The organism is Pseudomonas sp. BB438 (assembly GCF_057180225.1).
Genome location: NZ_CM170001.1, coordinates 3482288 through 3538060, shown reverse-complemented (window position 1 = coordinate 3538060; position 55773 = coordinate 3482288). Strand labels below are relative to the sequence as shown.

The 55773-nt window shown below is 65.0% G+C and carries 54 protein-coding genes (2 of these 54 only partly in view); 28 read left to right on the top strand and 26 right to left on the bottom strand.

The genetic code is table 11. The features are described 5' to 3' along the window. Positions 1 to 433: the final stretch of a LacI family DNA-binding transcriptional regulator gene (locus tag AC1ZV1_RS16155; RefSeq protein WP_484292590.1), read on the top strand. Its footprint begins 614 nt before the window's first position; only the last 433 of its 1047 coding nucleotides appear in the window; its start codon lies off the left edge, out of view; it ends in the stop codon at positions 431 to 433. A gap of 43 nt (positions 434 to 476) precedes the next feature. Here the strand turns inward: AC1ZV1_RS16155 and AC1ZV1_RS16150 are convergent, their stop codons facing one another. Next, the gene (locus AC1ZV1_RS16150; protein WP_484292589.1) at positions 477 to 1118 is read right to left on the bottom strand and encodes a phosphoribosyltransferase; all 642 of its coding nucleotides are present in this window, start codon (positions 1116 to 1118) and stop codon (positions 477 to 479) included. A gap of 299 nt (positions 1119 to 1417) precedes the next feature. Between AC1ZV1_RS16150 and AC1ZV1_RS16145 the strand changes: the two genes are divergently transcribed. The 3 genes from AC1ZV1_RS16145 to AC1ZV1_RS16135 all read left to right on the top strand — a co-directional run bounded on the left by AC1ZV1_RS16145 (position 1418) and on the right by AC1ZV1_RS16135 (position 5008). Next, positions 1418 to 3967 (top strand): bifunctional diguanylate cyclase/phosphodiesterase, encoded by a 2550-nt coding sequence (locus AC1ZV1_RS16145; protein ID WP_484292588.1) that lies wholly within the window; start codon positions 1418 to 1420, stop codon positions 3965 to 3967. A 351-nt stretch (positions 3968 to 4318) separates the two neighbouring features. Next, entirely contained in the window at positions 4319 to 4711 is a 393-nt protein-coding gene (locus AC1ZV1_RS16140) for a response regulator (RefSeq protein WP_484292587.1), read from the top strand. Between the two features lie 123 nt (positions 4712 to 4834). Next, positions 4835 to 5008, top strand: coding sequence for a hypothetical protein (locus AC1ZV1_RS16135; protein WP_484292586.1), 174 nt, complete (start codon positions 4835 to 4837; stop codon positions 5006 to 5008). Between the two features lie 130 nt (positions 5009 to 5138). Here AC1ZV1_RS16135 and AC1ZV1_RS16130 read toward each other — a convergent pair whose 3' ends face one another. After that, positions 5139 to 5306, bottom strand: a complete 168-nt coding sequence (locus AC1ZV1_RS16130) for a con-10 family general stress protein (protein WP_484292585.1) — start codon at positions 5304 to 5306, stop codon at positions 5139 to 5141. A 324-nt stretch (positions 5307 to 5630) separates the two neighbouring features. On the opposite strand from AC1ZV1_RS16130, the gene AC1ZV1_RS16125 reads away from it, so the two are divergent. Further along, a complete protein-coding gene (locus AC1ZV1_RS16125; RefSeq protein ID WP_484292584.1) occupies positions 5631 to 5855 on the top strand; it encodes a hypothetical protein in 225 nt (74 codons plus the stop codon). Between the two features lie 6 nt (positions 5856 to 5861). On the opposite strand, the gene AC1ZV1_RS16120 is transcribed toward AC1ZV1_RS16125, so the two are convergent. Then, positions 5862 to 6122 (bottom strand): hypothetical protein, encoded by a 261-nt coding sequence (locus AC1ZV1_RS16120; protein ID WP_484292583.1) that lies wholly within the window; start codon positions 6120 to 6122, stop codon positions 5862 to 5864. Positions 6123 to 6295: 173 nt separating this feature from the next. On the opposite strand from AC1ZV1_RS16120, the gene AC1ZV1_RS16115 reads away from it, so the two are divergent. The 3 genes from AC1ZV1_RS16115 (at position 6296) to AC1ZV1_RS16105 (ending at position 7280) form a co-directional block, all read left to right on the top strand. Further along, on the top strand, positions 6296 to 6535 hold the full coding sequence (locus tag AC1ZV1_RS16115) for a hypothetical protein (RefSeq protein WP_484292582.1): 240 nt from the start codon (positions 6296 to 6298) through the stop codon (positions 6533 to 6535). Between the two features lie 178 nt (positions 6536 to 6713). Next, positions 6714 to 6872, top strand: coding sequence for a hypothetical protein (locus tag AC1ZV1_RS16110; RefSeq protein WP_484292581.1), 159 nt, complete (start codon positions 6714 to 6716; stop codon positions 6870 to 6872). A gap of 177 nt (positions 6873 to 7049) precedes the next feature. Beyond that, positions 7050 to 7280, top strand: a complete 231-nt coding sequence (locus AC1ZV1_RS16105) for a hypothetical protein (protein ID WP_484292580.1) — start codon at positions 7050 to 7052, stop codon at positions 7278 to 7280. A 55-nt stretch (positions 7281 to 7335) separates the two neighbouring features. Here the strand turns inward: AC1ZV1_RS16105 and AC1ZV1_RS16100 are convergent, their stop codons facing one another. After that, positions 7336 to 7590, bottom strand: coding sequence for a hypothetical protein (locus AC1ZV1_RS16100; protein WP_484292579.1), 255 nt, complete (start codon positions 7588 to 7590; stop codon positions 7336 to 7338). Between the two features lie 266 nt (positions 7591 to 7856). Then, entirely contained in the window at positions 7857 to 9005 is a 1149-nt protein-coding gene (gene ssuD, locus AC1ZV1_RS16095) for an FMNH2-dependent alkanesulfonate monooxygenase (protein WP_484292578.1), read from the bottom strand. 382 nt (positions 9006 to 9387) lie between these two features. On the opposite strand from ssuD, the gene epsC reads away from it, so the two are divergent. Continuing rightward, on the top strand, positions 9388 to 10341 hold the full coding sequence (gene epsC / locus AC1ZV1_RS16090; protein WP_484292577.1) for a serine O-acetyltransferase EpsC: 954 nt from the start codon (positions 9388 to 9390) through the stop codon (positions 10339 to 10341). A gap of 4 nt (positions 10342 to 10345) precedes the next feature. Here epsC and AC1ZV1_RS16085 read toward each other — a convergent pair whose 3' ends face one another. Further along, positions 10346 to 11095, bottom strand: coding sequence for an SDR family oxidoreductase (locus tag AC1ZV1_RS16085; RefSeq protein ID WP_484292576.1), 750 nt, complete (start codon positions 11093 to 11095; stop codon positions 10346 to 10348). Positions 11096 to 11242: 147 nt separating this feature from the next. On the opposite strand from AC1ZV1_RS16085, the gene AC1ZV1_RS16080 reads away from it, so the two are divergent. Both AC1ZV1_RS16080 and dapA read left to right on the top strand, forming a co-directional pair. Further along, positions 11243 to 11548, top strand: coding sequence for a winged helix-turn-helix transcriptional regulator (locus AC1ZV1_RS16080; RefSeq protein ID WP_484292575.1), 306 nt, complete (start codon positions 11243 to 11245; stop codon positions 11546 to 11548). 300 nt (positions 11549 to 11848) lie between these two features. Then, on the top strand, positions 11849 to 12715 hold the full coding sequence (gene dapA / locus AC1ZV1_RS16075) for a 4-hydroxy-tetrahydrodipicolinate synthase (protein ID WP_484292574.1): 867 nt from the start codon (positions 11849 to 11851) through the stop codon (positions 12713 to 12715). A 162-nt stretch (positions 12716 to 12877) separates the two neighbouring features. On the opposite strand, the gene arnT is transcribed toward dapA, so the two are convergent. From arnT to AC1ZV1_RS16035, 8 genes are all read right to left on the bottom strand, one after another. Further along, complete coding sequence (arnT, locus tag AC1ZV1_RS16070; protein WP_484292573.1) at positions 12878 to 14596, bottom strand: lipid IV(A) 4-amino-4-deoxy-L-arabinosyltransferase; 1719 nt, start codon at positions 14594 to 14596, stop codon at positions 12878 to 12880. 156 nt (positions 14597 to 14752) lie between these two features. After that, positions 14753 to 16105 (bottom strand): ATP-binding protein, encoded by a 1353-nt coding sequence (locus AC1ZV1_RS16065; RefSeq protein WP_484292572.1) that lies wholly within the window; start codon positions 16103 to 16105, stop codon positions 14753 to 14755. Further along, complete coding sequence (locus AC1ZV1_RS16060; RefSeq protein ID WP_484292571.1) at positions 16081 to 16746, bottom strand: response regulator transcription factor; 666 nt, start codon at positions 16744 to 16746, stop codon at positions 16081 to 16083. Before AC1ZV1_RS16060 ends, AC1ZV1_RS16065 begins: the two co-directional genes overlap by 25 nt. Before the next feature lie 108 nt (positions 16747 to 16854). Then, entirely contained in the window at positions 16855 to 17292 is a 438-nt protein-coding gene (locus tag AC1ZV1_RS16055; protein ID WP_484292570.1) for a hypothetical protein, read from the bottom strand. Between the two features lie 25 nt (positions 17293 to 17317). Then, a complete protein-coding gene (locus AC1ZV1_RS16050; protein WP_484292569.1) occupies positions 17318 to 18085 on the bottom strand; it encodes a COG4705 family protein in 768 nt (255 codons plus the stop codon). 97 nt (positions 18086 to 18182) lie between these two features. After that, positions 18183 to 19286: an ABC transporter ATP-binding protein gene (locus AC1ZV1_RS16045; protein WP_484292568.1), complete on the bottom strand. Its 1104-nt coding sequence runs from the start codon at positions 19284 to 19286 to the stop codon at positions 18183 to 18185. After that, entirely contained in the window at positions 19283 to 20821 is a 1539-nt protein-coding gene (locus AC1ZV1_RS16040) for an ABC transporter permease (RefSeq protein ID WP_484297577.1), read from the bottom strand. Before AC1ZV1_RS16040 ends, AC1ZV1_RS16045 begins: the two co-directional genes overlap by 4 nt. A 60-nt stretch (positions 20822 to 20881) precedes the next feature. Continuing rightward, a complete protein-coding gene (locus tag AC1ZV1_RS16035) occupies positions 20882 to 21901 on the bottom strand; it encodes an iron ABC transporter substrate-binding protein (RefSeq protein WP_484292567.1) in 1020 nt (339 codons plus the stop codon). Between the two features lie 287 nt (positions 21902 to 22188). On the opposite strand from AC1ZV1_RS16035, the gene AC1ZV1_RS16030 reads away from it, so the two are divergent. Beyond that, on the top strand, positions 22189 to 22320 hold the full coding sequence (locus tag AC1ZV1_RS16030; RefSeq protein WP_484292566.1) for a hypothetical protein: 132 nt from the start codon (positions 22189 to 22191) through the stop codon (positions 22318 to 22320). Between the two features lie 35 nt (positions 22321 to 22355). On the opposite strand, the gene AC1ZV1_RS16025 is transcribed toward AC1ZV1_RS16030, so the two are convergent. After that, positions 22356 to 23219, bottom strand: a complete 864-nt coding sequence (locus AC1ZV1_RS16025; RefSeq protein ID WP_484292565.1) for a LysR substrate-binding domain-containing protein — start codon at positions 23217 to 23219, stop codon at positions 22356 to 22358. Positions 23220 to 23357: 138 nt separating this feature from the next. Here AC1ZV1_RS16025 and AC1ZV1_RS16020 point away from each other — a divergent pair, with 138 nt between their 5' ends. Genes AC1ZV1_RS16020 through AC1ZV1_RS16010 form a run of 3 tightly spaced genes read left to right on the top strand, consistent with a single transcriptional unit; the run spans position 23358 to position 25359 of the window. Continuing rightward, on the top strand, positions 23358 to 23804 hold the full coding sequence (locus AC1ZV1_RS16020) for a putative quinol monooxygenase (RefSeq protein ID WP_484292564.1): 447 nt from the start codon (positions 23358 to 23360) through the stop codon (positions 23802 to 23804). A gap of 40 nt (positions 23805 to 23844) precedes the next feature. Then, complete coding sequence (gene alaE, locus AC1ZV1_RS16015; RefSeq protein WP_484292563.1) at positions 23845 to 24306, top strand: L-alanine exporter AlaE; 462 nt, start codon at positions 23845 to 23847, stop codon at positions 24304 to 24306. Between the two features lie 51 nt (positions 24307 to 24357). Next, positions 24358 to 25359: an NADPH:quinone reductase gene (locus tag AC1ZV1_RS16010; protein ID WP_484292562.1), complete on the top strand. Its 1002-nt coding sequence runs from the start codon at positions 24358 to 24360 to the stop codon at positions 25357 to 25359. 141 nt (positions 25360 to 25500) lie between these two features. Here AC1ZV1_RS16010 and AC1ZV1_RS16005 read toward each other — a convergent pair whose 3' ends face one another. Further along, positions 25501 to 26016 (bottom strand): DUF4142 domain-containing protein, encoded by a 516-nt coding sequence (locus AC1ZV1_RS16005; protein WP_484292561.1) that lies wholly within the window; start codon positions 26014 to 26016, stop codon positions 25501 to 25503. A 298-nt stretch (positions 26017 to 26314) separates the two neighbouring features. Here AC1ZV1_RS16005 and katE point away from each other — a divergent pair, with 298 nt between their 5' ends. After that, positions 26315 to 28441: a catalase HPII gene (gene katE / locus AC1ZV1_RS16000; protein WP_484292560.1), complete on the top strand. Its 2127-nt coding sequence runs from the start codon at positions 26315 to 26317 to the stop codon at positions 28439 to 28441. Between the two features lie 114 nt (positions 28442 to 28555). Here katE and AC1ZV1_RS15995 read toward each other — a convergent pair whose 3' ends face one another. Together AC1ZV1_RS15995 and AC1ZV1_RS15990 are read right to left on the bottom strand one after the other, a co-directional pair. Next, the gene (locus tag AC1ZV1_RS15995; protein WP_484292559.1) at positions 28556 to 29506 is read right to left on the bottom strand and encodes a methyltransferase; all 951 of its coding nucleotides are present in this window, start codon (positions 29504 to 29506) and stop codon (positions 28556 to 28558) included. Further along, a complete protein-coding gene (locus AC1ZV1_RS15990) occupies positions 29503 to 30876 on the bottom strand; it encodes an iron-containing redox enzyme family protein (RefSeq protein ID WP_484292558.1) in 1374 nt (457 codons plus the stop codon). Before AC1ZV1_RS15990 ends, AC1ZV1_RS15995 begins: the two co-directional genes overlap by 4 nt. Positions 30877 to 31037: 161 nt before the next feature. On the opposite strand from AC1ZV1_RS15990, the gene AC1ZV1_RS15985 reads away from it, so the two are divergent. The 3 genes from AC1ZV1_RS15985 (at position 31038) to ligD (ending at position 35290) form a co-directional block, all read left to right on the top strand. Then, positions 31038 to 32171: a carboxylate-amine ligase gene (locus AC1ZV1_RS15985; protein WP_484292557.1), complete on the top strand. Its 1134-nt coding sequence runs from the start codon at positions 31038 to 31040 to the stop codon at positions 32169 to 32171. A gap of 125 nt (positions 32172 to 32296) precedes the next feature. Next, a complete protein-coding gene (locus AC1ZV1_RS15980; protein ID WP_484292556.1) occupies positions 32297 to 32755 on the top strand; it encodes a phosphotransferase system, HPr-related protein in 459 nt (152 codons plus the stop codon). A gap of 3 nt (positions 32756 to 32758) precedes the next feature. Continuing rightward, positions 32759 to 35290, top strand: a complete 2532-nt coding sequence (gene ligD, locus AC1ZV1_RS15975) for a DNA ligase D (protein ID WP_484292555.1) — start codon at positions 32759 to 32761, stop codon at positions 35288 to 35290. A 10-nt stretch (positions 35291 to 35300) separates the two neighbouring features. On the opposite strand, the gene AC1ZV1_RS15970 is transcribed toward ligD, so the two are convergent. Then, complete coding sequence (locus tag AC1ZV1_RS15970; RefSeq protein WP_484292554.1) at positions 35301 to 35813, bottom strand: DUF4142 domain-containing protein; 513 nt, start codon at positions 35811 to 35813, stop codon at positions 35301 to 35303. Positions 35814 to 35988: 175 nt separating this feature from the next. Between AC1ZV1_RS15970 and AC1ZV1_RS15965 the strand changes: the two genes are divergently transcribed. Continuing rightward, positions 35989 to 36165 carry a metallothionein gene (locus tag AC1ZV1_RS15965; protein WP_484292553.1) on the top strand — a complete coding sequence of 59 codons (177 nt, stop codon included), beginning with the start codon at positions 35989 to 35991 and terminating at the stop codon, positions 36163 to 36165. A 39-nt stretch (positions 36166 to 36204) separates the two neighbouring features. Then, complete coding sequence (locus AC1ZV1_RS15960) at positions 36205 to 37062, top strand: SDR family oxidoreductase (RefSeq protein ID WP_484292552.1); 858 nt, start codon at positions 36205 to 36207, stop codon at positions 37060 to 37062. Positions 37063 to 37073: 11 nt separating this feature from the next. Here AC1ZV1_RS15960 and AC1ZV1_RS15955 read toward each other — a convergent pair whose 3' ends face one another. Continuing rightward, on the bottom strand, positions 37074 to 37451 hold the full coding sequence (locus AC1ZV1_RS15955; protein ID WP_484292551.1) for a Rho termination factor N-terminal domain-containing protein: 378 nt from the start codon (positions 37449 to 37451) through the stop codon (positions 37074 to 37076). A 230-nt stretch (positions 37452 to 37681) separates the two neighbouring features. Between AC1ZV1_RS15955 and AC1ZV1_RS15950 the strand changes: the two genes are divergently transcribed. The 7 genes from AC1ZV1_RS15950 to glgB all read left to right on the top strand — a co-directional run bounded on the left by AC1ZV1_RS15950 (position 37682) and on the right by glgB (position 49503). Then, positions 37682 to 40141, top strand: coding sequence for a glycogen/starch/alpha-glucan phosphorylase (locus AC1ZV1_RS15950; protein WP_484292550.1), 2460 nt, complete (start codon positions 37682 to 37684; stop codon positions 40139 to 40141). Between the two features lie 107 nt (positions 40142 to 40248). Beyond that, complete coding sequence (locus tag AC1ZV1_RS15945) at positions 40249 to 40767, top strand: MgtC/SapB family protein (RefSeq protein WP_484292549.1); 519 nt, start codon at positions 40249 to 40251, stop codon at positions 40765 to 40767. Next, a complete protein-coding gene (locus AC1ZV1_RS15940) occupies positions 40757 to 41023 on the top strand; it encodes a hypothetical protein (protein ID WP_484292548.1) in 267 nt (88 codons plus the stop codon). The genes AC1ZV1_RS15945 and AC1ZV1_RS15940 overlap by 11 nt, the downstream gene beginning before the upstream one ends. Further along, positions 41011 to 41871 (top strand): non-homologous end joining protein Ku, encoded by an 861-nt coding sequence (ku, locus tag AC1ZV1_RS15935; protein WP_484292547.1) that lies wholly within the window; start codon positions 41011 to 41013, stop codon positions 41869 to 41871. Before AC1ZV1_RS15940 ends, ku begins: the two co-directional genes overlap by 13 nt. A 120-nt stretch (positions 41872 to 41991) precedes the next feature. Further along, complete coding sequence (locus AC1ZV1_RS15930; RefSeq protein WP_484292546.1) at positions 41992 to 43974, top strand: alpha-1,4-glucan--maltose-1-phosphate maltosyltransferase; 1983 nt, start codon at positions 41992 to 41994, stop codon at positions 43972 to 43974. A gap of 19 nt (positions 43975 to 43993) precedes the next feature. Then, positions 43994 to 47329 (top strand): maltose alpha-D-glucosyltransferase, encoded by a 3336-nt coding sequence (treS, locus tag AC1ZV1_RS15925; protein WP_484292545.1) that lies wholly within the window; start codon positions 43994 to 43996, stop codon positions 47327 to 47329. Beyond that, a complete protein-coding gene (gene glgB / locus AC1ZV1_RS15920; RefSeq protein WP_484292544.1) occupies positions 47326 to 49503 on the top strand; it encodes a 1,4-alpha-glucan branching protein GlgB in 2178 nt (725 codons plus the stop codon). The genes treS and glgB overlap by 4 nt, the downstream gene beginning before the upstream one ends. 113 nt (positions 49504 to 49616) lie before the next feature. On the opposite strand, the gene AC1ZV1_RS15915 is transcribed toward glgB, so the two are convergent. The 6 genes from AC1ZV1_RS15915 to AC1ZV1_RS15890 form a co-directional block, all read right to left on the bottom strand. After that, on the bottom strand, positions 49617 to 50582 hold the full coding sequence (locus tag AC1ZV1_RS15915; RefSeq protein ID WP_484292543.1) for a lysylphosphatidylglycerol synthase domain-containing protein: 966 nt from the start codon (positions 50580 to 50582) through the stop codon (positions 49617 to 49619). Next, the gene (clsB, locus tag AC1ZV1_RS15910; RefSeq protein WP_484292542.1) at positions 50579 to 51778 is read right to left on the bottom strand and encodes a cardiolipin synthase ClsB; all 1200 of its coding nucleotides are present in this window, start codon (positions 51776 to 51778) and stop codon (positions 50579 to 50581) included. The genes AC1ZV1_RS15915 and clsB overlap by 4 nt, the downstream gene beginning before the upstream one ends. Beyond that, entirely contained in the window at positions 51775 to 52557 is a 783-nt protein-coding gene (locus AC1ZV1_RS15905; protein WP_484292541.1) for an endonuclease/exonuclease/phosphatase family protein, read from the bottom strand. Before AC1ZV1_RS15905 ends, clsB begins: the two co-directional genes overlap by 4 nt. Further along, complete coding sequence (locus AC1ZV1_RS15900) at positions 52554 to 53471, bottom strand: DUF72 domain-containing protein (protein ID WP_484292540.1); 918 nt, start codon at positions 53469 to 53471, stop codon at positions 52554 to 52556. The genes AC1ZV1_RS15905 and AC1ZV1_RS15900 overlap by 4 nt, the downstream gene beginning before the upstream one ends. Positions 53472 to 53613: 142 nt before the next feature. Further along, the gene (gene glgX / locus AC1ZV1_RS15895; protein ID WP_484292539.1) at positions 53614 to 55740 is read right to left on the bottom strand and encodes a glycogen debranching protein GlgX; all 2127 of its coding nucleotides are present in this window, start codon (positions 55738 to 55740) and stop codon (positions 53614 to 53616) included. 15 nt (positions 55741 to 55755) lie between these two features. Continuing rightward, a protein-coding gene (locus AC1ZV1_RS15890) for a DUF2934 domain-containing protein (protein ID WP_484292538.1) crosses the window boundary here: on the bottom strand, positions 55756 to 55773 show its final stretch. Its footprint extends 435 nt past the window's final position; the window shows 18 of its 453 coding nt (coding positions 436–453); its start codon lies off the right edge, out of view; it ends in the stop codon at positions 55756 to 55758.

The following is a 55773-nucleotide window of genomic DNA, read 5'->3' as shown; positions in this document are numbered from 1 at the left end:
CAGCGCCCTGGATCGGCGAGATGGCTATGCCGCTACCCTGCGCGAACTGGGTGGCGAGCCGTGGATGTTCGTACCCACCGAAAGCGCCCCTTTCGACGCCGGGCGGCAGGCCATGGAAGCCCTGATGGCGCGGGGAGTGCGGCGGCCGGAGGCGATCGTCTTCGCCAATGACAACCTGGCTGCTGGCGGGCTGCTCGCCGGCCAGCGCGCCGGCTTGAAGATTCCCGAGGATTGCGCGGTGCTGGGGTTTGGTGACTATCCCTTCGCGCCGATGCTGCTGCCCAGCCTGTCCACCATCAAACCACCGGCCCGCGACATCGGCGAGATCGCTGCGTTGAGGGTCTTGCAGTCGATCGGCGTGGCGCCGCTGGAGGGCGCGGTGGAGCGGCTGAATCTGCTCAGCTGCCGGGTGCTGGAGCGCGAAAGCGCCTGAGGCGCCCTGCCCGCGGGCCGCGCGCAGCGCTCGCGCCCGCCAGTCATTTAGCCAGGAGGTCGATTACTTCCTGGTCACTGAGCTGGTGGAAATCCCGGTAGTGATCACCCACCGCGCGAAACGGCGACGGTGTGTCCAGGCAGACCAGAACATCCACCTCGTCGCGCAGCTTCTGCACGGTTTCCGCCGGGCCCACCGGCACCGCCAGCACGACCTTGTGCGGGTGGTGCGCGCGCAGACACTTGAGCGCGGCGCGCATGCTGCTGCCGGTGGCGAGGCCGTCATCGACCACGATCAGGTCGCGATCCTCCAGCTGCGCCGGCGCCTTCACGCCGCGATAAAGCACCCGGCGGCGCTCCAGTTCGCGGAGCTGCTCCAGCGCCTGTTGCTCGAACCATTCCGGCGGGGGATCGAAGCGCTCGAGCATCTGCTCGTCCACCACCCAGTTCGGCTCCGGGCCGTCGACGATGGCGCCCAGGGCAAGCTCCTCGTTGCCCGGCGCGCCGATCTTGCGCACCAGCAGGACGTCCAGCGGGGCGCCGAGGGCCCGGGCAATTTCCTTGCCGACTGGCACGCCGCCACGGGGCAGGGCGAGCACCAGAGGGTTCTCCAGCGGCATGTCACGCAGGACCATCGCCAGTGCCACGCCGGCGTGACGACGGTTGGTGTATTGCACTGAGGGCATCTGAATCTCCTTTCGCGAGTCACAGCAGCGTGTCCTGGGTAAAGGGCCGCTCGCGGATGCGTTCCGAACTTCAGGTTAGACGGACCGCGCGGGGCCTGCGACCTGCGGAAAGCGGATTCCAGCCTCCCGGACGGGCTCTGCCGGGCGCGCGCAGGTCTGCCGTGGGGTGAGAGCCGCCACCCTATCGAAGGTTCAGCTATTGCGCGCGAACGGTCGCCGGCTGCACGCGACAGGCGTTCAGGTTGAACGTCGCCCCGCCGCGCCACTCCCACAGGTAAGTCCTCCCAGAAGAGACGCCGATGAATACCCACGTCGACCGGCTCGCGGCGCCACGCGAGATATCCGCCCAGCGCACCGTCACCTGGCACCTGACGCTGTTCATCCTGATCCTGATCGGGGCGCTCGGGGTGAGCGGGGCGGTGATGGGGCACATTGCTTCGGTGCAGGACGAGATGGCCCGGGAACAGACCCGTTTCTATGCCGGCAAGGCACTCCAGAATCGGATCGCTGCCTCCGAATCGCTGATCAGGACCTACGCCTTCTGGAGCGATGCCTACCGCTATCTCGGTCCGCCGCTCAATGTCGACTGGGCCTACCGCGAGGACAACGTCGGCCCGCTGCTTTACAGCGCCAATGAATACGAGATGGTCTGCGTGCTCAACCAGGCTGGCGAGGAATACGTGATGCGGGACGGACGGCTGACGCGTAGCCATTGCACCAGCGAGATGCCGATCAATCTCGACGAACTGCGCGACGCCGCCACGGTCGCTGCGCGCCGTGATTCGGTGGTAACGCGTTACGTCTCCCTCGGCAATCAACCGGCCCTTGCAACGGCAGCACTGGTCCGACCGACCCATGCGAACCCGCCGCTGGACGGCCCGCTGATGGTCTTCGTCGACCAGCTCACGCCCGCGAAGCTGCAGAAGATGGCGGGGGATTTCGGCCTGGGCGGATTGCAGGTTCGCGCCAACGACGTCCGGGTCAGTGACGGTAGCGCGATCGACCTGGGCGACTCCGGCTTCGAGCTGAATTGGCGCACGCCAACGCCCGGCAGCGACATGCTGCATCGGCTGGTGGGCGTCTGGGGCGTGGTAGTGGTGCTGGTGCTGGTTTTCCTGGCGTGGCTGGTACGCGCCTCGCTGGCCAATGCGCGGGTGGTGGATCACTACCAGCACAGCCTGAAAAACAGCAATCTGGCGCTGGAAACCAGTGAGCAACGCTTCAAGGCCATCGCCGAGGCCAGCTCGGACTGGATCTGGGAGACCGACGATACGTTCCGCCTGACCTATCTTTCGGCGCGCTTCGAGACGCTGACCGGCTACTCCATCGTCGACTGGATCGGGCGGCGCATCGATGACCTGATCACCTGCGACACCACCAGCCTGATTGCCTGGCTGGAGAAGATTCCCCAGGAAGGCCATTCCAGCACCCTGACCTGCGGCTTCCGCGACGCGCGCGGTCTGCGACGTATCTGCAAGTTCACCGCCTCCGGCGCTGGCGGGCGCGGCTATCGCGGCACCAGCGCGGACATCACCCATGAAGTCGAAGCCCATGCGCGCATCCAGCACCTGTCGCTGCACGATGCGCTGACCGGGCTGCCCAACCGCAGCAAACTCGCCAGCTTCATGGACGATCTGCTGGGCAGTGCGCGGGAGGAGCAGATGGCGGTACTGATGCTGGACCTGGACCGCTTCAAGCCAATCAACGACACGCTCGGCCACCCGGCCGGGGACGCCGTCTTGCAGATGGTTGCCGAGCGCCTGCGCGAATCGATCCGCGGCGAGGACCTGGTGGCGCGCTTGGGCGGCGACGAGTTCGTCATCGTCGATAGCCAGTCCCACGGCCGCGAGGACGCGGAGGCCTTCTGCCGGCGCCTGGTGGCCCTCATCAACCAGCCGATCGACTACAACGGCCACCTCCTGCATGTCGGCACCAGCATCGGCATCGTCCTCTCCGGCGACGCCCGGGGCGACGCGCAGAACCTGCTGCGTTGCGCCGACGTCGCCATGTACGAAGCCAAGACCGCCGGGCGCAACGCGTGGCGCTTCTATTCCGAGGACATGGATGTGCAGCTGCGAGCGAAGAAACGCAGCGAGATGGAACTGCGCCAGGCCCTGCGCGAGGAGCAGCTGGAGCTGTACTACCAGCCGCGCTACCGGGTGGGAGACCTCGCCATCGTCTCCGCCGAGGCACTGCTGCGCTGGAACCACCCCACACGTGGGGTGGTGGGACCGGAGGAGTTCATCAAGCTGGCTGAGGAGAGCGACCTGATCGTCGATATCGGCGCCTGGGTATTGCGCGAGGCCTGCCGCGAAGCCGCCGGCTGGCCGGGGACGATGCAGGTCTCGGTGAACATCTCGCCCAGCCAGTTTGCCCACGCCGATATCGTTGGCCAGGTGCAGCAGGCGCTGGTGGAATCCGGACTGGCGGCCGAGCGCCTGGAGCTGGAGGTGACCGAGAACACCATGCTGGGCGATGTCGAGTGCGCGCTGCAGACCATGCAGGCGCTCAAGGAGCTGGGTGTGAAGCTGAACATGGACGATTTCGGTACCGGCTATTCGTCCCTGGGCTACCTGCGTTCGTATCCCTTCGACAGCATCAAGATCGACCGTCGCTTTGTTGCGACCCTCGACACGACCAGCCGTGATCGATCGATCGTGCAGGCCATCATCGGCCTGGGCAAGGCGCTGAATCTCGCAGTGACCGCCGAGGGCGTGGAAACCGAAGGCCAGTTGCGCATCCTCGAAGACGAGCAGTGTGGCGAGGTCCAGGGTTTTCTGTTCAGCGAGGCAGTGGACCGGAAACGCCTCGCGCGCCTCTTGGAGGCGTCGCGAAACGCGGCGCAATAGTGCGAGGTATCTGGGGGGGCTGGTCGAACGCAAAAAGAAGGCCCCGTCGGAAATGGGGCCAGGGGAAACGGTGGAACGTGTCTTAACCCTAACAGCCTGATCGTGGCTGCCAAGCAACGTATGGCGATAGGCCGTTTCGGTTGAGGACATATGCGGTGCCGTGAACGGTGCTGCGCAGGCTGGAGGCGTTCGGGCATTTTGCCGCGCGCCGGGAGCGCAATCGGGCAGCCTGCTAGTGGCGCTACGCGATCACCGTGCGTCGCAGCGGCTCTGCCGCGGTCTTCTGGGCGTCAGGAGCGTGCAGGCGCGGAACTTGCTGCATTTCCTGCCTCGACAAGGGAGATGCACGACATGCAAACGCTCGATAACACGATGGTGCTGGTCCTCGAAGAAGCGCCCGAACAACTCCAGCGCCTGGAAGATCACCTGCTCGGTCAGGGACACGCGGTGCTCAGCGCCCTCAGCGAAGAAGAGGCCATCGAACACCTGGTGTCATCCTCGGTCATCGACCTGTTCCTGATCGACGAACAACTGACTGGCCCGCTGACCGGCGCGGCGTTGATCGAGGCCTGCCTGCCGCTGCGCCCACGCATGCGCGTGCTGGTGCTTTCGCCCTGGGCAGAGATGAACGAGGAGGGCGGGCCTTATCCGGTGCTGCCCAAGTCGGCGGATCTGAGCGAACTCGAAGGCGCCATCCAGCGTACCCTGCGCAATCCGCCGGTACAGCCCTGGCTGCTGACCTGAGGCGACAGGGGGAAATGTCGCTGCCGCAGTCGGGTTCCGGTTCAGGTTCCGGGCTGAGTGCGACACCTGTGCCTATAGTTGCCCCTGCCCATTTCATTTCCTGCCCACCCGGGAGAGATCACCATGCACGCGTACCTGATTCGCTACCACCGCGACGGCAGAGCCATGAGCACGGTGCTGCTGCAGGAAAGCTTGAACCGCGAGCAGGCTCAGAAGTTTGTCCGCGCCCTGCATGGCCCCGTCGGGCACGATTCGCGCTCGGATATCCGGGTGAGCGAAGTCGTTTGCACCTTCTAGCCGACGGGCTTTCGCGACACCCGCAGACCTCCATGAGAAACGGCGCCGAATCGTCGGCGCCGTTTTCGTTTGTGCGTAGAGGGCGGTTTCAACAGGCGGACGGTCCACGCAGAGATCGCCAGCCTGTCAGTCAGTGGCCGGCGTGACTGCGCTGCCCACCCTTGCGACCCGCGTCAGATGCCCGTGCCGGGTCGTTCTTGAAGTTGCCGCCGCTCTGCTGGCCGCCTTTGCGGCCTGCTTCGGATGCGCGTTGCGGGTCTTCCGCGAAATTGCCTTTACCGCCTCTGTGTTCGGCCATGGTACTTGCTCCTGGGTAATGGAATGGACGAATGCGGGGCATTCCCTTCATCCGAAAGAATTCATCAGCGGCTGTTCGACTCTTGTTTAGAACGAAGGGGGATTGCTGGCGCAGACCGGGGTTATATGTAAAGCCGATACCGCCGGTCCGGGTAATTAAATTGGCAGGCGGGGCAGAGGGTCGATCTTCGCTGCGCAAGCGGCTCATTCGCAGTGGGTTTTCCTCGACAGGCCAGGCGGCGGTTGAAAAAAACGATGGCCTCGGGCCACGGTTTCGTTTTGTCACTGAGCCTTCAGAATGAAGCCATGCATTCAGGAGTCGTCGATGAACCCGCCCAGTTGCCAGAACGTGGCAGATCTTCTTCACCGGAGTTACCCAGCGTTCACATTCACCTGCGACCGCCAGGAAGACGGCCGTTATCTGATCAGCCTGCTGGGCTGTGACGCGTCGATCCCGCGGACCAACGTGATAGGCATCCACGGCGACGAACTGCGTACCGACCAGCAGGTCAGGAGCCTGGGGATGGAGCTGATCTGCGGCCTGATGTGAGCGGACTCAGACCACCCGCCTGCGCAGCCGGGCGATCAGCTTCTGACGCTGCTCCGCGTCGGACTCCCAGACCTTGCCGTCCAGCGCATGGCAGATCAGCCAGATTTCCTCGTTGTTGAGCATCACCGCGCCGCCGCCGGATTCTGCACGGCGCTTGCGATAGGCCGCCTGTTTCTCGGCATTGGTCATGGCGCCCTCCTTGCGTGGGCGACCTTTGCGCGGCGCTTCGAACGCATCGCGGGTGGCTCTGTCCTTGGCGTCTTTCATGGCGGGCTCCTTGCTGTCTGTGTAACGCGTTACCGTAAAGAGGGTGGCCGAAAGGTAACGCGTTACCAAATAATAACTGTTCCGGCAGGCCGCGCCAATCGTCGGCTGGCGAAGTGTGAAGGGCAAATCGGGGCTATTCCTCCTATGCCCATCTATCAGCAATGGAGGCTGGCGTGGAGCGACTGCGAAAGGTACTGATGGCCTCGGCTTTCAATGAAACCTATGTCGTCCAGGTGTTGCGCGAAGCCGCAGTCCGGGCCACCTCTGTCGACACGGCAGCGGCACTGCTGGCCGCCGCGCAGTTGCTGGAGCGTGACGCTGAAACCCTGCTGCATGCTGCCCACCGGATCGACCTTGTTCTGCACCATGCGCCGGCTGACGGCGGCACGATCTCCCTGGTGGTGATGGATTGACTTAACCGCCCCGATCCTCCCTGTTTTTGGCGGAACTGAAAAAGCTCCCGGCCAGTCATTGCTTGAAGCACAGGCACGAACGGGAGGCGCCATGGGGGACGAGTCATCGGTAAAGCGGTACCGCGTCCATTTCTTGAAGGAAGGCCGGGCGTTCGAGTTCGAGGCCATGGACGATGCGATGAGCGAAGCGCGCGCCTGGTGCCATGTCGCCCGCTACCTGCAGATTCCCATCATCGACCTGCGCGGCTTCCAGAAGCGTTACCACACCATCCGGCGAAATGTCGAAGCTCACAACGTACGGGATGTGTCCTTCGAGGCGGCAGAGCGCAGCCAGTGAGACGCACTGCAGTCACGTCACAACACTCACGTGGGCCCTTCCAGACGAGCCGATGGCGAGCACGCATGCCATTCGTGCAGCGCTGTAAGGGCCCTTTCCACCGGTCGCGCCACTGCAACTCGGTCGTGCCACCCGATTCGAATATTCATGCTCTTCACTGCAATCCAGGAGGTATTCATGACTGTCTGGGTGATCAGCTACCAGAAGGACAACAACACCAGCACTGTCGAGATGACGCAGGGCTCGCAGCCGTCCATCGAGGAGGCCACTGCCTTCCTTCGCGAATGGGTGAGGCAGAACTTGCCCGCTGGCGACTATGGCGCTGCGCGGGATACACAGGGGGATGCGGCTGCCAACGAATTATTGCGCCGTTACGGCATCACCCTCAGCGGGATTGCCAAGAAGTGAGCGGAGCGCTCGATTCGCGGGAGCATGGGGCCCCTGAAGTGCCGGGACGTCGGCGTCACGAGGAAGTCGCTACCAGGTGGAATAGCGCCCGGCCATCCAGCCATCGGGCGCGGCCCTCGGCGTCGATTTCACCGATGCATTCGCCCAGGTCCTGGCCGTTCAGCTCGATGAACAGATGGTTGGCATAGACGCGGAAGCGATCGGGGCTGCTCTGCAGTTCGACCCGGCCATTGCGCAGCACGCCGATGCGCTTGCCGACCCCGCCGGGAGTGAACAGCTCATAGGTGCCTTTGCTGTAGATCGGGGCCACGTAACCTCCGTGTCAACGCGTGAAAACCCGAATAGAGCATAAAGTGATGGCATTTGAATATCATCTTTCGCTGCATCGCCATCTCCACCATTCGCGGCGTTGATTAGCGACGAACGCCAGCTGGTGGCCCGTTCGCTGTCAGGCATTCCATGAGGTCGGGCGCATGCTGTATCGGGCAGTCGATTCGCTGGCGCGCGAAAGAGGAGGGCGTCAGCCCTGCGCCAACTCCTGAAGTGCCCCGTCCTGGCCGGACGGGGCACGAGCCATCAGGCGGCGGCTTCCTTTTCCTTATGCGTGTCGCGACCGGCGCGCACATCGAAGGCGCCGCCGGTCAGTACGCCGTCCACCGTCACGCGACCCTTGCCCGGCAGCAACGGGAATACCAACTCGGCGAATCGGTAGGCTTCTTCGAGGTGCGGATAGCCCGACAGCACAAAGCTGTCCACGCCCAGCGCGGCGTACTCCAGCAGACGCGCGGCGACGGTTTCCGCATCACCGACCAGCGCAGTGCCCGCGCCGCCGCGTACCAGGCCGACACCCGCCCAGAGATTGGGAGCCACCTCCAGCTTGTTGCGGTCACCGCCGTGCAGCGCGGCCATGCGCTGTTGGCCGACCGAATCCATTTTCGCGTAGTTGGATTGCGCGGCGGCGATGGTGGCGTCGTCCAGGTGACTGATCAGTTCGTCAGCGGCGGCCCAGGCCTTTTCGTTGGTTTCGCGGACGATCACGTGCAGGCGCACGCCGAAACGTACGGTGCGTCCCTGACGCGCGGCGCGCTCGCGCACGTCAGCGATCTTCTCGGCCACTGCCGCTGGCGGTTCACCCCAGGTCAGGTAGGCATCCACATGCTTGGCGGCCAGTTCGTGGGCGGCAGGGGAGGAACCGCCGAAGTACAGCGGGGGGTAGGGCTTCTGCACGGGCGGGAAGAAGTTTTGCGCGCCGTTGACCTTCAGGTGCTTGCCTTCGTAGTCCACGGTTTCGCCCGAGAGCAGGCGGCGCCAGATGGTCAGGAACTCGTCGGAAGCGGAGTAGCGTTCGTCATGGCTGAGGAATACTCCGTCAGCTTCCAGCTCGGTGCTGTCGCCGCCCGGCACGACGTTGAGCAGCAGGCGGCCACCACTGGCCTGGTCCAGGGTCGCGGCCTGGCGTGCCGAGGCGGTGGGGTTGCCCAGCGAGGTGCGCAGCGCCACCAGCAGTTTGATGCGCTGGGTGACCGGCACCAGGCTGGCGGCGGTAACCCAGGGATCCAGGCAGCTGCTGCCGGTGGGAATCAGCAGGCCATCGTAGCCGAGCTGGTCGGCGGCCACGGCGATCTGCCGCATGTACTCGTTGGTCGCCGGGCGGCCACTGCCGGAATGGCCCAGGTAGCGGGTATCGCCGGAAGTGGGCAGGAACCAGAAAATATCCAGACTCATAAGGGTGTCCTCGTTGCCATCGTCGAAGTAGGGCGTCGCCCCGTCGGTGCACGCGTGGCACGTCTTTATTTGGAATACGGTCCCGGCAGCCGGCACGATTCGTGCGCTCCGTTCAGGCAAAGGGAAAAGCACGGGTGCGCTGTGGGTCCTGCCTGGCAGCAAGGCCTGTGCCAGAGCCGCAGGCTACGGATTCCGCGGATTTCGGCGCTGGCGATGTGTTGCCGTGGAAACATTGCTGTTGATTCGCTGTTGGCTGGGCAACACTGCGTGCTACAAAAAAGGCATTAGGTTATGCCTTCCGGCGATTTGTCCTGCGCTGTAGGACCGATCAGGATAAGCAACCGTGATTGAATGCCCGTCTTACGAAGGAACACAGCAAGCGATGAATGACGCCAACCGACTGAACGAGAATGGCCCGGTGAATTGGCAACTGGCGCAAATCGTCGAGGACCTGCGTGGTGCGCGCAATGAATGGCGCTCCCGCACCGGGCGCCACCCGGAGCAGGGCGGTCGTGAGCTGCCGTCGCGCCACTCCATCGAGGAAGTCGTCGAGCGCCTGGCGAGCGCGCTGTTCCCCATGCGCCTGGGCCCGAACGACCTGCGCGAGGAAAGTGAAGACTTCTTCGTCGGCCACACCCTGGACGCCGCGCTCAATGCACTGCTGGTCCAGGCACGCCTGGAACTGCGTTACAGCGCCCGGCAGCGCGGCGACGTGGTCGACAGCCGGATCGACGAGCATGCCGTGGTGCTGGTGCGCGACTTCGCTCGTGCGCTGCCGGAAATGCGCCGGCTGCTGGATGCCGACGTACTCGCGGCCTACCAGGGCGACCCGGCCGCGCGCAGCGTGGACGAAGTCCTGCTGTGCTATCCGGGCGTGGTGGCGATCATTCACCATCGCCTCGCGCACCACCTGTACAACGCCGGCTTGCCGCTGCTGGCACGGATCATCTCGGAGCTGGCGCACTCGGCCACCGGGATCGACATCCACCCCGGCGCGCAGATCGGCAGCAGCTTCTTCATCGATCACGGCACCGGGGTGGTGATCGGCGAAACCGCGATCATCGGCAAGCAGGTGCGCATCTACCAGGCCGTCACCCTGGGCGCGAAGCGTTTCACTTCCGACGAGACCGGCCAGTTGCACAAGGGCGAACCGCGCCACCCGATCGTCGAGGACGAAGTGGTGATCTATGCCGGCGCCACCATTCTCGGCCGCGTCACCATCGGCAAGGGTTCGACCATCGGCGGTAACGTCTGGCTGACCCGCAGCGTGCCGCCGGGCAGCCAGGTGAGCCAGGCCAGCCTGCAGCACGACGAAAGCCGCTGCGGCAAGGACTGACACCTCAGAGATTGGCGACGCCGCCGTCCACCAGCAGCTCGCTGCCGACCATGAAGGCCGACTCGTCCGACGCCAGGAAGACTGCGGCCTGGGCCAGTTCCCAGGTGCTTCCCAGGCGGCCGATCGGGACCAGTTCGCGAATCTGCTGGCGCATCGCGGCCTGCTGCTCCGGCGGTAGGCCGAGCTTGTCCAGCGCGGGCGTTTCGGTCGGCCCCGGACTCAGGCCGTTGACACGGATGCCGCGCCCGGCGAGCTCGCCGGACAGAGTCCTGGCCAGCGACAGCAATCCCGCCTTGCTTGCTGCATAGGCGCTGCTTTGCGGCAACCCGATGTGTGCGCTGGTGGAGCCGCAGAGGATCACCGATGCGGGGTTGGCCAGTAGCGGCAGCAAAGCCTGGATGAGGAAGAACGGTCCCTTCAGGTTGACCGCCATCAGCTGGTTCCAGGCACCTTCGTCCCAGTCTTCCAGCGGGCGGTGAGTCACGTCGCCGGCATTGGCGAACAGTATGTCCAGACGCGGCCAGCGGGCTTGCAGCTGCTCTGCCAGTTGGCGTTGCGCGGCGATGTCGCCGGCGTCACTGCGCAGGGTCAGGACGGCCTCGCCGAAGGCCTGCTGCACCTGCTCCAGTGCCACCGCATCCCGGCCGGTGACAGCGACCCGCGCGCCTTCTGCGATGAACCGGCGGACGGTTTCCAGTCCGATACCGCTGGTGCCGCCGGTGACCAGTGCGTACTTGCCCTGCAGGCGATTCATGCTTCAACTCCTCGATGAGATGGCTTGCAGGCCAGTATTTTCGCAATGGTATCCTTTGCATAGTAGGCACCAACTGGATACCAAGGGAGCTCGAGGGACGCCATGAATAACGACGCGCCGTCGCCGGCTGAAGAAAATGATTGCCCCATGCTGCGTTTCGTCAGCCTGATCTCCGGCAAGTGGGCGATCCCGATTCTCTACCGGCTCATCGTCACCGACGCACCGATCCGCTTCAGCGAGCTGCAACGCGCGGTCGCGCCGATCACCCAGAAGGAGCTGACCCGCCAGCTGCGCCTGTTCGAACAGCGCGGCCTGGTGGCGCGCAAGGTCTTCGCCGAAGTGCCGCCACGGGTGGAGTACCGCATTACGCCCCTGGGCGTGACGCTGCACCCGACCCTGGATTCCCTGGCGGGATGGATGTGCAGCCACGGTCGGCAGTTGAAGGGCGAATGAGCGGAGCGGGGGAGTTGACAGCTCTCTCATTCCTTCAGCAGTATCCGTCAGACATTTTGTGCAACGGCATTTCCATGTTCTCCATCTTCAACCACTCGCTTTCCGCTTCGGGCTCCCTTGCCCAGGCATGCGCGTGCGTTGTCGTTGCCAAGAAATCGAAGAAACAGTCGCTCATTTGACCGGGGCGCTGTCCCGTCAGATGGGCTGACAGGACACAAGGCGCAAGGTCGAACCTCCCCCGCTTGATTCCCGCATCCCTCCCTGACGGCGACCCGACGGTCAGCCAACTGGAGTTTTTGCATGTCGAATTTTCGTGGGATCTGGGTGGCGCTGGTCACTCCCTTTCGTGATGGCGCAGTCGATTTCCCTGCGCTGCAGGGGCTGGTGGGGCAGCTGCTGGAGCAGGGTGTCGCCGGTCTCGTGGTCTGTGGCACCACGGGCGAGGCCGCCGCGCTCAGCCATGACGAGCAACTCGAGGTGCTCGACGCCGTGCTGCAGTGGGTGGCGCCGCAACAGGTAATCATGGGCCTGGCGGGCAACAACCAGCGCGAGGTGCTGGCATTCCTGGAGGATATCCAGCGCCGTCCGGTGGCGGGCGTGCTGGTGCCGGCGCCTTACTATATCCGTCCATCCCAGGCGGGGCTGGAAGCCTTCTTCCGCACCGTAGCCGACGCTGCCCGCGTACCGCTGGTGCTCTACGACATTCCCTACCGTACCGGCGTGCGCATCGAGCGCGAGACGCTGCGCCGTATCGTTCGCCATCCGAACATCGTGGCGATCAAGGATTGCGCGGGCGATGTGGAGACCACCCTGGCACTGATCGCCGATGGCCAGGTGGACGTGCTCACCGGGGAAGACCTGCAGATCTTCGCCAACCTGTGCCTGGGTGGCGCCGGGGCGATCTCGGCGTCATCCCATGTTCGCGCCGATCTGTACGTGCGGTTGTTCCAGCAGATGGAGGAGGGCGACGTGAACGCTGCGCGCCGTACGTTCTACCGCCTGCTGCCGTGGATGCAGGCCGCTTTTGCCGAGCCGAATCCGGCCGCCGTGAAAGGCGCGCTCGCGCTGCAGGGCTGGATCGCCAACGAGGTGCGCGAGCCGATGCAGGCCTGCACGCCGACCACCCTGGAGCGGCTCAAGGGTGTCCTGGCGGAACTGGACGACTAGGCGCTGCGCGCATGCGCCACGCCGCTGACAGGCGGACGCGGGGCGGCAACGCGAAGGACGGCAGCTACCCATCGGCCGCAGCGGGTCGGTGAGGAGGGAAAGCTGCCGTGCCGGCCGTCCGAAGGTGCGACTGGCGCGGTCGCATCCCTCGTCAGGCGTTCATCACCTCATCGCGCCCGGCGCTCGGGTGATGACGATAAGCAGGTTGTTCCGCTGGAACACATCCGCGCCAGGCGGAATCCACGAGGGCACGATCGCCCCCGATTTTCCGGACAGATTCAGCACAATTCCGACCGGGCCTTGTTCGGCGTGCTGGGCAAGCCAGCGCTGGATAATTTCCGAGGTCACCTTGCGGTCCTCGGCATCCGGATAGGACAGGCCGTACTGGAGTTCGCCCTGGACATCGAGCAGGGTCACGTCGCTGCGGTTCAATCGCCATGCCAGCGCCGAGGCGGCGCCGAGCTCGTTGCTCAGCAGGCTCTTCGCGCCTTTCAGCTCGCCCAGGTGCTGGGCGATGAACTGGTCGGGCATCTTGTTATCAACCACCGAGATCGGCATCGCCGCCGGCAACAGCGCGATCAGGACCCACAACCCCAGGGCCGGCGCGAACCAGTGGCGCGTTGGGCGCATCCACTGGGCAAAGCCGCAGGCCGCCCAGGTGGCGCAGACCAGCAGGCCCAGGGTCAGTTGCACGGGCTGGCCGGTGTAGACCGGGTGCACGATCTGCACGGTGATCAGGCCGAGCAGGGCCAGGCAGCCGGCGACCAGGTTGAACAGGCCGTTGCCACTGATCGCGAACACATCCCTCTGGCGCAGCTTGTCGACCAGGGTGTTGGCCATCAGCAGCGCCAGCGGAACGAAGCACGGCAGGATGTAGGTCGGCAGCTTGCCCTTGCTGAGGCTGAAAAACAGGAACGGCATGGCGAACCAGAGGGCCAGGAAGGCGGTTCGGCGTTCCTTCCGCTCGCGCCAGGCGCGTCTGAGGCTGGGCACGACCAGCAGGGCCCAGGGGAGGGCGCCGGCAAACAGCATCGGCACGAAGAACCAGAACGGTGCGGCGTGTTGCGCCTTGGCCCCGGCGAAACGACGGATGTGCTCGTTCCAGAAGAAGAACTGCCAGAAGTCCGCTTCGCGGTGATGCACGGCAAGTGCCCAGGGCAGGCTGAGCAGCACGGCCAGCAGGATCGCCAACGGACCACCCTTGAGCAGTTCGCGCCAGCGTTGCTGGAGGATGGCGTAGGGCGCCACCACGATTACCGGCAGCAGCCAGGCCAGGAAGCCCTTGGTCATGAAGCCCATGGCGCAGGCCACGCCGAGCAGGCCCCAACCGGCCCAGCGTTCGCGCGGGTTTTCACCTTCCATCGCGTACCAGGCCGCGACCAGGCTGAGCGTAATCCAGAGGGTCAGCTGCGGGTCGATGTTGGCGTAGCCGGCCTGCCCGGCGGCCAGGCCGTAGCTCATGTAGAGCAGGCAGGCTGTCCAGGTCTTCCAGTGGTCATTCCAGAGGCGGCGTCCCAGCAGGACGATCAGGCCGAAGGTGGCGGCGGTTGTCGCTGCGGAGGCAATGCGGGCGCCGAACAGGTTGTCGCCGAAGATCGCCTGGCCGATCGCGATCAGCCAATAGCCGCCGATGGGCTTCTCGAAGTAGCGCAGTCCCAGGAAGTGCGGCGCCACCCAGTTCCCGCTGTGCAGCAGCTCCTGGGCGGCCTGGGCGTAGCGTGTCTCGTCGGGTATCCACAGCCCATGCAGCCCGAGCGGTGCCAGGAAGCACAGCACGAAGGCGATCAGTAACGCGGGATAGGCTGCCGCCGGCAAGGCCCGTGCAAGGCCGGCGGTGGTGGTGCCGGTGCGGCACGGAGATGGGAGCGTGAGGTCGCTCATCGGCTCGTTTCCTCGAGTGTCTCGTGGACGATCATTGGCGTGAGCGGCGAGAGTACGAGGGAAGACTTAGCTGAGCCTGAGGGGCGCACAGGCCCGGTTCAGTCGAGCGGCAGGACGATCCGGCGGTCATCCTGCCACCCGCTGTGGGCGCCGGTTTCAGGTGGATCGTGGCATGCGCAGGGAGACGCACAGCCCGGTCTTCGAGGCGCTGTCCGTGTAGTCCAGTTCGAGGGTCGCACCGGCCCGGCTGGCGATCGTCCTGACGATGGACAAGCCCAGGCCAGAGCCGATCTCATCGCTGCCCGGCACCCGGTAGAATGCGTCGAAAACCCGCTCGCGCTCGGCGTCGGGGATGCCTGGCCCGGTGTCCCTGACCTGCAGGACCACCGCCTCACCCTCGGGCAGCACGCGAAGATCGACCCGGCCGCCGACGGGGGTGTAACGCACCGCGTTGTCGGCCAGGTTCTTGATCAGGGTCTGCAGGTCGAATTCGTTCATCACGATCTCGCAGTCGGCGCCGTCCACGCCGAGGTCGATCTGCTTCTTCTCGGCCACCGGCAGGAGATCCTCCAGCACGGCGCGGTAGACCTTGTGCACCGAAATCGGCGCGTGCGCCGTGGTGGTGGACGATTGCGCACTCGCCATGGCCAACAACTGGTCGACCAGCTTCCGGCCGCGGTCGATGCCCTGTCTCAGCTTGCCCAGCCGCTCCCTGGCCAGCTCGGACATCTCCGTGGCCGACAGGCGCTCCGCCTGCAGCGACAGCGCGGTCAGCGGCGAGCGCAGCTCGTGGGCCGCGTCGGCGACGAAGCGGCGCTGGGACTCCATGGACTTGCCGACGCGTGCAAGCAGACGATTGATCGCCAGGGCAAAGGAGCGGACTTCGGTGGGCAGGTGACGAACGTCGATGGGCGCCATGTCCTGCTCATCGCGCTGATCGATCTCGGCGGAAAGCGTCGCGATGGGGCGGAACAGTTTGCGGATCAGGTCGGCCACCACAAGCAGCAGGACAGGAATCAGGATCACGAAGGGAATCACGCCGCGTCGTGCGCTTTCGCGAGCATCGCGGTCACGGCTCTCGGTCTCCTGGGCAATGGCGACGCGCTGTCCGGCCATGGTGGTCCTGACCAGCACGCGAAACTCCTCGCCGCCGACGCTGACCGTCGAGAATCCATCCGGCAGGCTGCTCGGAAGCGGCAGCGGCAGACTGCTGTCATTCGCCGCGGGGGCGATGGCGCTGTCGGCGAGGTACTGCACGACGACCCGTGTTTCCTCGTTGTCGCCAGCAATCGCCGGGGTATGGGTGGGGTAGTGCGGCGTCATCTGCTGACGCTCGACGAGCGCGGCGACCTGTTTCAGGGTGTTGTCCTGCATCTCCAGCGCTTCCTGATAGCCCGCCACGAAGGCGAACACGCTCGCCAGCAGGGCGACGATCAGGATGGTCACCGACAGCGCCAGGGAAAGGCGGAATTGCACGGACTCCTTCATTCGCCTTTGGAAACCATCCATCCCATTCCCCTTACGTTCCGGATGACCTGGGCCCCGAGTTTCTTGCGCAGCGAGTGGATCAGGAACTCGATGGCGTTGCTTTCGACTTCATGGCCCCAGCCGTAGATGCGGTCTTCGAGATCGCTGCGCGAGAGAATCGCGCCGGGGCGAATCAGCAGCGCCTGGAGCAGGCTGAACTCGCGGTTGGACAGCTGCACATCCCGGGCCTCCGCGCTGCTCGCCAGCTTTGCCACCGGGTCCAGCGAGACCACGCCATTGCCGAGCATGGGCGAGGCGGTCCCGCCCTTGCGGCGCATCACCGCGCGCATGCGTGCGAGCAATTCGGCCATCTCGAATGGCTTGAGCAGGTAATCGTCAGCGCCGCCGTCCAGTCCCCTAAGTCGGTCCTCGAGGCTGTCCCGCGCCGTGATGATGACCAGCGGGACGGGGTTGTCCTGCGAACGGATGCTTTCCAGTACGCCCAGCCCATCGCGCCCGGGCAGGCCGAGATCGAGCAGGACCTGGTCATAGGCCTGGGTGCTGAGGGCCGACAGCGCCGTCAGGCCGTTGGTTACCCAGTCGACCGCGTAGCCGGCGTCCTTGAGTGCGCCCTCGACGGCGTCGCCAATCATGGTGTCGTCCTCGACCAGCAGTATTCGCATGTTCCGACCTCGGGCTCCTGAATGCGCAATGCACGGCAACCACCATGGCTGCCGTGCAGGGAAGATACCTTGAGACGATAGCCCTGGAAGGGAAGGGCCTGTCGAGAATTACGCGGGGTGCTGGCCCTGGAGCATGTCGAAGGTCTTCATCAGGTCGTCCATGGCGGCCTTGCAGGCCGCCTGCTGCGGGCTGCTGTCGCGAAGGGCGTCGAGCGCGCGGTCGATGGCCTTATCGAGGGCGTGCCAATCGCTGACGGCGCGGGGCTTGATCCCGGCTTCTGCGCTGTCCCAGGCGAGTTCGAGGTCCTTGATGCGGGCCTTGCCTTTCTCCAGCTCGTTCTTGTCCACCAGGGCGGTGACGTCGGCAGCGATGCTGCGGAACTCCGACAGGTCGCCGAGCTGGGTCGCCTGGCGTTGACCGGCGTTGGCCTGCTGGCTCGCGGCGGTCCTGGGTTCATCGTGCTTGCTGCAGCCGGCCGCCAGGCCAAGCAGGGCGATGGCCGAGGCCAGTGCGACCTTGCAGACGATTTTCTTGAAATAGGTCATGGAGGGTTCCTTGAACAGGTAAGCGTTATTGGGGGATGCGTTTGCCGTTGTTGACGCCGAGCTGGGCGACGGCGACCAGAATCAGGATCACGCAGAGGAAGATGGCGCTGGTCCAGGTGGCCCCCATGCCGAGGCCGCCGTAGGTCTTGGCCTGGGTGAGCAGGTCGCCGAGCGAGGCGCCGAAGGGGCGGGTCAGAATGTAGGCGGTCCAGAAGCCCAGGATGACGTTGGCGCCGAGCTTCCAGGCGGCGAAGGTTCCGGCGAGGAGGGCGCCGAAGAGCAGGGTGCCCACGGTGAAGCCCATGCTCAGCGCTTCGGTCGCCAGGTCTCCGGCGGCGGTGCCCAGGGCGAAGGTGCAGAGCACGGTTGTCCAATAGAACAGCTCACGGCGCGGGGTCACGATTTCCTTGATCGACAGGTTGCGCTCGATGGCGTACCAGACGCCGAAGTTGATCGCCAGCAGACCGGAGAATACGGCGGTACTGAGATACAGGCTGACATCGAGCACGTCGGTGAGGATGTCGGTCAGCTGAGTGCCAAGGATGCTCACCACGACGACCGTCAGCCAGTAGATCCACGGTGTGTAGGCGCGAGTGCGCAATTGCAGGGTCAGCGCGATGGCGAGGAGAGCGGCCATCGCGACGGTCGTGATGCCCAGGCCGAGGCCGGCATCCACGGCGAGGAAGTCGGCAAAGGTTTCGCCGACGGTCGTGGACATGATCTTGATGACCCAGAAGGCCAGCGTGACCTCCGGGACCTTGTTGAGCCAATAGGCTTTCGTGCTGGAATTCATGGGAAGCGTCTCTTCGGCGGCGCGTCAGTTGGCGTGAAAGAGAGCCTACGGGGCGAAACTTAGCTGAGACTGAGGCCGCAGACGGATCGCGCCGGTATTACCGGCGCTCTCGGTGCTCGTTGCGCAGCTGGCCCAGACGATCCGCGGCGAAGGAGTGCGCGGCGCCACTGACGAGAATATGCACGCGGGTGCCCGGTTCCGGGCAGTCCATCGCCGGCACCCTGACCGGGATCGTCAACTCGTCTTCGGACAGCGGTGCCTCCAACTGGACCATCACCGTGCACTTGTCGCCACCGAAATCATTGCCCACCACCACGCCATAGCAACCGTCGGTGCTGTTCGGGATTATCGTGCTACGGCTCAGGTGGAGCTGCTCCGGGCGCAGGAGGATCTGCGCATGGCCGTTGAGCGCGCTGTCACCCGCGATCACATTGCCCAGTGCGCAACGTGCCCAGCCGTTCTGCACATGGGCGCGGAACACCAGGGCATCCCCCAGGAATGCGGCCGTTTCCTCGTCGACGGGGCGCAGGTAAAGGTCTTTCGGCGCGCCGGCCTGGACCAGGCGCCCCTGGCGAATGACCGCTAACTGGTCGCCAAACGACAGCGCTTCTTCCTGGTCGTGCGTCACCAGGATGGCGGTGACGCCGGCGTCGCTCAGGACCTTCGACACCGCCTTGCGCATGGACACGCGCAGCCCACTGTCCAGGGCGGAGAAGGGCTCGTCGAGCAACATCAGTTTCGGGCTCTGCGCCAATGCCCTGGCCAGCGCGACGCGCTGCTGCTGTCCGCCGGAGAGCTCGTGGGGCCAGCGCGTGGCCATGGCTGCGCTCAGCGAAACCATGTCCAGCAGCTCATGAATGCGCTTTTCGCGATTCTCCATGCCCTTGGGCAGCCCGAAGCCGATGTTTTCCGCCACCGACAGGTGCGGGAACAGTGCGCCGTCCTGCGGGACATACCCGATGACGCGCCGGTGGGCCGGGACGAAGGTGCTGCCGCCGGCCAGCGTCACGCCATCGAGCGTGATCGTCCCCAGGTCGGGCACCTCGAAGCCTGCAATCAGGCGCAGGAGGGTGGTCTTGCCCGAGCCGGACGGCCCGACGATCGCCGCCCGGCCGCCGCTGGCCACGGACAGACTGAAGTTCTCGATTGCTGCATAGGTGCCGAAGAACCGGGAGACGGACTTCAGTTCGAGAGTACTCATCGACCTGCTACTCGCTTGGATTGGTGGTAGAGGATCCCGGTCAAGGGGAGGGAGAGGAGGATCATCAGCAGCGCATAGGGCGCTGCCGCGGCGTAGTCGATCTCGCTGGTTTTCGCCCAGAAGGCGGTGGCCAGCGTCGAGGTGCCGCTCGGCGACAGGAGCAGCGTCGCGGTGAGCTCGTTGACGATGGCCAGGAACACCAGCGCGACGCCCGCCGCAGCACCCGGCGCGGCGAAGCGAATGGTGACGCCCCACAGCGCCTGCATCGGCGTGCGGCCGAGGCTGCGGGCGATGTTCTCCAGTTCGACCGGCGCCTGGGCAAGCCCCGCACGCAGGCTGACCAGTGCGCGCGGCAGGAACATCAGCACATAGGCCAGCAGCACGGTGAAGACCGTCTGGTACAGCGGCCGGGCGAAGCGGATCGTGACGCTGACCAGCGCCAGCGCGATGACAATGCCTGGCAGCGCACTGGCCACGTAATTGCTGCCTTCGAGCAGGCGCTGGAGGCGGCTCGGCGCTCTGACGGAAATCCAGGCGATCGGTACGGCGGCGACGGTGGTGAGCAGCGCTCCGCCGGCGCCCAGCAGCAGGGTCTGGCCCAGGCAGTTCAGTAGCTCATGCGAGCTCCAGACGGCGATGCCGCCCGCCTTGAGCCACTTGCCCAGGGTGAACAGGGGAACCCCCAGCGCGGCAGCGGTGAAGGCGGCGCACAGAATCAGAATCAGCGCCGCGGATCTCCCGCTCAGTCGGTACTGCCGGGGCGCTCGCGGGCTACCAGCGCCTATGCGTGCATAACGTGCAGAGCCCCGTGTGGATGACTCCAGGCTCAGCATCATCAGGCAGCCCAGGGCCAGAACTCCGGCCAGCATGTTCGCCGAAGGGCCACTGAAGGAGGACTGGAACTGGTCGAAGATGGCGGTGGTGAAAGTGTCGAAACGGATCAGCGCGAACAGGCCGTATTCCGCGAGCAGGTGCAGGCCGACGAGCAGCGAACCGCCCCAGATCGCAACGCGCAGCTGTGGCAGCACGACGCGCAGGAACACCTTGAGCGGTTTGTCCCCCAGGGATTCGGCGACATCTTCCAGCACCGGATCGAGCCGCCGCAGCGTGGCGGCGGCAGGCAGGTAGATGAACGGCGAGTAGGCGATCACCGAGACCAGCACCGCAGGAAACAGCCCGTGGATCGAGGGCGCCAGACTGATCCACGCATAGCTGTGAACGAAGGCGGGGATGGCCAGCGGAGCCACCACCAGGAGAGACAGCAGGCGTCTGCCCGGGAGAGTAGTGCGCTCGGTCAGCCAGGCCATCGCGATGCCATGGAACACGCACAGCGGCACGGTCAGCACGACGAGCAGGACGGTGTTGTAGAACAACTCCGCTACCCGCGGGCGGAACACCAGCTTGGAGATCAGCGGCATGCCGGCCTGGAAGCCCGCCGTCGCCACGAAGACCAGCGGCAGCAACGCGAAGGCCGACACCAGCAGCGCTGCTGCCAACACCCAGACCTGGCCAGAGCCGTTGCGCCAGCGCCGCAGCGACGTCCTGCCTGTGGCGCGACGCAGGTGCGTGTCGGGCTCGAACTGTTGTGCCGTCACTTAGAGCAGGCCCGCCTGGATCATCAGATCCACGACCTTCTTGCTGTCCAGTCGCGATGCGTCGATGACGGGTGCATCCAGCTGATCCAGTGGGACCAGCTTCGGGTTCGATGCCGCGCCATCGCCCACGGCGTATTCGAAGGAACTGCCGTCCCGGAGAATGGCCTGGCCTTTCGGGCCGGTGATCCATTTCAGGAAGGCCTGCGCCTCGCGGGCGTGCTTGCTCGATGCCAGAACGCCGCCGCCGGACAGACTGATGAACGCACCGGGATCCTTGTGCTTGAAGTAGTGCAGGGCGGTGTTGTTGCTGTTCTCGCCGGTCTTGGCCTGGTCGCCGAAGAAGTAGTAGTGGTAGATCACGCCGGAGTCGATCTGTCCCGCGTTCACGGCTTTGAGTACGGCGTTGTTGCCACGGTAGTTGCGGGCGCCGGCTTTCAGGGCGTCGAGCCAGTCGAGCGTGGCGGCCTCGCCCTTGAGCTCCAGCAGGGCACCGACGATGGCCTGGAAGTCAGCGCCGGCCGGAGAGGCGGACCATCGACCGATCCACTGCGGCTCGGCCAGTTCGAGCAGCGATTTGGGCAGCTCGGATTCCTTCAACCGATCCTTGTTGTAGACAAAGACCGTGGAGCGGGCAGCGATGCCGACCCAGTGGCCTTCGGCTGTCCTGAAGGGTGCGGCGACCTGGGCGACGGTATCCGGATCGACCGGGGCGAAAAGTCCGGCGTGATCGACGAGCATCATCGCGGGGGAATTTTCGGTCAGGAAGACGTCGGCCGGCGAATGCTGGCCCTCCTGGACGATCTGGTTGCCCAGTTCGATGTCGTCGCCCTTGCGCAGGGTGACCTTGATCCCGGTATCGCGGGTGAAACCCTCGCTCCAGGCCTTGGTCAGCGACTCGTGCTGGGCGTCATAGACCACGATCCCGTCGTCATCCGAGCCTGCCCAGGATGTACCGGCCCCCAGCAACGCAGCGCTTCCGACCGCAACCAGGATAACCAGCGAGGCTCCGCACAATTTCATCAAACGCCGCTCCAGTAAATGCATTCCATACGACGCACCGACCCATGCCTGGGTTGACGCGCCTTTCGAGACTGGCGGCGATATTGGCGCGGAGGCTGTTAAAAAATTGTCGTTCTCATTTGATCCGTGGGTGCTGATCGGTGTCGGCGACGGATTCGGTGATCGACCCGGGCCCTGAGACAGCACCGCCGACGCTCGGCACGGGCCCGATTCTTGGCGTGGTTCCAAGGCGTCATCCACCTTCTGCTCGGCGTCTTTCTCTGCCAGCACTCATCCCAGTGCCAGTCTTGCCGAATATCGTTTCCCTGGCGGAAATCAAAAACGCCGGCGAAAAGGCCAGCGTCGGCGCCAACGAAGCCAGTTGCGCGCAGTCAGGGATCCAATATGGCTGGGAACGTCTGCGTCTGATCGATCGCTGAGGCGGGTGAGAGGCAGTCACTTGCCTACAGCTGCTTTACAACGATTGATCCTTGAACTCATTGCGTAACCACGACAGAACGCGTTGCGCCGGTCGTGAGAGCTGGCCGCCGCGCTCAATCAGATTGAAGGCTCGCGTGGAGCTGACGCGATGGTCGGTCAGGCCCACCAGGCGTCCTTGTTCGATCAATGGGGTCACCAACGGTTCTATGCCGATGGCAACTCCATCTCCGCGCATGGCGCGTTCGTAAAGCAGCGCGGAGTCGATAGGACGGATGCGCACCTCCCCGTTATCGAGTTGATGCGCGTTCAGCCATTCCGCCCAGAATTCCGGGCGATGGTTCGGTCCCAATAGACGGTGGCGCAGAAGATCTGCGGCGCCAGCGATATCGCTGATGTGATCCGGACTCCAGACAGGGTAGAGATGAATTGCCAGCGCAGCGGTTGTGGGGGTGGCTGTTGCCGTCGAGAGGCGGATAACCGCGTCCAGGTTCTGGGCATCGAGATCTTCCAGAATCGCTGAGGTCTGGACGTCGACCTCAATATCGGGGTTCTCGCGTTCGAATCGGCTGAGCCGGGGAAGTAGCCAGCGTGTGGCGAAGGTAGGGACAGTCGAGAGCCGCACGATATGGTCATGCTCACCTCTGGCGTCATGGCTGGCATGCCGCAGTTCGGCAAGCGCAGGGGCAACTCGGGCCAGAAAGGCCTCGCCTGCCGGGGTGACGACCACGCCCCTCGGTACCCGGTCGAACAGGCGGACTTCCAGGTCGGACTCCAGTTGTGCGATACGCCGGCTCAGCGCCGGTACCGACATGGCAATTTCGTCACCCGCAGCCGCGAGGCTGCCAAGGCGGGCGACGGCCAGCGCCGCTTCCAGAGACCTGAGCGAGGGTAGCCGCATGCTGGGATCCTCCAATATCCATCGCTGAGCCTTTCACTTTCCGAAAGGCAGTTGTCGAGATCGCAATTGTTCTCCGCTGAAGGCGAACAGAGACTCCGGGAGATCGGGAACACGAATCTGCACGTGGAGGATAAGGCAATGTCAGACCCTAAAGCTCCCAGCTTCATCGTAGAAAACCTCGTCACCTCGCCAGGCCCGGAGCGGGGCGATGAACATTCCGACGGCGTCCAGCTCCATCGAGGTGTGGAAGTGCGCGGTGAAAATGGCGAGGAAGGGCCGAAGGCCTTCTACATCCATATCGAGGCGCGCCCGGGCAAGGAGGGGGCCGTTATCCAGATGCTGCGTGACATCTACGGATACGTGCTCGGCGAGCCTGCGACAGGGCCATGGTTTGGTATCCGGTACTCGGCAACCACCTTCGGCATTTTCGAGGCGTTCCCGAGTATTGCCGGGCGCGACGCGCATGTTGCCGGCGGTGGTGGAGACATTTTCCGCGACAGGTCCCGGATGAACGAGATTCTTGCGTATCCAGCCCAGGTGCATCGGGTCGATGTGCTGTTGGTCAAGGAACTGTTTGGCAGGTAGCTGTTTTTTCGCCTCATGAAGCCAGGACAGGAGAGATGTTTTGCTTAAACGCTCACCGCAGAAAAAGCGCCACACTGCATTCATCGCCGACACCACTGCGCTGATCCTCTTTTTCACCACCACCGGGGTCATCAATGAGCGGTTCCTTGCCGGCATGGCGTGGGACCAGGTGCTTCACGCCCGGCTCCTGGGAGCGGTGCTGATGGTTCCCGTTGCGAGGCCTTATGGCTTGTGGCGGGATTGGGTGATGAAGCGCGCCACCGAGCGGCGGATGTCCAGGCTGCTTTGGGACAGTCTTGCTCTGCTGAGTTTCCAGGTGCCGATCTACGCCGTGATCATCGCCAGTAGCGGCGCATCGGGAGATGGCCTGGTGCGCGGCACGCTCGGTGCGGCCGTGATGATGCTCGTTCTGGGCCGCCCCTATGGCGCATTTCTCAATTGGGTGCGCAAGCTTTTTGGACTGCCGGCCGGCGGGGAGAAACCCATGTCGCTGAACAGTTGAATGGTCGCCATCAACCGCACTGGCAATCGCCCAGGCGCCTGAGGAAAGACAATGATGAAAGCAGCCTATTACCGCAGACAGGGGCGTGCCCGGGATGTGCTGGAGGTTGGCGAGGTCGCTGAACCCGTCCCAGGTGTGGGCGAAGTGCGGGTGCGCATTGCCGTCTCGGGGCTTAATCCGAGCGACATCAAGGCGCGCACGGGCTTCTCGGCATCAATGCCCTACCCACGGGTTATCCCCCACCAGGATGGTGCGGGTGTGATTGATCGTGTTGGTCCCGGTGTGTCAGCCCAGCGCATAGGGCAACGCGTGTGGGTCTATGAAGCTCAGCAAGGTAGCCCGAATGGCACGGCCGCAGAGTATGTGGTGGTGCCCAACCATAAGGCAGTCGAGTTGTCAGCGGGCATCCGCATGGACGTGGGGGCTACCCTGGGCATCGCAGCGCTCACTGCGCATCGTTGCCTGCTCGCCGATGGGCGTATTCGGGGCAAGCGGGTGCTCGTCCATGGCGGTGCGGGCGCCGTGGGAAGCGCCGCAATCCAGCTGGCGAAGTGGTCAGGCGCCTGGGTGGCCACAACGGTCTCAAACGCCGCACAAGCGGCCGTGGCACGTGCTGCTGGCGCGGATCTGATCATCGATCGGCACCGCGAGAGCACCGTGGACATGGTTAAGGGGGCGACGGATGGCGAGGGCGTTGATCGAATTGTGGACGTGGACCTGACGGCTAATGCTGCCACCAGCCTGGCTTGTTCGTCGGCCGGTGCAGTGGTCAGTGCCTATGCGCTCCGGCGCGCCACCGATGCCGTATCCGTTCCGATGCTCGAGGCGATGAAAAAAGGCATCGTCTATCGCTTCGTGTACATCTACAGCGTGCCACTGTCGGACAAGTTGATGGCTATTCGCGACATCACGCAGTGCCTGAGCGAGGGAGCCTACAGGCCGGAAATCGGCATGAAGGTCCGCCTGGACCAGATTGTCGACGCCCATGATGCAATGGAGTCCTCCGCCCTGATCGGCAAAATCCTCGTCGAGGTCTCGAGCGAAATACTGTGAGGCCTCGTTCGCTGATTCAGAGCGGCGAGTCACGCTTGCAAGGTTGGCATTGGCAAATGGACTCAATCCTCGTCGCTCCCGATTCCAGTATTCAACCCCGTGGACGCGAAGAGGTCAGCCCTGTTGGCGCCCACTTCAGGCCTATTTGGAGGGGTGTGCCTTGACGAGGTCCTGCGCCATTTCCAGGTGCTGCTGGAGCACTGGCAGGGTTTCCTGGGCAAATTTCTTGATGTCCGCATCGGCAGCATTGTTCGCGGCGTCGGTGAAGACCTTCAGCGCTTCCTCGTGAGCGCCGACCTGGTTGTTGGCATAGGCTGCGTCGAACGATTCCTCGCGTACGTCAAGCACCTTGGCTTTTGCCTGGCTGGTCAGGCTGGCGCTGTCGGCGAGCTTCAACTGATGCTTGGCGGCGAGCTCCTTCAGCGTGGCATTGGCCTTTTCGTGATCATCGATGATGTGTTGTGCGAAGGTCTTCACGTCGGAAGACTGACTCTTCTTCAGCGCCAGTTTTGCTGCATCGATCTCCGCCATGCCGGCGGCGGAGGCTTCGCTGACGAAGTGCTGGTCCTGTGCGGACTTTTGTTCTGCCATCAACGGGGCGGAGGCGAAGACGAGGGCGCACAGTAGTCCGTTTCGCAGATGGGTTGTCAGGTTCATGGTGATTCCTCTTGTCAGATGAGCCCCGCGAGCAGGGGCATGTCCGGATGACGGGGCTGGCCGCGGAGCGTTCAGTGCTGGGGATGAACGGTTGCGAACGAATGGGGCCCTGCGAAGCGAAGCTCGGGACCATCAGCAGATACAGAGGGCAGCAGGCGTGGTGCAGCTGGGCGCTCTGGGTGCAGGCCGAGCAAATATATGAACTCTCAGAGGCAGGCCTGTCCCATCAGATAGATCGAGGCGCGACTGTTCTGTCATGTCGCGCGCTGATTCGAATCCTGATGAGGAGGAAACCACCGTGGCCAAACCCACCGAAAAGAAGAGCCGATTGGCGGGCACCGAGACGATCGATCGGGGCAACACCAATGAAAAACTGGAAGACCTTGAACGCTACCGTGAAGACGCCACTGGCGAGGCGCTGACCACCAATACCAATGTGCGCATCGCTGACAACCAGAACAGCCTGCGCGCCGGCGACCGCGGACCGTCACTGCTGGAAGACTTCATCCTGCGGGAGAAGATCACCCACTTCGACCACGAGCGGATTCCCGAGCGTATCGTCCATGCTCGCGGTGCGGCGGCCCATGGGTTCTTCGAGTCGTACGAGGACTGGAGCTCGCTGACCAAGGCATCGTTCCTGGGCAAGGCCGGCAAGCAGACGCCGGTGTTTGTGCGCTTCTCCACCGTACAGGGCCCGCGCGGCTCGGCGGACACCGTGCGCGATGTGCGCGGTTTCGCGGTGAAGTTCTACACCGACGAGGGCAACTACGACCTGGTGGGCAACAACATGCCGGTGTTCTTCATCCAGGACGCCATCAAGTTTCCCGACTTCGTCCATGCAGTGAAGCCGGAGCCCCATAACGAGATCCCTACCGGCGCGTCGGCCCACGACACCTTCTGGGACTTCGTCTCGCTCACCCCGGAATCCGCGCACATGGTCACGTGGGCCATGTCGGACCGCGCCATTCCTCTCTCGCTTCGGCACATGCAGGGCTTTGGCGTGCACACCTTCCGCCTGATCAATGCCGCCGGCGACAGCTCGCTGGTGAAGTTCCATTGGCGGCCTAGCTCCGGCGTCTGTTCGCTGGTCTGGGACGAGGCGCAAAAGCTGGCCGGCAAGGACCCGGATATCCATCGCCGCAAGCTGTGGGAAGACATCGAGAGCGGCGACTACCCCGAATGGGAGCTGGGTGTGCAGGTCATTCCCGAGGCCGATGCCGACAAGTTCGACTTCGACCTGCTCGATCCCACCAAACTCGTGCCCGAGGAACTGGTGCCGGTGAAGCTGCTCGGGCGCATGGTGCTCAACCGCAACCCGGACAACTTCTTCGCCGAGACCGAGCAGGCCGCCTTCCACCCCGGCCACATCGTGCCTGGCATCGACTTCAGCAACGACCCGCTGCTCCAGGGTCGACTGTTTTCCTACACCGATACCCAACTGCTGCGCCTGGGCGGGCCGAACTTCAACCAGATCCCGATCAACCAGCCGTTGTGTCCGTTCCACAACAATCAGCGCGATGGCCTGCACCAGCACATGGTGCACAAAGGACGCGCGGCCTACGAGCCGAACTCCATTGATGACGGCTGGCCGAAGGAAACCCCACCGGCCGCGCGTCAGGGCGGGTTCACCAGCTACCACGAACCCATGACCGGCACCAAGGTGCGGGTGCGTGCGGACTCCTTCGCGGATCATTTCACCCAGGCGGCGCTCTTCTATCGCAGCTTGAGCGAGGCGGAGCAGGGCCATGTGGCGTCGGCCTATGCCTTCGAGCTGTCGAAGGTGGAGCGCATGGCCATCCGCGAACGCGAGGTGAACGAAATCCTCGCCAATATCTGCCCCGGACTCGCGCAGAAGGTAGCTGGCCAGATCGGTGTGAAGGTCACCCACACGCCGGGCAAGGTGCCGCAGCCCACGCCTTCGCCTGCGCTCAGCCAGGTCAATCTCCTGGCAGGCGATATCCGCTCGCGCAAGGTAGCGATCCTGATTGCCGATGGCGTCAACGAGAGCGATGTGAGCGATCTGCGTGACGCACTGAAGAAGGCCGGTGCCAGCGCCAAGCTGATCGGGCCCAGCGCTTCGCCGGTGAAGACCGCAGGCGGCACGGAACTGGTCCCCGATGCGAGCTGGGACGGCTTGCCCTCAGTGGCCTTCGACGCGGTGTTCGTCCCGGGTGGGGCAACATCGGTGCAGACCATGGGCGGAGATGGCCGTGCGCTGCACTACCTGCTGGAAGCCTACAAGCACCTGAAGCCCCTGGCCTTCGCAGGCGATGCACAGGCGCTGCCGGGACAACTCGGTCTTCCGGTCGATGAGGGGGTGGTACAGGGCGGCTCTGCCGGCGATGTGTTCGGCGCGTTGGAGTCCGCGCTGAAGCAGCATCGCATCTGGGCGCGCGAGGCGCAGGTCGGGAAGATTCCGGCCTGACAGGCCCGGGAGAGGAGCCTGCCTCCGGCTCCTCTCCCGGGATGTACCCGCTACCAGTAAGGACGGTGTCCTGAGCGAGGCTGCGGGGCTACGCGCCAGCAGAGGCGGGTGGTTTTACGCCAAACGCTTCAGCGTCAATGTCACCGCGGCAATGCGCTCGGCTTGCTGGTACGCCGGGCTGTCCAACTCTTCGCCGAACACATCCGGGTCCATCTCTTCGTAACGCCAGCTCACCGGCCGATCGGCGAGCAGTGCGGCCAGCTGCCGACGCAGGGGGGCCTCACCGTTGACCACCGCGGCGCCGGTATAGAGCAGCAGGGTGCCCCCGACGTTCAGGCGTTGCAGGGCGGTTTCGACGATGCGCAACGACAGGCCGCCGCCCAGTTCCCCCCCACCATGGCGGTAGGTGCGTTCGTCCGGGTCGAGCAGGTAGGGCGGGTTGGCGATCATCAGGTCGAACTGCCCGTCGATGCGCTCCAGGAGATTGCTCTGGCGGATCTGCAGGTCATCGATGCCGGCCAGACAGGCGTTGGCGCGAGTGAAATCCAGGGCGCGCGGATTGATGTCTGCGGCGATGACTTCAGCGTCCGGATAAGCCTGTGCGATGAGGATGGCGCCGGGGCCAGCACCGCAGCCGATGTCCACGGCGCGGCGCACGTGGCCTGCCTCGCCGCCTTGGAAGTACTGGTGCAGCGCGCGGGCGAAGCGGTAGGTGTCCGGGCCGAAGAACACCGCATCGGCCTCCACTGTCGGGTACGCGGAGTGAGCGAACAGCTGATTGTCCAGGCTCGACCAGCGCACGGCGCTGCGCCACCTGCTGTCCTGGCGCTGCAACAGTCCGCCAGTTTCCAGCAGGGCGAGCACGCGCTCGCTGACCAGCGCATCGGGGAACAGCCGGCTCCAGCCGAACACGCCCTGAAGGTTATCGGCCACCTGGTTGTCCGGCCGGGCGTTGATTCGAGCGTGGGTTGCCGGCGTCACGGTCGTGAAGCGGTAGTCTTGCGCCTGCAACTCCTGTCCCAGGGAGATCAACGTTTCCAGCCGCGCGTCGAAGAAAGTCGTCATGGTTCGATCCCCAGTTTATGGGTGTAGAGGCGCGTCGCGAGCAGTCCGGCGGGTGTCCAGTGGCGGTGCGGAGCCATGAGGGCGACCAGGCGATGCAGGCGGCTGCGAGGCGACAGGCACGACAGCTCATTGAGCAGAGCGCGCTCCTCCGCGGCGAAATCCGAGCGCACCGGATGGGGGATGGCACTGGCTTTTTCGCTGCCGCTCCAGGGATTGTGCTGCGCTGGCTCGCTCCAGTCGCCGGCAATCCAGTCATGCAGCAGCTGCCGTTCGTAGGGATTGAACACACCGAACATGGCAGCGCTGTCGCCACTGACCAGATTCCACAGGCGGCTGTGGCCCGGGTCCTGATGGCGCTTTATCCACCCCTGGCGCTGCAGCGCGACAAGAAACTCGCCCATGCGTCCAGGCCCGGCCAGCCATTGGTTCACCGTACGCCCGCCGATACGCGCTCGGTCATCATGCATCTGCCTGGCGAGGGGCCGCTTGCGCTCCAGCATGGCGACCACTTCAGCTTCCAGGTTGAAGCCATCGAGCAACTGCCGGTTGGAAAGCCCCGCATCGTTAAGCCGGTAGCCGGCGTGCACGCGGCGCAGGAAGGCGTCGCGATCAGCCAGCTGCGGCAAGTTGGCCTCCAGCGCCTGCAATGCCTTGCGGCCGTGACCGGTGGCAGCGTTGTCGATGGTGATGTGCAGGCGGAAGTATTGCGGGTCGATACCTAACTCGCGCAGCTCCCAGCTGGTGATCATCAGGTGCAGCGGAGGCAGTTCGTATCCCAGGTTGTAGCCCAGTACTTCGGGCAGGTAGTCGTCCGCCAGATAGCCCAGCGCCAGTTGCAGGGTACCTTGCAGGTAATGCGCGTCGCTCAGGTCGGGCGGTGCGTCGCAACCCAGGCTGTCCAGCAGGCGCTCGTAAACCAGCACGTGGTTGCGCGCGGGGATACCATGGCCCAGCTCCTCCAGGCAGGTATGCACCAGTGGCAGCAGGCGCGGATCGCTCCAGTGTTCAAGCACGCCATAGAGCCAGGCGCCGTCTACCCGTTTGGTGGGAGCGATGGCCTGGAGGAAGTGCAGGGCATGGGCGCGATGGGCGAAGTGCCGACGCGGTGCGCCTTCCCGGCGCTCGCTCAGGTAGGTGGCGTAGCCCTGTGCGCTGCGCGCGGTGCGGTTGGCCAGCCAGTCGGCCCAGCGCTGAGGGTCGTTGGGCAGATCGTCGTCGTGGGCACTGCGAAGCTCCATCTGCGCCTCGAGAAAGCTGGCAGCGCGCTCCAGGCAGTCTTGTGGAGAGCGCAGCAGGGAATGATAGAGATCGCGGACGGAGCAGTGCTCGCGGTACGAGGCGACAGCATTCCGGGAGGCGGGTGGCGTCATGCGGGGTTCCTCGTGCGAAAAATGGGCGACTTACTCTTGCGAGTGAGCGGGCGGACAAAGGTTTCAAGTAAACGCCCAAGCGCAGGGGCGAATGGCGGAAAGACTGAACGCCACCCGCCAGCCCGCGTCCCAGCCATAACCGCCATGCCGCGAGGTTCGCCATGCCAGCACGCTCCGCATTGCCCCGCTTCGGCATCGAGGAGGAGTTCTTCCTGCTGGACCCTGCCAGCCTGGACCTCGCTCGTGAGGTGCCTGCGGGCTTTTCCCATGCCTGCCGTGGCGTGCTGGGGGACGAGGTCGCGGAAGAGATCTTCCTGTGCCAGTACGAACTGGTCAGCCCGGTCTTGCGCCAGCTCGACGAGGCCGCCGCGTTCCTGAGCGACCGCCGCCGCCGACTGCGCGCGATATCCCGATCCCACGGGCTGGAAACCCTATGCGTCGCGTCCCATCCCTTCACCCAGTTGCACCGTCAGTCAGCGCCGATCCGCCCGCGTTATCAGCAACTGTTCGACGAGGCGGGCGTGGTGGCGCGGCAAAGTCTGCTCTGCGGACTGCACGTCCACGTGGAGGTGCGTGGCATCGACCGGATACATGTGATGAACCGCGTGTTGCCCTGGATGCCGCTGCTGCTCGTCCTCGGAGCGTCATCGCCGTTCTGGGGCGGTTGCGACACGGGGCTGGCCAGCTATCGCCAGTCGCTCTGCGGGGAGTGGCCGCGCATGGGGCCGCCCGCGCAATTCGCCGATGAGTCGCAGTGGCGGCGCTACATCGCAGTGCTCGTGCAAAACAACCTGATGCACGAGCCGGGTCACGCCTGGTGGTTCCTGCGGCCCTCAGCGAATTACCCGACCCTGGAACTGCGTATTCCCGACGCCTGTCCGCGGATCGACGATGCGCTGTGCATCGCCGGCTTGTTCCGCCTGCTGGTCAGCCACGCGCGGGAGGCACGCGAACCGGAAAAGCCGGCCTGGCAGCGAGCCTTGCTGGCGGAGAATTTCTGGCAGGCGCGGCGGCACGGCTGCGCGGGACGCTTCCTGCTGGAGGGGGATCAGGTGGTCAGCGCGCGGGAGTGGCTCCAGATCGCGCAGGAAACCCTTGGGTCCTGGCAGGGCGAGGAGAGCGAGCGAGCGTTCGCCCGCGCCGCCAGGATCATCGAGGAAGGCAACAGCGCGGATCGGCAGCGCATGGCCTACGAATCGGCACGTGGTGAGGGGCACACCGAGGCGTCTGCGCTGGTCGCCGTGGTGCGCCATCTGCTGGCTGAGAACCGGCTGGCTGCCGGTTCGGCAACCTGAGGCCGACTGCCGGATGACTTCCATTGTTGACCGATCCTCCCGGCAGAAAACCTGAACTCCAGCGCCGGGCCCCGGTTCAACCGGCGTGAATGCACACCGGACCACCCAGCCCTGGAGGCAATGCCATGACCCATTCCGCCAAGAACTCCGCGCAGAAAGAGCCGAACCCTCAGCACATCGAGATCGACGACACCGAAGACCGCATGGGCAGCGTGCGTGAGCTGGATTTCGAGAAGGCCCCCGAAGGACGCATTGGCGACGAGCGTTCGCCCGAAGAGGTGGAACGCGAGTTTCCTGCGCCCCGCCGCCGCGAGATGGGCCAGACCGGTGGCGAGACCCTGGGCGACAGCGCCGTGGAAGATGGCGTGAGCATGGACGATCTGGCCCCGGAAACCCTGATCGACGAGGATGGTACCGAGTCGCCGCTCGAGCCGGCCGGCAGCAATCCGGTGGACAAGGAGCTGCACATCCGCCGCGAAAGCGAGATCGGCGGTGGCATCGGCCTGGATGAGGCCGAGGAAGGCCGCGTACACCCGTTGGACGGCAAACCCTGGGATGACACCGATCCCGACGAGGAGCAGTGACCCATGGCACGCGCCGCCACTCCGAATCAGACCCTGAAGGAGTACGCTCGCAAGCGTGACTTCAGCGGTACGCCCGAGCCCAGCGGTGACACGCCGGGCAGCCATGCCGGGGAATACGCCTTCGTGGTGCAGAAACACGACGCCAGCCACCTGCACTATGACTTTCGTCTGGAGCTGGATGGGGTGCTGAAAAGCTGGGCGGTACCCAAGGGCCCTTGCCTGGACCCGAGCGTGAAGCGCCTGGCCATCGAGGTGGAAGACCACCCGCTGGATTACGCGCGTTTCGAAGGGCACATTCCCGAAGGACACTACGGTGCGGGCGACGTGATCGTCTGGGACGAGGGCCGCTGGACGCCCATCGGCGATCCCCACGAGGGCCTGGAGAACGGCCATCTGAAGTTCCGCCTCCAGGGCAGCAAGCTCGCTGGCAGCTGGAATCTGGTGCGAACCCGTATGGCGGGCCGTCAGCCCCAATGGTTCCTGATCAAGGGCCGCGATGGCGAGGCGCGGGATTATCCGCGCTTCGACATCCTCGCCGAGGAACCCTTGAGTGTCGTGACCGGGCAATCGCTGCCCAGCGACTCTTCCCCGGCGAAGCGGGGGCCAGTCAAGCGCGGCAAGGCGGCCGAAGCGGTGAAGAAAAAGGCCACGACGACGAGCCATGCCAAGCTCCCCGACGCCATGTCCCCGGAACTCGCCACGCTGGTGGACGCGCCACCTCCCGGCGACTGGCGCTACGAGATCAAGATCGACGGCTACCGCCTCCTGGCTCGCCTCGATGGCGGCAAGGTTCGGCTGTTGACCCGCAATGGCCACGACTGGACGAAGAAGCTTCCGGAACTGAGCAAGGCGTTGGCGGCGCTTGACGTGCAGTCCGCCTGGCTGGACGGCGAGATACTGGTGATGGACGAGGAGGGGCGCCCGGACTTCCAGCGCTTGCAGAATGCCTTCGATGCCAATGTCTCCGCGCCAATCCACTACACCCTGTTCGATCTGCTCTGGCTGGACGGCACGGATTATCGCGGCAAGCCGCTGGAGGAACGCCGCCAGGCGCTACAGCAAGTGCTGCGCGGCAATGACAATGAAGCGTTGCGCTACTCGGAGGACTTCACCGACGACCCGCGCAGCATCCTCGACAGCGCCTGTCGTCTCGGCCTGGAAGGGCTGATCGGCAAACGTGCCGGCAGCCCCTATGCCGAAAAACGCTCGCACGACTGGATCAAGCTCAAGTGCAAGCGCCGGCAGGAATTCGTCATTGTCGGTTTCAGCCAGCCCAAAGGCTCGCGTTCGCACTTCGGTGCCCTGCTGCTCGGCCTGCACGACCAGGATGGCGCGCTGCGCTACGCCGGCAAGGTCGGAACCGGTTTCAGCGCAGCGAGCCTTGAAGCCCTCCATCAGCAGCTCAAACCGCTGCAGCGCAAGACCTGTCCCCTGCGAGAGGCCCCCAAGGGCGCCGACGCCAGGGGCGTGACCTGGCTGCGACCGGAGCTGCTGTGCGAAGTCGCTTTCGCCGAAATGACCCGCGAGGGTCTGGTGCGCCAGGCGGTATTCCATGGCCTGCGCAGTGACAAACCGGTGCAAGCTATCGTCGAGGAGAGACCGAAGAAGGCCGCGCGTGGAGCCGGCGCGAAGACGGCGAAGGGAACATCGGACAACATCCTCCAGGGCGTGACCATCACCCATCCCGAGCGAGTGATCGACCCTGCCAGCCAGCTGCGCAAGATCGACGTGGCGCAGTACTACGAAAAGGCCGCCGAGCGCCTGTTGCCCTGGCTGGCTGACCGCCCGGTGTCGCTGGTGCGCGTACCGGATGGTGTCGGTGGCGAGCAGTTCTTCCAGCGCCATGCCTCGCGCACGGAAATCCCCGGCGCGCAGCCGCTCGATCCGAAACTCGATCCGGGCCATGCGCCACTGCTGCGGATCGCCACGGCCAAGGGACTGGTGGGGGCCGCGCAGATGAGCGCTCTGGAGCTGCATACCTGGAACGCCGCCCTCGATGATCTGGAGAAACCTGACCGCTTCGTCCTTGACCTTGACCCGGACCCGTCACTGCCCTGGCAGCGGATGATCGAGGCGACGCAGCTGACGCTGACGCTGCTGGATGAGCTCGGACTCTCCGCGTACCTGAAAACCAGCGGCGGCAAGGGCATGCACATCCTCGTACCGCTGCAGCGGCGTCACAGCTGGGACGAGGTGAAGGACTTCGCCCATGCCATCAGCCGGCATATGGCCAGCCTGATGCCGGATCGTTTCAGCGCTGTGTCCGGGCCGAAGAACCGCGTGGGGAAAATCTTCATCGACTACCTGCGCAACACCCGCGGTGCCAGCACGGTCTGCGTCTGGTCGGTGCGGGCGCGCGAGGGATTGCCGGTGTCCGTCCCGGTTCGTCGCGATGAACTTGCCTCGCTCGAGGCCGCGAATCAGTGGACGATCGCCAACGTCGACGAGCGTTTGGCAGCGGCCGATCCGTGGGCGGACTGGGCCAATACGAAGCAGCGTCTGACGCGCCGGATGATCGAGCAACTGCAAGGCTGAACGTGGCGGTTCAGGGGGCCTGCGAGGCCACCAACTGGTCCGCCAGCTCGCGCTGGTGATAGAGCATCGGCAGCCAGAGACGAGCGAAGCCTTGCAGATCGGCGTCTGTACCCTCCTTGCTCATGCGGTCGAAGGCGTGCACCGCTTCCTTGCACGACTGCAACTGTGCCACCGCATAGTCATGGTCGAAGCGTTCGCTGGCGGTGAGCGGCGCCTGGCTGTTCTCCGGCTTCAACGGGGCATCGCTCTGCGCCGGCACCCCCTTTTTCTGCGCCAGGGTCTGCAGGTCGCGGAGCATCGCCGAATGCTCGTCCAGCACGCCCTGGGCCTGATCGCGTACGGCCAGAGTCTTGCCGTAGCGGAGTGCCTGCTGGGCGCGAGCGAGCTGCTGCTGGCTGTTGGTCAGGGCGTCGGAGATGAAGGCAGATTCATCGGCCTTGCTGTCTGCGAAGGTGCTGCCGGCGAGCACTGCGAGGCCCAGCAGCAACCCGCGCAGTAGCGAGGATGCGACGGGAGTCATCATGGGAGTTTCTCCTTCTTTCGGGGGTTTCTGGCTGAGTGACTCCCGCAGTCGACGCCTCCCTCGGCGCACGGTTCAGAAAAGCTGGTCGGCGGCTGAACCACTGGTGAAAAAGCCTGAACCAAGCTTCCGGGCTTCGGCCTACCCAGTGAGTCGATAACTCTTGGAGGAACCCGCCATGAACGAACAACGCTGCTCCTGCCCCGGCTGCACCTGCAGCCTGGGAGCGACGGCCGTTTACCGAGAAGGCCGCGCCTACTGCTGTCAGGCCTGTGCCGACGGCCATCCGGATGGCGAAAAACACTGTCAGGACGCGCACTGCCATTGCGGCCAGCAAAAGCCCCCGCGTGGTTGAACCCATCCCTGATGCCATGGTGCATCGAAGGAGAACCTCATGAGCGAGACCCAAACCCTGCCGCCACAACACCAGGACCAGCAGCCAGGTCTGGAGGAAGAAATGCGTCCGCAGCCGGAGTTCGTCTCCGGCGAGTACCGTGCTGCCGCCAAACTGGCGGGCAAGGTCGCCATCGTGACCGGTGGCGACAGCGGCATCGGTCGTGCCGTCGCGGTGACTTTCGCCCGCGAACGCGCCGATGTGGTGTTGCTGTACCTCGATGAGTCCGAGGATGCGCTCAAGACCTGCCAGATCATCGAGTCCCTCGGCCAGCAATGCCTGGAGATGTCCGGTGATGTCGCCGATGCGGACTTCTGCGCAGAGGTGGCGCGCCGCGTCGAGGAGCGCTGGGGGCGTTTGGACATCCTGGTGAACAACGCCGGGGAACAGCATCCGCAGGAGTGTCTGGAAGACATCACGCAGCAGCAGTGGGAGCGAACGTTCCGCACCAATATCTTCGGTATGTTCCAGCTGACCAAGGCGGTACTGCCGCTGATGGGTGAGGGCGGCACCATCGTCAACACCACCTCGATCACCGCCTACAAGGGCAACCCGAAGCTGATCGACTACTCATCCACCAAGGGCGCGATCACCTCGTTCACCCGGTCGCTGGCCATGAACCTGGTCCGGCGCGGTATCCGTGTCAACGCCGTGGCGCCGGGGCCGATCTGGACACCCCTGATTCCTTCGACCTTCGATGCCGAGGAGGTGGCGACATTCGGCACCAACACGCCGATGGGGAGGCCAGGGCAGCCCGAAGAGCTGGCCCCGGCCTATGTCTACCTCGCCAGCAGCGATTCGTCCTACGTCAGCGGCCAGGTGCTGCATGTCAACGGCGGGACGGTGGTCAACGGCTGAGCGGATGAAGACTAGGCTGCGCTCCGTAGCGCCTCGATCAACTGCTGCTTGCGCATGCTCGAACGACCGGCGATATGCCGGGTTCGGGCGCGGTTGAGCAGTTCGGCCTTGGTCATGGATTCCAGCGGCTGGTCAGGCCGTTGCACGCCGTGCTTGGTGGCCACGGCGCGCTTGGCCGAACTGCGGCGCGAGGCCGCCTTGGCCGGTGCGCTCTTCTTCTGGCCCGAGCCGCCCGAGCGCTCACCGCCGCCGGACTGCTTGTTCACCGTGGCCCAGGCGCGGGCTTCTGCCTCGTCCTTGGGGACGCCACGGCTCTCGTAGCTTTCCTCGATGTGTTCGGCCTTGCGCTTCTGCTTGTCGGTGTACTTGTCTTTATCGCCCCGTGGCATGGCTGTTCTCCTTTCTCTGTTGCGTCGAAGCACGCTCGTCGAGCGCCCGGCCCGCCAGCGCGGGCCACAGTGGGGAGAAACCACTCGTCGCCGATGGTTCGGCGTTTCTGATGAACGGACCATGCCAGTGGGGAAAAAGGTCTGAACTCAGCGTTTTCCTCGCGGACAGATGCACTGGGGCGCCTCGTGCGCCATCGGCAATCAGTCACCGACAGAAGCAGGAGACGGCAATGGCCCTGGACAGCATTCCCGATCAGTCGGCAGTCGAAATCTTCAAGCACGCCGTGCTTACCCGCTTGCGCTATGCGGTCGGCAAGGACCCGGCCGACGCCTTTGACCATGACTGGTTCGAAGCGGTGGCCCTGGCCACGAGCAAGTACCAGGTGGACAACTGGGAAGAAACCACCCGCGCCATCGATCGCAGCGCGCGCAAGCACGTGTACTACCTCTCCCTGGAATTCCTCATAGGCCGTCTGCTGATCGACAACCTGAGCAACCTCGGGCTGCTCGAGGTGGCACGCCAGGCGCTGTCGGAACTGGGCGTGGACCTGGAACGCATCCGCCTGCTGGAGCCAGACGCGGCATTGGGCAATGGAGGTCTCGGCAGGCTGGCGGCGTGCTTCATGGAAAGCATGGCGACGCTGGACATCCCCGCCCACGGCTACGGCATCCGCTACGAGCACGGGCTGTTCAAGCAGGTGATCGGCGATGGCTGGCAGCAGGAGCACACCGAAACCTGGCTGGACTTCGGCAACCCCTGGGAGTTCGAGCGCCCCGAATCCACCTACAGCGTCGGGTTTGGCGGCAGTGTCTACAGCGAGCCGGACGCCAATGGTGTCGAGCGCCAGCGTTGGGAACCGCTAGAGCGCGTTCGCGCGGTCGCCTATGACATGCCGGTGGTCGGCTGGCGCACGGCCAGCGTGAACACCTTGCGTTTGTGGCGCGCTCGCGCCGAGGAAACCCTCAAGCTCGACCGCTTCAACGCGGGTGATCACCTGGGGGCAGTGGCCGACACCGTGCGCGCGGAAAGCATCTCCCGCGTGCTTTACCCGGCGGACAGCACCGAAGCCGGGCAGGAGCTGCGTCTGCGCCAGGAGTACTTCTTCGTCGCTGCCTCCCTGCAGGACCTGATGCAGCGTCACCTGGGCAAGGGCGAGGACGTGTACGGCCTGCCCGAGCGGGTCGCCATCCAGCTCAACGACACCCACCCGGCCATCGCCGTGGCCGAGCTGATGCGCCTGCTGCTGGACGAGCGCGGGCTGGACTGGAGCGACGCCTGGGAGCTGACCGTGGCGACCCTGTCCTACACCAATCACACGCTGCTGCCCGAGGCGCTGGAGTCCTGGCCGGTGGGGTTGATGGAACGCCTGTTGCCCCGGCACATGCAGATCATCTACCTGATCAACGCCTTCCATATCGATGCCCTGCGCGCCAAGGACATCCACGACTTCGCCCTGCTGCGTTCGGTCTCGCTGATCGAGGAGGACCACGGCCGCCGCGTGCGCATGGGCAACCTGGCGTTTCTCGGCTCGCACAGCGTCAATGGCGTCTCTGCGCTGCACACCGAACTGATGCGCGAGACGGTGTTCCGTGACCTGCACCGGTTGTACCCGAATCGCATCAGCAACAAGACCAACGGCGTGACCTTCCGCCGCTGGCTGTTCCAGACCAACCCCGAACTGACCGAACTGCTGGTCGACACCCTCGGTGACGACGTCCTGGATAACCCCGAGAGCCGCTTGCGCGACCTGGCGGCCCACGCCGAGAAGTCCGCCGTGCGCCAGCGCTTCGCCCAGCAGCGGCGCAACGCCAAACAGCGCCTGGCCGTGCTTATCGAAGAACGCCTGGGCCTGCGTGTCGACCCGGATGCGCTGTTCGATGTGCACGTCAAACGCATCCACGAGTACAAGCGCCAGTTGCTCAACCTGTTGCACACCGTGGCGCTGTACCAGGACATCCGCAACGACCCGACCACCGAACGCGTGCCCAGGGTGAAGATCTTCGCCGGAAAGGCCGCGCCCAGCTACGTGCTGGCCAAACTGGTCATCAAGCTGGCCAACGACATCAGCCGCACGGTCAATGCCGACCCCACCGTGCGCGGGCTGCTCAAGGTGGTGTTCATCCCCAACTACAACGTCAGCCTGGCCGAATCCATCATTCCGGCGGCGGACCTGTCCGAGCAGATATCCACGGCGGGCCTGGAGGCATCAGGCACCAGCAACATGAAGTTCGCCCTCAACGGAGCGCTGACCATCGGCACCCTGGATGGCGCCAACGTCGAGATGTGCGAGCGCATCGGCCCGGAGAACATGTTCATCTTCGGCCTCAAGGCGCAGCAGGTGGAGTCTCGCAGGCGGGCAGGGGAACTGGCGATGCACAACGAAATCGCCGAGTCGCCACGCCTGCGCGAGGCGCTGATGGCGATCAGCAGCGGGGTATTCTCGCCGGATGACCCGCAGCGCTTCGCTGGACTGGTCGACAGCCTGCGCCATGACGACCGATTCATGGTCTGCCCGGACTTCGACGCGTACTGGGACGCGCAGGAGCGTGTGGAGCAGCTCTGGCGAAAGCCGTCGCGCTGGTGGAAAGCCTCGATGCTCAATACCGCGCGTGTCGGCTGGTTTTCCTCGGACAGGACCATTCGCGAGTACGCCCAGGACATCTGGCAGGTGCCCGTCGGCGGGGAATGAGACGCCGCCTTTCTGCCGGACGGTCAGCGACTGCAGGCGAAATCGAGCAAACCAAATGGCGTTTATCCGGGTCTGCACTCTTATCAGGGCTTCGACACGAGCCGGACATGGACACACTGGAGCGAATCTGGCTGACGCTGGTGGCCGAGTTCTCCGACCTCAGCGAGGTCGAGCAGATCACCCGCGCCTCGCTGCGCCTGAGCCTCGCCGTGGCGCTGGGCGGTGTCGTCGGCTATGAGCGCGAGAGCCAGGGCAAGGCTGCCGGCCTGCGCACGCACATGCTGGTGACCTTGGGCGCAGCGCTGTTCGTGATGGCGATCCGCGAAGGTGGCGCGCAGGCGGATGCCGTCAGCCGGGTCATCCAGGGTATTGCCGCGGGGATCGGCTTCCTGTGCGCGGGCACCATTCTCAAGGGCAGCCAGGTCTCCGAAGTGAAGGGCCTGACCACCGCCGCCGGGCTCTGGCTGAGCACGGCCATTGGTATCAGTGTGGGGCTCGGCCATTCCGCCACGGCGGTGCTCGGCACCCTGCTGGCGCTGCTGGTGCTGCACGGCCTGCCGCGCTGGCTGGAGCGCAACCACAGACCTGTCCCCCACGAGTCGAGCGAGGACCGCGATGTTCCGTGAATTCCCCCAGGCCTGCGCCTGGACCGACGCCATGTTCGAGAACGGCCGCTACAGCGGGCTGATCGAATATCAGGTCTGCCGCGAGGGCGCCGCGGTGGAGGTGCTGTGGGTCTACGCCCCCGGCAGCCGCAATACGTCGGAAGCCGAAGCGGCGGCGCGTCGAATGCTTGCCCGCGTGCGCGACATCGACGCCGAGGGTCGCGTGCACTTCGATGACGGCGTGACCCTGCAGGAGGACTGCCCATGGCCCGTGTGATCTGGAAAGGCGCCATCAGCTTCGGTCTGGTGCACATCCCGGTAGCGCTCAACAGCGCCTCGCGCTCCAGCGGCACCGACTTCGACTGGCTCGACGACCGCAGCCTCGAACCGGTTGGCTACCAGCGCGTGAACAAGGTCACCGGCAAGGAGGTGCCCAAGGAACACATCGTCAAGGGCGTGGAACTGGAGAAGGGTCGCTATGTGGTGATCAGCGAGGAGGAAATCCGCGCCGCGCGCCCGGAAGCGACCCAGAGCATCGACATCCTCAGCTTCATCGACATCGCCGAAATCCCCGTGCCGTTCTACGACTCGCCGTACTACCTCACGCCCGAGAAACGCGGTGAAAAGGTCTATGTGCTGCTGCGCGATACCTTGAAGAAGACCGGCAAGGCCGCTGTTTGCCAGTTGGTGATGCACAGCCGCCAGCACCTGGCAATGTTGCGCGAAGAGGGCGAAGCGATCCTGCTGATGACCCTGCGCTGGCCGGCAGACGTGCGCGAGGTGGACGAGCTGGGCCTGGCGCTGGACAAGGTGAAGTTGGACAAGCGCGAGACGGAAATGGCCGAGCGGCTGGTCAAGGACATGTCCGGTCACTGGACGCCGGCGGACTACGAGGATCGCTTCAGCGAGGAAATCCACCGGCTGGTGGAACAGAAGGCCGCCAAGGGGCAACTGGAGCGCGTCCCGCAAGTGGACGCGAAAAGTGGCGAAGGCGCGGACATCATCGACCTCACCGAACTGCTCAAGCGCAGCCTAAAGGGCGACGGCAAGCGGCGCACGGCGGCCAGCGCGCCGGCGCAGAAGAGCGCAACCAGCAAGCCCACGCGCAAACGCAAGACCTCCTGAGTCAACCATTGGCGCAATTAGCCTGAACTTGCCGCCGTCGCGTCGCTTCCAACCCCTGTAGCTCGCCAATCCACCCTGAGCGCGCCATGGGGCGCGCACCGCCGCGAGGAGGGCGCCGCGATGGAACTGGAGAATCCGGCCAGACGGGCCGAAGCCGCCGCCAATGAGGCGCGCATCGTTATCGAGGATGTGCAGCCTCGCCTGGAAAGCGGCCGCTTTGCCGCCAAGGCCATCTGTCATCGCGCTTCGCGAATCCATGCGCGCATCTTAAGCGATGGCCATGACAAGCTCGGTGCCGAAGTCGCCTGGCGCGAAGGCAAAGGCCAGCCGTGGCGGAAAACACCGCTGCTGCCGCTGGGCAATGACCATTGGGAAGCGCAGATCACCCCGACCCAGGTCGGCCGCACCGAATTCATCGTGCTGGCCTGGATCGACAGCTATGCGAGCTTCCGCTACGAACTGGAGAAGAAGTACGCCGCGGGGCAGGTGGTGGACCTGGAGTTCCGCGAGGGCATCGAGCTGCTGCAGAACGTGCTGCAGACGGCGCCGGAAGACTGCGAAGCAGAGCTTGCGCAGATCGTCCGCGAACTGCTGGACAGCGAAGGGCGCGAGGCGCGCTTCGGCCTGCTCATGGCGCCGCGTACCCTGGCGGTGATGCAGCGCGCCGAGCACCGCCCGTACCTGACCCGTAGCCTGACCTTCGAGTTGGACGTGGAGCGACCACTGGCTGAATTCGCCAGTTGGTACGAGCTGTTCCCGCGCTCGGAAAGCAGCGTGCCCGGCCAGCACGGCACCTTCGCCGACGTTCACCGACGCCTGCCGGACATTGCCGCCATGGGCTTCGATGTCCTGTATTTCCCGCCGATCCATCCGATTGGTCGCACCCACCGCAAGGGCCGCAACAACAGTCTGCAGGCCGGCCCGGACGATCCCGGCAGCCCCTACGCGATCGGCAGCGAAGAGGGCGGTCATGACGCCGTGCACCCGCAGCTTGGCACGCTGGAGGACTTTCACGACCTGGTAGAAGCCGCCCGTGAGCACGGCCTGGAGGTCGCCCTGGACTTTGCCATCCAGTGTTCTCCGGACCATCCCTGGCTGCGCGAGCACCCCGGCTGGTTCAGCTGGCGCGCCGACGGGACCCTCCGCCACGCGGAGAATCCGCCGAAGAAGTACGAGGACATCGTCAACGTCGATTTCTATGCGCCGGACGCCGTACCCGATCTCTGGATGGAATTGCTGCAGGTGGTGCTGGGCTGGGTGGAGCAGGGCGTCAACCTGTTCCGCGTCGACAACCCGCACACCAAACCGCTGCCGTTCTGGGAGTGGCTGATCGCCGAAGTGCGCCGTGAACACCCGCAGGTGATCTTCCTTGCCGAGGCCTTTACACGCCCGGCGATGATGGCGCGCCTGGGCAAGGTCGGCTTCAGCCAGAGCTACACCTACTTCACCTGGCGCAACACCAAGGCCGAGCTGGCGGAGTACTTCAGCGAACTCAACCAGCCCCCGCTGCGCGATTGCTACCGGCCGAACTTCTTCGTCAACACGCCGGATATCAACCCCTATTTCCTGCAGCGCGCAGGGCGCGCCGGCTTTCTCATTCGGGCCGCGCTGGCGACGATGGGCTCCGGGTTGTGGGGCATGTACTCGGGCTTCGAGCTGTGCGAGGCGGACCCGGTGCCGGGCAAGGAGGAGTACTTCGATTCGGAGAAGTACCAGCTGCGCCAGCGCGACTACCACGCCTCCGGCAACATCGTCGGCGAGATCACCCGGCTCAACCGCATCCGCCGCGAAAACCCGGCGCTGCACAGCCATCTGGGCTTCCAGGCCTACCACGCGTTCAACGACAACATCCTGTTGTTCGGCAAGCGCACCGCCGACCTGTCCAACTTCATCCTGGTGGCGGTCAGCCTCGACCCGGACAACGCCCAGGAAGCCGACTTCGAGCTGCCACTCTGGGAATTCGGGTTGCCTGATGATGCGCCCATGGGCGGTGAGGACCTGATGAACGGCCACCGCTGGACCTGGCAGGGCAAGCGCCAGTGGATGCGCATCGAGCCCTGGCACCTGCCGTTCGGCATCTGGCGCCTGCACCCCGAGACCTGACTCCTGAAGGATTGCGACCATGGCCAAGCGCAAGACCCGTCCGTTTCTCGATGATCCGCTCTGGTACAAGGACGCGGTCATCTACCAGCTGCACGTAAAATCCTTCTTCGATGCCAACAACGACGGCATCGGCGACTTCCGCGGGCTGATCGAGAAGCTCGACTACATCGCCGACCTGGGCGTGAACACCCTCTGGCTGCTGCCGTTCTATCCCTCGCCTCGGCGCGACGATGGTTACGACATCGCCATGTACAAGGGTGTACACCCGGACTACGGCACCCTGGCCGATGCCCGCCGCTTCATCGATGCAGCCCACGAACGCGGGCTGCGGGTGATCACCGAACTGGTCATCAACCACACCTCCGACCAGCACCCCTGGTTCCAGCGTGCGCGGCGGGCGAAGAAAGGCTCCCAGGCGCGCAACTGGTACGTGTGGTCCGACGACGACGGCAAATACGACCAGACGCGGATCATCTTCATCGACTCTGAACAGTCCAACTGGACCTGGGACCCACTGGCCGGACAGTATTTCTGGCACCGCTTCTACTCGCACCAGCCGGACCTCAACTTCGACAACCCGCAGGTACTGCGTGCGGTGCTCGGGGTGATGCGCTACTGGCTGGACATGGGGGTCGATGGCCTGCGCCTCGATGCGATTCCTTACCTGATCGAGCGTGAGGGCACCAACAACGAGAACCTCCCCGAGACGCACCTGGTGCTCAAGCGCATCCGCGCGGAACTGGACGCGCATTACCCGGATCGCATGCTGCTGGCGGAGGCCAACCAGTGGCCGGAAGACACGCGTCCGTACTTTGGCGGAACGGACGGCGGCCCCGGCGACGAATGCCACATGGCTTTCCACTTCCCGCTGATGCCGCGCATGTACATGGCGATCGCCCAGGAAGACCGCTTCCCGATCAGTGACATCCTGCGCCAGACCCCAGCGATCCCGGACAACTGCCAGTGGGCAATCTTCCTGCGCAATCACGATGAACTCACCCTGGAGATGGTCACCGACGACGAGCGCGATTATCTCTGGAACTACTACGCCGCCGACCGCCGCGCCCGCATCAACCTGGGGATTCGACGGCGTCTCGCGCCGCTGGTGGAGCGTGACCGTCGGCGTATCGAACTGCTCAACAGCCTGCTGCTCTCCATGCCCGGCACGCCGACCCTCTATTACGGCGACGAGATCGGCATGGGCGACAACATCTACCTGGGTGACCGGGACGGTGTGCGCACGCCGATGCAATGGTCGGTGGACCGCAATGGCGGATTTTCCCGCGCGGATCCGGCCAGCCTGGTGCTGCCGCCGATCCTCGATTCGCTCTACGGCTACCAGAGCGTCAATGTCGAGGCCCAGGCACGTGACCCGCACTCGCTGCTCAACTGGACCCGCCGCATGCTCGGCGTGCGCAAGCAGCAGAAGGCGTTCGGCCGCGGCAGCATCAGCATGCTCTCGCCACCGAACCGACGCATCCTGGCCTACTTGCGCCAGTATCGGCCCGAAGGCGAGGACGCCAGTGAGGACACCATTCTCTGCGTCGCCAATCTGTCCAATGCCGCCCAGGCAGTGGAGCTGGACCTGTCGGCCTTCGATGGCCGGGTGCCGGTGGAAATGCTGGGCGGCTCATCCTTCCCGCCGATTGGCCGGATGACCTATCTGCTGACCCTGCCGCCCTACGGCTTCTACTGGTTCTATCTGGCGGATAGCCAACAGATGCCCGCGTGGCATGTACAGCCAGTAGAGCGCATGCCGGAGCTGCCGACGCTGGTGCTGGCTCAGCGGCTGGGCGAGATCATGAGCGGCGCGCCGCGCGAACTGCTGGAGAACGACTCGCTGCCGCGCTACCTGCCCAAGCGCCGCTGGTTCGCCCGAGGCCGCCTGGAGGCGGGCAGCGCGCGTCTTCTCTACGCCATGCCATTGGGTGATGCAGATGCGGCGCCGATGCTGGCGGAAGTGGAGGTCAATGGGGCGGAGGGTGCAGAGCATTACCAACTGCCCCTGGCCGCCGTGCCGGAGAAGGGCAGCGCGGGGAACGACCTGCCTCGGCAACTGGCGCTGGCGCGCCTGCGCCGTGGGCGCAAGGTTGGCCTGCTCACCGACGCATTCGCCTTGCCGGCGTTCAGCCGCCTCGTGCTGCGTCTGCTGCGCGAGACTGCGACCATGCAGGGGCCGGCCGGGGAGCTGCAGTTCCTTCCGCAGCCTGGCTTGCCGCAATTCAGCGAGATCGATGACGACGCGGAGATCCGCGTGCTCAGCGTCGACCAGTCCAACAGCTCAGCGCTGATTGGCGGCAGATTGCTGCTCAAGCTGCTGCGGCGGGTCTTCCCCGGCGTGCATCCGGAAGCAGAAATGGGCGCTTACCTGAGCCGTCGCGGCTTCGCCAACATCGCACCATTGCTGGGCGAGGTACGCCGCATCGACGCCCGCGGCGAGCCGCACACCCTGATGCTGCTGCAGGGCTACCTGAGCAACCAGGGCGATGCCTGGAGCTGGACGCTGAACCAGCTGGAACGCGCCATGCGCGATGGCCTGTTGCCGGGAGCGGACGCCCCCGAGCCTGAATTCGATGTGATGGAAGAGCTGCGCCTGTTCGCCGGCCGGCTCGGCCAGCGCTTGGGCGAGATGCACCAGTTGCTGGCCGAGGCCAGCGATGAACCCGAATTCGGCCTGCATCGCAGTGCCGCGGCCGACAGCGCGGCATGGACCGGCAGCATCAGCGCGCAGATCGAGCAGGCGTTGGATGCGTTGCAGGGAGCGCGAGCCCACCTGGATGAACGCGGCGGCGTGATGGTCGACTGGCTGCTGGAGAAACGCCGCGAACTGCTGCAGGCCGTGGGCAACCTCGCGCGGCTGGCGGAGGGCGGGGTGATGATCCGCGTCCATGGCGACTTGCACCTGGGCCAGGTGCTGGTGGTACAGGGCGATGCCTTCCTCATCGACTTCGAAGGTGAGCCGAACCGCCCGCTGGCCGAACGACGTCAGCGTCACAGCCCGTTGAAGGACGTGACTGGCGTCCTGCGCTCCTTCGACTACGCCGCCGCCATGGCCCTGCGCAGCGCCCAGGGCACCGAGGCGCCGGCTGAAGTCCAAGCGGCCCGCGCCGAGCTGGCGCTGCGCTACCGACGCGACGCTCGGGACGCATTCCTCGAGGCCTATCGCGCGGCCGCAGTCGACCTGCCCCACGAATGGCACGGCCGCGAAGGCGAAGGGGCGGCACTGGCCCTGTTCAGCCTGGAGAAGGCTGCCTACGAAGTGCTCTACGAAGCCGGTCACCGTCCCGACTGGCTGGAAGTACCGCTGCAGGGACTCTTTGAATTGGCGCGACACCTGATTGGAGGACGTACATGACCCCGCACCACGACCTGGACCATCTGCAGCGTGCTGACCACGCCGATCCCTTCGCCTTCCTCGGCCCGCACCAGGATGAAGACGGCGAGCTGGTCCGCGCGTGGCTGCCCGGTGCGCTGGCGGTGGAGCTGCTGTCGCCGCAGGACGAGTTCCTCGTCGCGATGGAACCGCTGGAGGCCGGTGGTCTGTTCGTTGCGCGCCTGCCCCGGAAGACGCCTTACCGTCTGCGTATCCACTGGCCGGAGCATGAGCAGGTCACCGAGGACCCCTATGCCTTCGGTCCTTCCGTAAGTGAACTGGACCTGTACCTGTTCGCCGAGGGCAACCATCGCCAGCTCGGCAAATGCTTCGGCGCGCAGGCGATGGAGCACGAAGGCGTACCCGGGGTGCGTTTCGCCGTGTGGGCACCCAACGCCAAGCGAGTATCGGTGGTGGGCGATTTCAACGGCTGGGACGGCCGCCGGCACGTGATGCGCCTGCGTTACCCCGCTGGCGTCTGGGAACTGTTCATTCCGCGCCTGCAGCCGGGCGAGGTCTACAAGTACGAACTGCTCGGCCAGGACGGCTTGCTGCCACTCAAGGCCGACCCGATGGCGCTGGCCACCGAGATGCCGCCGGCCACCGGCTCGCGGGTGGCGGACCCGACGCCTTTCGCCTGGCAGGATGACGAATGGATGCTGCAACGCGGTGATCGACAGGGGGGCGACCGGCCACTGTCGATCTATGAATTGCACGCCGGTTCCTGGCAGTGGGTGGATAACCGCGCGCCAACCTGGGACGAGCTGGCCGATCGGCTGATTCCCTATATCAACGACCTGGGTTTCACCCACATCGAGTTGATGCCGATCATGGAGCATCCCTTCGGCGGTTCCTGGGGATATCAGCCGCTGTCGCTGTTCGCGCCCACCGCGCGCTACGGCAGTCCGGCGGATTTCGCCCGTTTCGTCGATCGCTGCCACCAGGCCGGGATCGGGGTGATCCTCGACTGGGTGCCGGCGCATTTCCCCACCGATGTCCACGGCCTGGCGCACTTCGACGGCACCGCGTTGTACGAGTACGCGCATCCATTCGAGGGCTTCCACCAGGATTGGGACACCTATATCTACAACCTCGGCCGTAACGAGGTGCACGGTTTCATGCTGGCTTCGGCGCTGCACTGGCTGCGCGAATACCATATCGACGGCCTGCGGGTGGACGCGGTGGCCTCGATGCTCTATCGCGACTATTCGCGCAAGGAGGGCGAGTGGATCCCGAATCGCCATGGCGGCCGGGAAAACCTCGAAGCCATCGAATTCCTCCGTCACCTCAACAGTGTCGTCCCTACCGAGGCGCCGGGCGCGCTGGTGATCGCCGAGGAATCCACTGCCTGGCCGGGGGTCAGCCGGCCCACGGAGGAGGGCGGCCTGGGCTTCGCCTACAAATGGAACATGGGCTGGATGCACGACAGCCTCTCGTACATCCGCGAAGACCCGATCAACCGCATCCATCATCACCACAAGCTGACCTTTGGATTGCTCTACGCCTTCTCAGAACACTTCATCCTGCCCATCTCCCACGACGAGGTGGTGCACGGCAAGGGTTCGCTGCTGGGCAAGATGCCGGGCGACCGCTGGCAGCAGTTCGCCAACCTGCGCTTGTACCTGTCGATGATGTGGACCCATCCGGGCAAGAAGCTGCTGTTCATGGGCTGCGAGTTCGGCCAGTGGCGCGAATGGGACCATGACGGTCAGCTGGACTGGTACCTGCTGCGCTACGCCGAGCACTTCGGCACCCAGGCGCTGATCCGCGCGTTGAACCAGCTATTACGTGAGGAATCCTCGCTGCATGCCTTCGACGACCGCGCCGAGGGTTTCCACTGGCTGATCGGCGACGACGCGCGCAACAGCGTCTATGCCTGGCTGCGCCTGGCCGGTGACGGCGCGCCGCTGCTGGTGGTGCACAACTTCACGCCGGTGCCGCGCCCACACTATCGGGTTGGTGTGCCGCTGGCCGGCCATTGGCAGGTGCTGCTCAACAGCGACGCCGACACATTTGGCGGCTCGGGTGCGGGCAGTCGAGGGGTGCTGGAAAGCGATCCCCATGAATCCCACGGGCAGACCCAGTCGCTGGCGCTGGACCTGCCGCCGCTGGGCTGCCTGATCCTGCGCCCCACCGGCGACGCCATCGACCGGTAGCGGCAGGCGGCTTCCGCGATCGCGGGCAGGGCACGTTCCGACAGGAGAGGAGATTCACCACAGGTTGATTGGAGAAGCGGGCGGCGCCCGCGATCCGCCGCCAGGGCCGCCGGTCAGGACACGCGCGCGGCTTCCCGTCGATCCGCGCGGCGCTTGAGCTTCCTGGCATGGCGCTCCAGCCACAGGTACACCAGGCAGGCGAGCAGCAGGGGAATCAGGAAGTACAGCACCCGATAACCGATCAGTGCGGCCACCAGTTCACCACGGGAGAAATGATCGCGCAGCACGGTGATGAACACCGTCTCGATCACCCCCAGGCCCGCCGGCACGTGCAACACGACGCCGGCGATGCTGCTGATCATCAGGGTCGCCAGCACTTCCGGGTAGCTTGCCGAGGACGGCAGCAGGCTGTAGATCAGCAGCGCCATCATCGACCAGTTGCTCGCCCCGGCAATGCCCTGTAGCGCGGCCAGGCGCCAGGTCGGCAGGTTCAGCCGGTAGCGCTTCCAGCCCCAGGCGCGACGGCGGGCGAAGCGGCACGCCAGCAGGTAGCCGGTGCCCAGTACCAGGAGTAACACGCCGATGGCGCGCAACCCGCTCTGGCCGAGCGACCAGCTCTGCGGCAGGTCGGGGAAGCCGGAGACGAACAGCACACCCGCCAGCAGCAGGTAGCCGTACCAGTTGGTGATCAGGCTGAAGGTGAGAATGCGCGTGATGTCCCCCGTGCTCATTCCCAATCGCCCATAGAGACGGTAACGCAGGGCGATGGCACCGACCCAGGAGCTGAGATTGAGGTTGAAGGCGTTGCACACGAACGCCACGGTGAACACTCGCCGTACCGGCAGTGGGTGGCCGATGTAGAAGCGGCTGAGCACATCGAAGCTGCTGAAGATGCCGTAGCTGCAAAGGGCGATCAGCATACCCAGCGCCAGGGTGCTGAGCTTGTATTCGCGCAACAGGCGGAACACTTCGCTCCAGTCGGTGGCGCGCAGCAGCAGGAACAGCAACACCGGCAGGGCGATCAGCAGCGCGATGTTGAAGGTGCGGTTGGCCAGCTTCCAGAAGCGCTTGCGGTTCATGGTTGCACCTGCGAATGACCGGCCTCATCGTCGATGCCGGCCGGATGGAGAATCTGCCGGTGGGCCGGCAGTTGCCCGGCAATGGCGGGGAAGTGGCGCAGGAAGTGGAAGCTGGCGAACACCAGCGGCGCGCGCCACCAGTAGCCGCGGCGGGCATGCTGGCGAGTGACGCGGCGGCAGCTGTCGGCGGCGAGGCCCTGCAGATGCTCGTCCAGGCCGCTGGCAAAGGCCTGATCCTCGATCATCAGGTTGCCTTCCAGGTTCAGCGACAGGCTCAGTGGGTCGAGGTTGCTCGATCCGACCGTGGCCCAGCGCCGGTCGACGACCGCGACCTTGCCGTGCAACGGGCGCTCGCAGTACTCGTAGATTTCCACGCCATCGCGCAGCAGGGTGTCGTAGAGCAGCTTGCTGCACAGGCGCACCAGCGGCATGTCGGGCAGTCCCTGGAGGATCAGCTGCACTTTTACTCCGCGCCCGGCCGCATCCCGCAGGGCGCGAAGGAGGCGATACCCGGGAAAGAAGTAGGCATTGGCAATCACCAGCCGCTCCCTGGCGCTTGCGATGGCGCGCAGGTAGTGCTGTTCGATGTCGGTGCGGCGGTGGCGGTTGTCGCGGATCGCAAGGCATGTGCGGCAGGGGCCGGCGTGCTCGCGCGGATGCACGGCATCGACCGCCGGAATATCTCCGTACTGGTTGAGCAGCTCCAGGCAGGCGCAGCGAATGTCTTCCACGCCAGGGCCTTCTATCCTCACCGCGTAGTCCTGCTTGGCCATGGTGCCGAAGTCCGCCAGATGGTCGGCGCAGTAATTGATACCGCCGATGAAGGCCACTGCGCCGTCCACCACCACATGCTTGCGGTGCAGGCGACGGAACAGGTTGGTGCGCATGCCCAACAGCAGCGGCTGGGGGTCGAACAGATGCAGGCGCACGCCGGCATCCAGCAGGCCGCCGATGAAGTCTGCATCCAGGTCCGGCGTGCCGTAGCCATCGGCAATCACTTCCACGCGGACGCCGCGATTGGCGGCGTCGATCAGTACATGACGCAGGGCGCGCCCCACCTTGTCATCGCGCAGGATGAAGGTCTCCAGCAGAACTTCGTGCCGCGCGCGCTCAATGGCGCGGAACACGCTGGGAAAGAACGCCTCGCCATTGATCAGCAGCTCCACACCGTTGCCGTCGTGCCATACCTCGTTCATAGCGACACCTCGGCGAGCAGCGGCAGATGATCGGAGAGGTGCGGCCAGGGTTTGCGGTTGAGCACCTCGCTCAGGGTGACCGTGAGATGGCGCACGTAGATGCGGTCCAGCCGCAGCAGCGGCCAGCGGGCCGGAAAGCTGCGCGGCTCCCCGCCACTCTCGGGGAACGCTGGATGCAGGCCGCAGCCGTCAAGGACAGCGGTGGCTTTGCAGCGCCAGTCGTTGAAATCACCGGCGACGACCACCGGCTCGTTGGCCGGCAGTTCGTCGATCAGTGCGCACAGCAGCCGGAGCTGTTGTTGCCGCTGCGCCTCATGCAGCCCCAGATGCACACAGACTGCGTGCAGCGCGCGTTGGCCTGGCAAATCGATCTGTGCGTGGAGCAGGCCGCGTTCTTCGGTACCGGCCACCGACACGTCGCGATTGTCCCAGCGGCTGATCGGCAGGCGCGAGAGCAGGGCGTTGCCGTGATGACCTTCGGGGTAGACGGCGTTGCGTCCGTAGGCAAAGGCCGGCCACATGCTGTCGGCGAGGAATTCGTACTGCGGCGATTGCGGCCAGTTGGCATGGTGCTCGGCGTGTAGCTGGTGCTCGCCATGCACCTCCTGGAGAAACACCAGATCCGCCGAGGTGGCGCGTACCGCATCGCGCAGTTCATGGAGGATGAAGCGCCGGTTGAAGGCGTTGAAGCCCTTGTGGGTGTTCACTGTCAGCACCCGGAGCAACGTGCCGGGCTGCGACTGGGCCAGGCCGTTCGGATCGGGCGCGGCCGGACTCATGTCCAGTCTCCTGCGGGCTCGCCCGGCTCCTGCCGATCCGTCAGCTGCAGGTCCAGCAGTGCCATGAGCTTGCTGGCGTCATAAGGCGCACGGACCTTCACGTCATTGTCGAAATAGCAGAAGACCTCACGGGAACGGCGATCGCCTCGGGTCGAGGTGTCGAACAGCTCGGCATCGGCAGGTTGCAGTCCGCGCCGCCAGCGGCTGATGCGCTCGTACCAGCGCTGGAGGGCGGCGTCTCCGTAGCCGCTGGCGTACAGCTCCTTGTCACCGTGCAGGCGCAGGTAGACGAAATCCCTGGCGGTCAGGTCTTCGCCGTAGGGCCACTTGCGCGGCGCATCGGCGAAGACCAACGCAACGCCGTGGCGACGCAGCTGCTGGGCAAACTCCGCGCAGGCGAAGCTGGCGTGGCGCACTTCCATGGCATGGCGCACAGGACGCCTCTTGAGCGATTGTGGCCAGCGCGCCGGTCGGCGGGTGGCGTAATCCCTCGCCAGCTTCAGCGCGGCGTCACTGGTGTGAGGCAGCAATGCGAGGAAGGCTTCGACCACACCCTCGTCGTACTTCAGGCTCGGCGGCAGTTGCCAGAGCAGCGGGCCGAGCTTGTCGCCCAGTTCCAGCGGGCCGGAGGCGAAGAAGTTGGCGAGGCCTTCCCGGGCGTCACGCAGGCGCTTGATGTGGGTGATGTAGCGCGGACCCTTCACGCTGAAGAGGAAGTCGTGCGGCGTGTCCTGCGCCCACTGACGGTAGTGCTCGGGCTTCTGCAAGGCATAGAACGAGCCGTTCAGCTCAATGCTGTTGAGGGCACGCGAGGCGTAGCGCAGCTCGTCCTTCTGACGCAGTCCGTGGGGGTAGAAGTCGCCCCGCCAGGGCACATAGCGCCATCCGGAAATGCCGATGTGCAAGGCCTTCATGGGCTCAGCTGCCCCTGCGCACGAAGCTGCGGCGGATGTTGGCTGGCTGCATTGGATTCTCCATCGACGGTGACTGTTTTCCGGCTACCTGAAGACTCGGACCGGGCCTCGCCAGCTGGTGTTCCGGGGATAGTCCCAGTGGTCAGTCCTCGCTGCGGCGCAGGGTGAAGAGGGCCAGAGAACGTGCGCCCAGCGGGTAGGCAGCGCCGAATTCCCAGCTGTGCTCGTGATCCTGCGGCTCGGCGCTGTCGAGCAGGTACTGCCAGTCGCGGCCCTGGGCCGTTTCCGGAAGGATGAACTCGAGGCCTTCATGGCCGGCGTTGAGCAGCAGCAGGAGGGTGGCGTCGCCCCCGCTGCGGCGGATACCGGTGGGTTGCGCGCGCCCATCCAGGAGCATGCCCAGACTGCGCCGCTGCGGGTCGTGCCAGTGATCCTCGGTCATTTCCTCGCCCTCGGGCGCGAGCCAGGTGACGTCGCGTACGCCCAGCTCCTCGTTGTACTCGCCGACGAGGAAGCGCCCGCGCCGCAGGATCGGGTAGGCCTGGCGCAGGCGGATCAGCCGGCGGGTGAAGGCCAGCAGATCGCGGCCTTCATCGTCGAGGTTCCAGTCCACCCAGCCGAGTTCGTTGTCCTGGCAGTAGACGTTGTTGTTGCCTTGCTGGGTGCGGCTGAACTCATCGCCGGCCAGCAGCATCGGCGTGCCCTGGGAGAGCAGCAGCGTGGCCATCAGGTTGCGCATCTGCTGTACGCGCAGCCGGCGGATGCCTTCATCGTCGGTGGGGCCTTCGACACCGTGGTTCCAGGAGCGGTTGTCGTCGCTTCCGTCGCGGTTGTCTTCCCCGTTGGCCTGGTTGTGCTTGTGGTTGTAGGTCACCACATCGCGCAGGGTGAAGCCGTCGTGCGCGGTGATGAAGTTCACCGAAGCATAGGGCCGCCGGCCGCGCTGGTCGTAGAGATCGCCCGAGGCGGTGAGGCGCCGCGCCAGGTCCGGCAACTGGCCTTCGTCGCCGCGCCAGAAGCTGCGCACGGTGTCGCGAAAGCGGTCGTTCCACTCCACCCAGCCGGGTGGGAAACCGCCCACCTGGTAGCCGCCGGGGCCGCAGTCCCAGGGTTCTGCGATCAGCTTGCGATGGCTCAGTACCGGGTCCTGGCGGCAGGCGACGAGGAAGCTGTGGCGCTCGTCGAAACCGTTGGCGTAGCGCCCGAGGATCGACGCCAGATCGAAGCGGAAACCGTCCACGCGCATCTCCGTAGCCCAGTAGCGCAGCGAGTCGGTGACCATCTGCAGGACGCAGGGGTGGCTCAGGTCGAGGGTGTTGCCGGTACCCGAATCGTTGACGTAGTAGCGGCGGTTGTCGGCCTGCAGGCGGTAGTAGGAGACGTTGTCGATCCCGCGCATGCTCAGGGTTGGGCCCAGCTCGTTGCCTTCGGCCGTGTGGTTGTAGACCACGTCGAGGATCAGCTCGATGCCGGCGGCGTGCAGGTGCGCGACCATCTCCTTGAACTCGTTGATGTGGCCGCTGGCGAGGTAGCGGGCCTGGGGCGCGAAGAAGGCGATGCTGTTGTAGCCCCAGTAGTTGCTCATGCCCTTTTCCAGCAGGTGCTTGTCATCGAGGAAACCGTGCACCGGCAACAGTTCCAGGCTGGTGATGCCCAGTTGTCGCAGGTGCTGCAGCAGCTCGCTGTTCATCAGCCCCGCGCAGGTGCCGCGCAGACGCTCGGGCACGGCAGGGTGGCGCATGCTCAGGCCGCGCAGGTGTGCTTCATAGATGACGGTCTCGTCCCAGGGCACCCGCACGGGCTGCTGCTCTCCCCAGGTGAAGGCCGGGTCGATGACCTTGCACTTGGGGACGAAGGCCGCGCTGTCGCGCTTGTCGAAGCTGAGGTCCGCATCCGGCGAGCCGATGGTGTAGCCGAACAGCGATTCGGACCACTTCAGTTCGCCCACCAGCTGCCGCGCATAGGGATCGATCAGCAGCTTGTTGGGGTTGAATCGATGCCCGGCGTCGGGTTCGTAGGGACCGTACACGCGGTAGCCATAGATCTGTCCCGGATGGGCATCGGGCAGGTAGCCGTGCCAGATCTCATCGCTGTATTCGGGTAGTTCGATGCGCTCGATCTCGCGCTTGCCCTGGGCATCGAACAGGCACAGTTCGACCCGGGTGGCGTGGGCGGAGAACAGTGCGAAGTTGACGCCCAGGCCATCCCAGGTGGCGCCCAGGGGGAAAGGGCGGCCTTCGGTAACGCGGGAATGTGCTCGTCGGGTCATGGCCAGCTCCTGGGGTCAGATACTCTGCTTCTT

Bases quoted from the DNA above. Each gene is read 5' to 3' on its own strand.
- AC1ZV1_RS16150 (WP_484292589.1), bottom strand. From the start codon at position 1,118: ATGCCCTCAGTGCAATACACCAACCGTCGTCACGCCGGCGTGGCACTG.
- AC1ZV1_RS16145 (WP_484292588.1), top strand. From the start codon at position 1,418: ATGAATACCCACGTCGACCGGCTCGCGGCGCCACGCGAGATATCCGCC.
- AC1ZV1_RS16140 (WP_484292587.1), top strand. From the start codon at position 4,319: ATGCAAACGCTCGATAACACGATGGTGCTGGTCCTCGAAGAAGCGCCC.
- AC1ZV1_RS16135 (WP_484292586.1), top strand. From the start codon at position 4,835: ATGCACGCGTACCTGATTCGCTACCACCGCGACGGCAGAGCCATGAGC.
- AC1ZV1_RS16130 (WP_484292585.1), bottom strand. From the start codon at position 5,306: ATGGCCGAACACAGAGGCGGTAAAGGCAATTTCGCGGAAGACCCGCAA.
- AC1ZV1_RS16125 (WP_484292584.1), top strand. From the start codon at position 5,631: ATGAACCCGCCCAGTTGCCAGAACGTGGCAGATCTTCTTCACCGGAGT.
- AC1ZV1_RS16120 (WP_484292583.1), bottom strand. From the start codon at position 6,122: ATGAAAGACGCCAAGGACAGAGCCACCCGCGATGCGTTCGAAGCGCCG.
- AC1ZV1_RS16110 (WP_484292581.1), top strand. From the start codon at position 6,714: ATGAGCGAAGCGCGCGCCTGGTGCCATGTCGCCCGCTACCTGCAGATT.
- AC1ZV1_RS16105 (WP_484292580.1), top strand. From the start codon at position 7,050: ATGACTGTCTGGGTGATCAGCTACCAGAAGGACAACAACACCAGCACT.
- ssuD (WP_484292578.1), bottom strand. From the start codon at position 9,005: ATGAGTCTGGATATTTTCTGGTTCCTGCCCACTTCCGGCGATACCCGC.
- epsC (WP_484292577.1), top strand. From the start codon at position 9,388: ATGAATGACGCCAACCGACTGAACGAGAATGGCCCGGTGAATTGGCAA.
- AC1ZV1_RS16085 (WP_484292576.1), bottom strand. From the start codon at position 11,095: ATGAATCGCCTGCAGGGCAAGTACGCACTGGTCACCGGCGGCACCAGC.
- AC1ZV1_RS16080 (WP_484292575.1), top strand. From the start codon at position 11,243: ATGCTGCGTTTCGTCAGCCTGATCTCCGGCAAGTGGGCGATCCCGATT.
- dapA (WP_484292574.1), top strand. From the start codon at position 11,849: ATGTCGAATTTTCGTGGGATCTGGGTGGCGCTGGTCACTCCCTTTCGT.
- arnT (WP_484292573.1), bottom strand. From the start codon at position 14,596: ATGAGCGACCTCACGCTCCCATCTCCGTGCCGCACCGGCACCACCACC.
- AC1ZV1_RS16065 (WP_484292572.1), bottom strand. From the start codon at position 16,105: ATGGATGGTTTCCAAAGGCGAATGAAGGAGTCCGTGCAATTCCGCCTT.
- AC1ZV1_RS16060 (WP_484292571.1), bottom strand. From the start codon at position 16,746: ATGCGAATACTGCTGGTCGAGGACGACACCATGATTGGCGACGCCGTC.
- AC1ZV1_RS16055 (WP_484292570.1), bottom strand. From the start codon at position 17,292: ATGACCTATTTCAAGAAAATCGTCTGCAAGGTCGCACTGGCCTCGGCC.
- AC1ZV1_RS16050 (WP_484292569.1), bottom strand. From the start codon at position 18,085: ATGAATTCCAGCACGAAAGCCTATTGGCTCAACAAGGTCCCGGAGGTC.
- AC1ZV1_RS16045 (WP_484292568.1), bottom strand. From the start codon at position 19,286: ATGAGTACTCTCGAACTGAAGTCCGTCTCCCGGTTCTTCGGCACCTAT.
- AC1ZV1_RS16035 (WP_484292567.1), bottom strand. From the start codon at position 21,901: ATGAAATTGTGCGGAGCCTCGCTGGTTATCCTGGTTGCGGTCGGAAGC.
- AC1ZV1_RS16025 (WP_484292565.1), bottom strand. From the start codon at position 23,219: ATGCGGCTACCCTCGCTCAGGTCTCTGGAAGCGGCGCTGGCCGTCGCC.
- AC1ZV1_RS16020 (WP_484292564.1), top strand. From the start codon at position 23,358: ATGTCAGACCCTAAAGCTCCCAGCTTCATCGTAGAAAACCTCGTCACC.
- AC1ZV1_RS16010 (WP_484292562.1), top strand. From the start codon at position 24,358: ATGATGAAAGCAGCCTATTACCGCAGACAGGGGCGTGCCCGGGATGTG.
- AC1ZV1_RS16005 (WP_484292561.1), bottom strand. From the start codon at position 26,016: ATGAACCTGACAACCCATCTGCGAAACGGACTACTGTGCGCCCTCGTC.
- AC1ZV1_RS15995 (WP_484292559.1), bottom strand. From the start codon at position 29,506: ATGACGACTTTCTTCGACGCGCGGCTGGAAACGTTGATCTCCCTGGGA.
- AC1ZV1_RS15990 (WP_484292558.1), bottom strand. From the start codon at position 30,876: ATGACGCCACCCGCCTCCCGGAATGCTGTCGCCTCGTACCGCGAGCAC.
- AC1ZV1_RS15985 (WP_484292557.1), top strand. From the start codon at position 31,038: ATGCCAGCACGCTCCGCATTGCCCCGCTTCGGCATCGAGGAGGAGTTC.
- AC1ZV1_RS15980 (WP_484292556.1), top strand. From the start codon at position 32,297: ATGACCCATTCCGCCAAGAACTCCGCGCAGAAAGAGCCGAACCCTCAG.
- ligD (WP_484292555.1), top strand. From the start codon at position 32,759: ATGGCACGCGCCGCCACTCCGAATCAGACCCTGAAGGAGTACGCTCGC.
- AC1ZV1_RS15970 (WP_484292554.1), bottom strand. From the start codon at position 35,813: ATGATGACTCCCGTCGCATCCTCGCTACTGCGCGGGTTGCTGCTGGGC.
- AC1ZV1_RS15965 (WP_484292553.1), top strand. From the start codon at position 35,989: ATGAACGAACAACGCTGCTCCTGCCCCGGCTGCACCTGCAGCCTGGGA.
- AC1ZV1_RS15960 (WP_484292552.1), top strand. From the start codon at position 36,205: ATGAGCGAGACCCAAACCCTGCCGCCACAACACCAGGACCAGCAGCCA.
- AC1ZV1_RS15955 (WP_484292551.1), bottom strand. From the start codon at position 37,451: ATGCCACGGGGCGATAAAGACAAGTACACCGACAAGCAGAAGCGCAAG.
- AC1ZV1_RS15950 (WP_484292550.1), top strand. From the start codon at position 37,682: ATGGCCCTGGACAGCATTCCCGATCAGTCGGCAGTCGAAATCTTCAAG.
- AC1ZV1_RS15945 (WP_484292549.1), top strand. From the start codon at position 40,249: ATGGACACACTGGAGCGAATCTGGCTGACGCTGGTGGCCGAGTTCTCC.
- AC1ZV1_RS15940 (WP_484292548.1), top strand. From the start codon at position 40,757: ATGTTCCGTGAATTCCCCCAGGCCTGCGCCTGGACCGACGCCATGTTC.
- ku (WP_484292547.1), top strand. From the start codon at position 41,011: ATGGCCCGTGTGATCTGGAAAGGCGCCATCAGCTTCGGTCTGGTGCAC.
- AC1ZV1_RS15930 (WP_484292546.1), top strand. From the start codon at position 41,992: ATGGAACTGGAGAATCCGGCCAGACGGGCCGAAGCCGCCGCCAATGAG.
- treS (WP_484292545.1), top strand. From the start codon at position 43,994: ATGGCCAAGCGCAAGACCCGTCCGTTTCTCGATGATCCGCTCTGGTAC.
- glgB (WP_484292544.1), top strand. From the start codon at position 47,326: ATGACCCCGCACCACGACCTGGACCATCTGCAGCGTGCTGACCACGCC.
- AC1ZV1_RS15915 (WP_484292543.1), bottom strand. From the start codon at position 50,582: ATGAACCGCAAGCGCTTCTGGAAGCTGGCCAACCGCACCTTCAACATC.
- clsB (WP_484292542.1), bottom strand. From the start codon at position 51,778: ATGAACGAGGTATGGCACGACGGCAACGGTGTGGAGCTGCTGATCAAT.
- AC1ZV1_RS15905 (WP_484292541.1), bottom strand. From the start codon at position 52,557: ATGAGTCCGGCCGCGCCCGATCCGAACGGCCTGGCCCAGTCGCAGCCC.
- AC1ZV1_RS15900 (WP_484292540.1), bottom strand. From the start codon at position 53,471: ATGAAGGCCTTGCACATCGGCATTTCCGGATGGCGCTATGTGCCCTGG.
- glgX (WP_484292539.1), bottom strand. From the start codon at position 55,740: ATGACCCGACGAGCACATTCCCGCGTTACCGAAGGCCGCCCTTTCCCC.